The organism is Nonomuraea diastatica (genome assembly GCF_004349015.1).
Taxonomy (GTDB): domain Bacteria; phylum Actinomycetota; class Actinomycetes; order Streptosporangiales; family Streptosporangiaceae; genus Nonomuraea; species Nonomuraea diastatica.
Genome location: NZ_SMKP01000031.1, coordinates 1 through 57671, shown reverse-complemented (window position 1 = coordinate 57671; position 57671 = coordinate 1). Strand labels below are relative to the sequence as shown.

At 72.0% G+C, this 57671-nt stretch carries 29 protein-coding genes and 1 tRNA gene (1 of these 30 running past the window's edge); 11 read left to right on the top strand and 19 right to left on the bottom strand.

Annotation, left to right across the window (positions count from 1 at the left end; translation table 11 throughout):
• From E1294_RS13705 to E1294_RS13695, 3 genes are all read left to right on the top strand, one after another.
• On the top strand, positions 1-145 hold the 3' portion of the coding sequence (locus E1294_RS13705) for an ABC transporter ATP-binding protein (RefSeq protein ID WP_220447715.1). It extends 779 nt beyond the left edge of the window; only the last 145 of its 924 coding nucleotides appear in the window; its start codon lies beyond the left edge, outside the window; the stop codon is at positions 143-145.
• Positions 142-927 (top strand): ABC transporter ATP-binding protein, encoded by a 786-nt coding sequence (locus E1294_RS13700; protein WP_132508448.1) that lies wholly within the window; start codon positions 142-144, stop codon positions 925-927. The genes E1294_RS13705 and E1294_RS13700 overlap by 4 nt, the downstream gene beginning before the upstream one ends.
• A gap of 68 nt (positions 928-995) precedes the next feature.
• On the top strand, positions 996-1397 hold the full coding sequence (locus E1294_RS13695; protein ID WP_132508446.1) for a hypothetical protein: 402 nt from the start codon (positions 996-998) through the stop codon (positions 1395-1397).
• A 54-nt stretch (positions 1398-1451) separates the two neighbouring features.
• On the opposite strand, the gene E1294_RS13690 is transcribed toward E1294_RS13695, so the two are convergent.
• Entirely contained in the window at positions 1452-2753 is a 1302-nt protein-coding gene (locus E1294_RS13690; RefSeq protein ID WP_132508444.1) for an ABC transporter substrate-binding protein, read from the bottom strand.
• 215 nt (positions 2754-2968) lie between these two features.
• On the opposite strand from E1294_RS13690, the gene E1294_RS13685 reads away from it, so the two are divergent.
• On the top strand, positions 2969-3808 hold the full coding sequence (locus E1294_RS13685; protein ID WP_132508442.1) for a hypothetical protein: 840 nt from the start codon (positions 2969-2971) through the stop codon (positions 3806-3808).
• A 43-nt stretch (positions 3809-3851) separates the two neighbouring features.
• Here E1294_RS13685 and E1294_RS13680 read toward each other — a convergent pair whose 3' ends face one another.
• Entirely contained in the window at positions 3852-5153 is a 1302-nt protein-coding gene (locus E1294_RS13680; protein WP_132508440.1) for an ABC transporter substrate-binding protein, read from the bottom strand.
• Between the two features lie 287 nt (positions 5154-5440).
• Positions 5441-6025, bottom strand: a complete 585-nt coding sequence (locus tag E1294_RS13675) for an ANTAR domain-containing response regulator (RefSeq protein ID WP_246082999.1) — start codon at positions 6023-6025, stop codon at positions 5441-5443.
• A gap of 106 nt (positions 6026-6131) precedes the next feature.
• Between E1294_RS13675 and E1294_RS13670 the strand changes: the two genes are divergently transcribed.
• Both E1294_RS13670 and E1294_RS13665 read left to right on the top strand, forming a co-directional pair.
• A tRNA-Leu gene (locus tag E1294_RS13670) sits at positions 6132-6214 on the top strand.
• 323 nt (positions 6215-6537) lie between these two features.
• On the top strand, positions 6538-7314 hold the full coding sequence (locus E1294_RS13665) for a YbaB/EbfC family nucleoid-associated protein (RefSeq protein ID WP_132508438.1): 777 nt from the start codon (positions 6538-6540) through the stop codon (positions 7312-7314).
• A 52-nt stretch (positions 7315-7366) separates the two neighbouring features.
• On the opposite strand, the gene E1294_RS13660 is transcribed toward E1294_RS13665, so the two are convergent.
• Positions 7367-9223 (bottom strand): LysM peptidoglycan-binding domain-containing protein, encoded by a 1857-nt coding sequence (locus E1294_RS13660; protein ID WP_132508436.1) that lies wholly within the window; start codon positions 9221-9223, stop codon positions 7367-7369.
• Positions 9224-9506: 283 nt separating this feature from the next.
• Here E1294_RS13660 and E1294_RS13655 point away from each other — a divergent pair, with 283 nt between their 5' ends.
• Entirely contained in the window at positions 9507-10448 is a 942-nt protein-coding gene (locus E1294_RS13655; protein WP_132508434.1) for a methionyl-tRNA formyltransferase, read from the top strand.
• Here the strand turns inward: E1294_RS13655 and panD are convergent.
• Positions 10435-10842: an aspartate 1-decarboxylase gene (gene panD / locus E1294_RS13650; RefSeq protein WP_132508432.1), complete on the bottom strand. Its 408-nt coding sequence runs from the start codon at positions 10840-10842 to the stop codon at positions 10435-10437. The two genes, E1294_RS13655 and panD, sit on opposite strands and share 14 nt — an antisense overlap.
• 116 nt (positions 10843-10958) lie before the next feature.
• Here panD and E1294_RS13645 point away from each other — a divergent pair, with 116 nt between their 5' ends.
• Positions 10959-11927, top strand: a complete 969-nt coding sequence (locus E1294_RS13645; RefSeq protein WP_220447714.1) for an ABC transporter substrate-binding protein — start codon at positions 10959-10961, stop codon at positions 11925-11927.
• Here E1294_RS13645 and E1294_RS13640 read toward each other — a convergent pair.
• From E1294_RS13640 to E1294_RS13605, 8 genes are read right to left on the bottom strand one after another with little or no spacing between them, the layout of a single operon-like run.
• Positions 11920-34392 carry an amino acid adenylation domain-containing protein gene (locus E1294_RS13640; RefSeq protein WP_132508428.1) on the bottom strand — a complete coding sequence of 7491 codons (22473 nt, stop codon included), beginning with the start codon at positions 34390-34392 and terminating at the stop codon, positions 11920-11922. The genes E1294_RS13645 and E1294_RS13640 overlap by 8 nt on opposite strands.
• A 6-nt stretch (positions 34393-34398) precedes the next feature.
• On the bottom strand, positions 34399-36240 hold the full coding sequence (locus tag E1294_RS13635; protein WP_132508426.1) for an ABC transporter ATP-binding protein: 1842 nt from the start codon (positions 36238-36240) through the stop codon (positions 34399-34401).
• A complete protein-coding gene (locus E1294_RS13630; RefSeq protein WP_132508424.1) occupies positions 36237-37919 on the bottom strand; it encodes an ABC transporter ATP-binding protein in 1683 nt (560 codons plus the stop codon). Before E1294_RS13630 ends, E1294_RS13635 begins: the two co-directional genes overlap by 4 nt.
• 8 nt (positions 37920-37927) lie before the next feature.
• A complete protein-coding gene (locus E1294_RS13625) occupies positions 37928-38155 on the bottom strand; it encodes an MbtH family protein (protein ID WP_132508422.1) in 228 nt (75 codons plus the stop codon).
• Positions 38130-38948, bottom strand: a complete 819-nt coding sequence (locus E1294_RS13620; protein ID WP_132508420.1) for an ABC transporter ATP-binding protein — start codon at positions 38946-38948, stop codon at positions 38130-38132. The genes E1294_RS13625 and E1294_RS13620 overlap by 26 nt, the downstream gene beginning before the upstream one ends.
• A complete protein-coding gene (locus E1294_RS13615) occupies positions 38945-39997 on the bottom strand; it encodes a FecCD family ABC transporter permease (RefSeq protein WP_132508418.1) in 1053 nt (350 codons plus the stop codon). Before E1294_RS13615 ends, E1294_RS13620 begins: the two co-directional genes overlap by 4 nt.
• Positions 39994-41049, bottom strand: a complete 1056-nt coding sequence (locus tag E1294_RS13610) for an iron chelate uptake ABC transporter family permease subunit (RefSeq protein WP_246082998.1) — start codon at positions 41047-41049, stop codon at positions 39994-39996. Before E1294_RS13610 ends, E1294_RS13615 begins: the two co-directional genes overlap by 4 nt.
• Positions 41049-42383, bottom strand: a complete 1335-nt coding sequence (locus E1294_RS13605; protein WP_246082997.1) for a lysine N(6)-hydroxylase/L-ornithine N(5)-oxygenase family protein — start codon at positions 42381-42383, stop codon at positions 41049-41051. The genes E1294_RS13610 and E1294_RS13605 overlap by 1 nt, the downstream gene beginning before the upstream one ends.
• Before the next feature lie 269 nt (positions 42384-42652).
• Between E1294_RS13605 and E1294_RS13600 the strand changes: the two genes are divergently transcribed.
• Positions 42653-43075 carry a pyridoxamine 5'-phosphate oxidase family protein gene (locus E1294_RS13600; RefSeq protein ID WP_132508416.1) on the top strand — a complete coding sequence of 141 codons (423 nt, stop codon included), beginning with the start codon at positions 42653-42655 and terminating at the stop codon, positions 43073-43075.
• 23 nt (positions 43076-43098) lie between these two features.
• The gene (gene dapD / locus E1294_RS13595) at positions 43099-44061 is read left to right on the top strand and encodes a 2,3,4,5-tetrahydropyridine-2,6-dicarboxylate N-succinyltransferase (RefSeq protein ID WP_132508414.1); all 963 of its coding nucleotides are present in this window, start codon (positions 43099-43101) and stop codon (positions 44059-44061) included.
• A 106-nt stretch (positions 44062-44167) separates the two neighbouring features.
• On the opposite strand, the gene pyk is transcribed toward dapD, so the two are convergent.
• The 4 genes from pyk to gltB all read right to left on the bottom strand — a co-directional run bounded on the left by pyk (position 44168) and on the right by gltB (position 53823).
• Positions 44168-45598, bottom strand: coding sequence for a pyruvate kinase (gene pyk / locus E1294_RS13590; RefSeq protein WP_132508412.1), 1431 nt, complete (start codon positions 45596-45598; stop codon positions 44168-44170).
• 135 nt (positions 45599-45733) lie between these two features.
• Positions 45734-47386 carry a S8 family peptidase gene (locus tag E1294_RS13585; protein WP_246082996.1) on the bottom strand — a complete coding sequence of 551 codons (1653 nt, stop codon included), beginning with the start codon at positions 47384-47386 and terminating at the stop codon, positions 45734-45736.
• Positions 47387-47712: 326 nt separating this feature from the next.
• On the bottom strand, positions 47713-49191 hold the full coding sequence (locus E1294_RS13580) for a glutamate synthase subunit beta (protein WP_132508410.1): 1479 nt from the start codon (positions 49189-49191) through the stop codon (positions 47713-47715).
• A gap of 126 nt (positions 49192-49317) precedes the next feature.
• Entirely contained in the window at positions 49318-53823 is a 4506-nt protein-coding gene (gltB, locus tag E1294_RS13575; protein WP_132508408.1) for a glutamate synthase large subunit, read from the bottom strand.
• 289 nt (positions 53824-54112) lie between these two features.
• Here gltB and E1294_RS13570 point away from each other — a divergent pair, with 289 nt between their 5' ends.
• Positions 54113-55684, top strand: coding sequence for a bis-aminopropyl spermidine synthase family protein (locus E1294_RS13570; protein ID WP_246082995.1), 1572 nt, complete (start codon positions 54113-54115; stop codon positions 55682-55684).
• Positions 55685-55897: 213 nt separating this feature from the next.
• Here the strand turns inward: E1294_RS13570 and E1294_RS13565 are convergent, their stop codons facing one another.
• Positions 55898-56485 carry a hypothetical protein gene (locus E1294_RS13565; protein ID WP_132508406.1) on the bottom strand — a complete coding sequence of 196 codons (588 nt, stop codon included), beginning with the start codon at positions 56483-56485 and terminating at the stop codon, positions 55898-55900.
• Positions 56485-57324 (bottom strand): hypothetical protein, encoded by an 840-nt coding sequence (locus E1294_RS13560; RefSeq protein WP_132508404.1) that lies wholly within the window; start codon positions 57322-57324, stop codon positions 56485-56487. Before E1294_RS13560 ends, E1294_RS13565 begins: the two co-directional genes overlap by 1 nt.
• Between the last annotated feature and the right edge of the window lie 347 nt (positions 57325-57671).

Here is a 57671-nt window from a genome sequence, read left to right as displayed (position 1 = left end):
GACGATCATGTCCGACGAGCGTGTGATCGACGCCTACCTGGGCGCCCACCACGACGCGCCCCTGTCCGAGGGTGAGCTGGAGGCCCAGCTGCAGGAGGCTGAGGCGGCGCTGGAGGCCGAAATCGAAGAGGAGGCGCAGAAGTGAACGTCGGCCCAGAGTCGAAGGCGGCCGTCACCGACCGCAGCGCGCATCTGGAAGGCGCCAAGGACGCCGTGCTCCGGTGCGACGAGCTGATCGCCGGCTACCTGCCAGGCGTCAACATCCTCAACGGCTCCGACCTCTACGTCAAAGACGGCGAGCTGATCGGCATCATCGGCCCTAACGGCGCCGGGAAGTCGACGCTGCTCAAGGCCATGTTCGGGCTGGTCAACATCCGCAGCGGCACGGTGCTGCTCAAGGGTGAGAACATCACGAACATGAAGGCGCACACGCTGGTCGCCCGCGGGGTCGGCTACGTCCCGCAGACCAACAACGTCTTCCCCAGCCTCACCATCGAGGAGAACCTCGAGATGGGCGCCTTCCAGACGCCGGGGAAGTTCAAGGAGCGCTTCGCGTTCGTGTCCGAGCTGTTCCCCGCGCTCAGTGAGCGGCGTAAGCAGCGCGCCGGATCCCTGTCCGGTGGCGAGCGGCAGATGGTGGCGATGGCCAGGGCCCTGATGACCGAGCCCTCGGTGCTGCTGCTCGACGAGCCGTCCGCCGGTCTGTCGCCCAAGCTGCAGGACCTGGTCTTCATCCAGGCCCAGCAGATCAACAAGGCGGGCGTGACGGTCATCATGGTGGAGCAGAACGCCCGCCGATGCCTGCAGATCTGCCACCGCGGTTATGTCCTCGACCAGGGCCGCAACGCCTACACCGGCACCGGGCGGCAGCTCGCCGACGATCCCAAGGTCATCGAGCTCTACCTCGGCACGCTGGCCAGGGCATAGATCCGCGATCGTTCGCGAAAACGGCGAAGGGGCTCCCGCTAACCCCTTCGCCGTTCTTTAATGATCGGGTGAAACGTTCGGCGGTGGTCTCGCTCATGCTCCCCGTTCTGCTCGTCGGCTGCCAGGACGCAGCCTCGTCGGCGGGAAAGTACAGCACCGGGGGCGACCCCACCGACAGCCCCTGCGCCCGCGTGGTGTCCGCCGTCGGGTATGCGGGCCTCATGCTGGGGCCGAAGGGCCAGGAGGACCGCCAGCACTTCGAGGACGCCCTGACCGGCCGCCTGGCGGAGGTGCACGGCATCACGCGGGAGTTCGGCGGCCGGCTGCCCGGCTCGCTCAGCGGGGCCGTGGAGACCGTCGAGACGACGACCGCGGAGTTGTCCAAGAACGACGTGCCGCGCGAGCGGCGGGTGGCGCTGCTGAAGCGCTACCGCGCGGCAGCCGACCAGATCGTGGCCGGCTGCGCGTGAAGACGAAGGGCCCGGTCGTCACGACCGGGCCCTTCGTCTTCACGCGGGTGCTGGTCAGCCCTCGATGTTGCCGGTGCGGTACTCGAGCGCCTTGACCGGGTACTTGTTGTTGTCGCCGTACTGGTAGATGCCGATGGTGGCGACGGCCGGGTCACCGGCGTCGTTGAACTCGACCGGGCCGCTGACGCCGTCGTAGTCGATGTCCTTGCCGGCCTTCAGCAGGTCGACGCACTCCTTGAAGTTCTTGCACTTCTCGCCGCCCTTGCTGACCTCGGCCAGCTTGGCCGCGATGTCGGCGCCCGCGTCGCTCTTGGCGGCCTCGGCGGCCAGCGCGATCAGGTTGGCCGCGTCGTAGGACTCGGGAGCGTAGGTGAAGTCCTCGAGCTTGGGGTCGACCTCGACGAGGTTCTTCCTGAACGTGTCGGGAGCCGAGGCGCCGGGGTAGGTGCCCTTGACGCCCGTGAGCGTGCCCTTGGGCATCTTCGCGTAGTTGGTGTTCGACATGTTGCCGTCGACCATGTACCACTTGTGCTTGCTGGCCGGCATGCCCTGCTTGACGAGCTCGCCGATGACCTTCGCGGTCTCCTCGAAGCCGATCAGCACGACCGCCTTCGGGTTCTTCGCCTTGACCTTGGCGATGTCGGCGGAGAAGTCGGGCGCCTTCGGGTCATAGTCGACCCGCTCGACCACCTGGGCGCCGGCGTCGGTGACGGTCTTCTCGACCTGGTCGGCCAGGCCGGTGCCGTACGAGTCCTGCATCGCCATGATGGCGATCGTGTCGTTGCCGTCGGACACCACCAGGTCGCCCAGCACGCGGCCCTGCAGCTTGTCCGGCGGCGCGGTACGGAAGTAGAGGCCGTTGTCCTTGATCGTGGTGAACTTGTCGGAGGTGTTGGCGGGCGAGAAGTGCACCACGCCGGCACCCGTGATCTTGTCGATCACCGACTCCGACACCGACGACGACGCGGCGCCGATGATGGCGTCGGCTTTCTGCGCCAGCAGCTTGTCCACCGACTGGGACGCGATGTTGGTCGTCGTGTCACCCGAGTCGGTGTCGAACTTCTCAACGGGCTTGCCGAGCACGCCCCCAGCCTCGTTGATCTCCTTGAGCGCGAGATCGACACCGGCGAACTCGGGCGGGCCGAGGAAGGCCAGCGAACCGGTCTGGGGCAGCAGCGTGCCGAGTGTGAGCGTGCCGTCACCCTTCGCCGCTGCCGGCGCCGACGAGGATGAGGCGGGAGCGGCACTTTCGGAAGTTTGCGTGGCCGTGTCGCCGCCACCACCGCAGGCTGTCAGGGCCAGGCTGGTGGCAGCCGCGACAGCCAGCGCCCGTCCCACGGGAGCAATGCGGATCATGAAGTGTCTCCTTCATTTCAGGCCGGGGATCCGTCAGCACCGCCGAACGTTCCCGATCGAATGACGGAAACGTACAAAACTGTCGCATGCTCAACCAGATGCCGTGAGGAACTGTCGGCACTTGGATGCGGAGTCGTAATCACTCCTCAACTTACGGGACCTGCGGAAGCAGGCTTAATGTGCGTCAGGTGAAGTGTAATACCACATTATTCGCCGTGGTGGTCCTTCTCTCCGGGTGCGGCGCCTCCGAGCCGTCTCCCGGGCCGTCTCCCGGGCCGTCTCCTGGGGCTCCCTCGGGCCCGCCCGCCGGCGTCTCCGTCACGCTCGGGCAATGGCGTTCCGACGAACCGGCGCACCGGCTTCAGGTGGCCGTGCGCAACACCCGCGACACCCCCGTCTATTTCGCCGACGTCCAGCTGGTGACGCCGTCTTTCCGCACGGTGCCCGCGAGCAGGGCCGGCGCCGCCATCGGCAGGACCGAGCGCACCGACCTGCCCATCCCGTACGGCGCCGCCAACTGCTCACCCGATGGCCTGCCCAAGCTGCGGCCCGCCACCGTCGTGGCCCACCTCCGCACCGGCTCGGAGCCGCTGCGCAGGGTCGCCTTCGAGCTGCCCCACCCCGACCCGCTGCTGGCCAGGCTGCTGCGCGACGAGTGCTCGGAGTTCCTCATCAAGCAGGCCGTGAGCATCGCGTTCGGCCAGGAATGGAAGGAGTCCGGCAGGGTCATGCGCGGCGACCTGGTCGTCACCCGGCGCGGCCCGGGAACGGTGACGCTGGCCACCATGGGCGGCACGACGCACTACAACGTCGCCTACGACGGCCGGCGCCTGGGCCTGCTGCGCGCCGCGGAGCAGCGCCTGGAGGTGCCGATCGAGCTCACTCCCGCACGCTGCGACGGGCACGCGTTCGGCGAGGCCAAGAAGGCCTTCCAGTTCCCCGTGCGGGCGCGCATCGACGGGGGCGAGGAGCGGGTCGTCGTGGTGGCGCCGCCCAAGGCGCTGCGGGACCGCCTGATCGGCTACGCGTTCAGGGCGTGCGGCTTCGGCCGCTGAGCGACCCGCCGCACGCCTGGTCGCTCAGCGGCCGGGCCGGGGGTCAGCCCTCGATGTTGCCGGTGCGGTACTCCAGCGCCTTGGTGTCGTAGGTGTTGTTCTCGCCGTACTGGTAGATGCCGATGGTGGCGACCGCCGGGTCACCGGCGTCGTTGAACTCGACCGGGCCGCTGACGCCCTCGTAGTCGATGTCCTTGCCCTCCTTCAGCAGGTCGGCGCACTCCTTGAAGTTCTTGCACTTCTCGCCGCCCTTGCTGACCTCGGACAGCTTCGCCGCGATCGACGCGCCGGAGTCGTCCTTCGCCGCCTCGGCGGCCAGGGCGATCAGGTTCGCCGCGTCGTACGACTCCGCCGAGTACGTGAAGTCGTCGAGCTCGGGATCGAGCTTCTTGAGCTTCTTCCTGAAGTCGTCAGGGGCCTCGGCGCCCGGGATGGTGCCCTTGACGCCCGTGAGCGTGCCCTTGGGCATCTTCACGTAGTTGGTGTTCGACATGTTGCCGTCCACCATGTACCACTTGACCTTGTCGGCCGTCAGGCCCTGCTTGACCAGCTCCGCGATGACCTTCGCGCCCTCCTCGAAGCCGATCAGCACGACCGCCTTCGGGCTCTTCGCCTTGATCCGTGCCACGTCGGCGGAGAACTCCGGCGCCTTCGGGTCGTAGTCGACCCGCTCCACGACGCTCGCCCCCGCCTCCTCGGCGGTCTTGGTGACCTGGTCGGCCAGGCCCGAGCCGTAGGAGTCCTGCATGGCCAGGATGCCGATGGTGTCGTTGCCGTCGGCGGCGATCAGGTCGCCCAGCACGCGGCCCTGCAGCTTGTCCGGCGGCGCCGTACGGAAGTAGAGGCCGTTGTCCTTGATCGTGGTGAACGCGTCGGAGGTGTTGGCCGGCGAGAACTGCACCACGCCGGCGCCCGTGACCTTGTCGATGATCGACTCCGACACCGACGACGACGCCGCGCCCACGATCGCGTCCACCTTCTGCGCCAGCAGCTTGTCCACCGACTGCGACGCGATGTTGGTCGTCGTGTCACCCGAGTCGGTGTGGACCGTCTTGACCGGCTTGCCGAGCACGCCCCCGGCCTCGTTGATCTCCTTGACGGCCTGGTCGACGCCGGCGAACTCGGGCGGGCCGAGGAACGCCAGCGAGCCGGTCTGCGGCAGCACCGTGCCGAGTGCCAGCGTGCCGTCACCCTTCGCCGCGGGTGCCGAGGACGCGGCGGACGACGCCGGCGCGGACTGCTGCGCCGGCGCGTCGTCGTCACCGCCGCCGCCGCAGGCCGTCAGGGCCAGGCTCGCCGCGGCCGCGACGGCCAGCAGGCGCCCCGCTGGAGCAATGCGGATCATAGAAAAGACTCCCCCTATCTCAGCGAAGGAACGTCCCCTTCGCCGGGTTCTCCCAGCTCAGCATGCCTCTCGACGGGAAGGGCGAGGGGTTGTTGCGCGGCTTTTATACTGATTCGTAATGTCCTAAATACCCCTAGTTATGGGATGTTTCCTACAGTTACAGAGGCATCACACAAGGAACGGCCCTGACCGAAATTTCGGGATCAGGACCGGAATGGTGGGGAAGGTGGGACGCAAGGGAGCCCCGGCCGCGGCGCCGCGGGGCCACCTCACGTGGTGCGGGCTCCTCAGCCCCGCTCGGCCGCGTCGTCTATAACGATCTGAGCAACCTCCCGCATGCTCAGCCGCCGGTCCATCGACGCCTTCTGGATCCACCTGAACGCCTGGGGCTCGCTCCAGCCGTGCTGCGTCATCAGCTGCCCCTTGGCGCGCTCGACCAGCTTCCGCGTCTCCAGCCGCTCCGACAGGCCCGACACCTCGGCGGCCAGCGCCACCATCTCCTCGTGCCTGCTGACCGCCATCTCGATGGCAGGCACCAGATCCGCCTTCGTGAACGGCTTGACCAGGTAGGCCATCGCCCCCGCGTCCCTGGCCCGTTCGACCAGGTCACGCTGGGAGAACGCGGTCAGGATGAGGCACGGGGCGATGCGCTCGCCCACGATGCGCTCGGCCGCGGAGATGCCGTCGAGCACGGGCATCTTGACGTCGAGAATGACGAGATCGGGTCTCAGGTCCGCGGCCAGCCGGATCGCCTGCTCGCCGTCTCCGGCCTCGCCCACGACGACGTAGCCGTCTTCCTGGAGCATCTCCTTGAGGTCGAGGCGGATCAGGGCCTCGTCTTCCGCGATCACTACTCGCCGCTGCGTACTCACGAGCGCAAGAGTACAGACGTCCGGTAGATTAGATCCACGCTGCCACCGTTGCTGATCACCTTCAGCGGCGGAGCGTAGCGTTGATCCGGACAAGTCCGGAAGATCAGCCGGAATGATGGAATGGCAGACATGGACGCCTCAAAAGCGTCTGCTCGAAAGGGCGTGCGGGTTCGAATCCCGCTTCCGGCACCTCCTTCGCGCCGCCACTGTCAGTGGCGTTCTCCATACCGACCGTTTGCACTCCCGTGAGACCGCGGATCGTCTCTCTGCCCAGGACCCCTTCGACCGGCAGGTCGCCCGAGCTGTGCGGCGTGTCCATCCGGGCGTCCAGGACGCACCGGCGCCGGCCGGGACGGGAAGCCTCCCCACGTGCGGAGCCGTCCTGGAGGGCCGAGGGGGTGCAGGATGCCGGGTCGCGCACGCGTTCGGCCGTCATCCGGACTGTTGGGGTTGGACATATCGGGTGCCTAAACTAGCGCGCTGACAGGGACGCATGATCATTGGAGTGCCGCATGGCTACGCTCTCCGGCCAGGATGATGATCGCGAGATCATGGCCGCGATCAACGGCAAGGTCGAACAGATGGTGCGGGAGTCCTTGGCAGCACGGGATCGCGATCGGGTGATCGCCGGGGTCGGCGAGAGTGACGACGGGATGGTCAGGGCGAAGGCCGACGCCGACGGTGCGATCGTTTCGCTCGCTCTCGATCCGCGCGTGATGCGGCGTGACGCGGATCGTCTCGCCGAGGATGTGGCCGCGGTGCTCAACGCGGCGCAACGGGACGCGCAGCGGCAGGCGCAAGAGATCCTGGACGGAGCCAGGCTTTCCTCGATCACGTCTGACCCGCTCGGCGAGAGCCTGGCGACCGACCGGGACGGGCGGGCGGTGAGCGACGTTCTCCGCCGCCTCTTGGAGATGTCCGGCTCTGGGGCCGTGGCGGATGAAGTGGCGGTTGAAGCGGCGGATGAAGACGAGCCACGGGTGCCCGATTTCCTGGAGAAGCAGCATGACGAGCTGGAGAGCGTGACCGGCACGGGCGCGAATGCGTCCGGGCAGGTCACGGCGACCGCGGACGCGCACGGGCGCGTCCGCGAGATCAGCATCGGGGCCCGTGCCATGCGGCTGGACAGTCACGTGCTGGCGGAGGGCGTTCTGGCGGCCGTCCGCGACGCCCGGCGCGCGGTCGTCGCTAAGGCGGAGGAGAAGGTCTTCGATGCCTTCCCGGATCTCGATGCCGGAGCCGGCGCCGACGCGGCGTCCGCGGACGGCTCCCGGGACACGCGCCGGTGACCCGGGACGGCGCCTCGTGTGCACGCCGGTGAGGCACCGTCCAGGTTTCGTCCTAGGAAACCTTCTCTTTCTCGAGTTCCGGGATCACCAACTGCTGGCCAGGAGACAGGTGGCCCTGATTTATGCCGTCGAGCTGCCAGTTGGCCTGCTGGAGGAGCGACACGTAGCGCTCGCTGCCGTATTCGCGCTGAGCGATCGCCGCCAGCGAGTCGCCGCCCTCCACCGTGTACGTGGTGGCGCCGACCGGTTGCCCGGAGCCGGATCGCGGTGGTTCGGCGTTGGAGCCGTGATCCCAGTTCCGGTAGTCGGGGATCGTCAGGTTGGCGGGCTCGCTCTGGCCGCGGGGGACCAGGGTGTAGTTGATGGTCCCCGGGAGCAGGCCGAGGATGCGCCCCTTCCAGAAGGGGTTCAGGTTGAGGAAGGCGTTGATCGGCCCTATCTGCCTGGCACGATAGGTGAGGCTGTTCTTCGGGAGCCAGATCTTGGTGCCGTCGCTGAGCTTCATCTGGGCGAGATGGCTCCCTGGCTGAATCCGTCCGTAGCGGACGTTGGTGGCCGACATCGGGCCGCCCCTGTTGTATTTCACGAGTCCCCACTTGTCCGCCTTGCGCCAGGCGAGGTGCTTCAGGCCGGTCGCGTCACGTAGCAGTCCGTAGTATCCGGCGCCGAAGACCGCACTGACGCCGCCGACGATGACGCCGTCCTTGAGCGCGGCGCCGAAGCTCTTGTTCTCGAACATCATGCTCAGGGCGGTGGCGGCCCCGGCGTTGATGCCGAGTTCGAGCGCCATGTTGAACCTGAGGGGGTGGGCCTGCGCGTATCTGGTGACCGAGCCGAGCCGCTTCATGAGCGAGAAGGCGCCGCCGAGGCCGAGCAGGAAGGACAGGGTGCCCAGCATGCCCGGGGAGACCGAGAAGGGATCTTCGACGCCCCGTCCGGCGTTCGCCAGCGAGGAGTTGACGTAGTTGGCGCCGAGGACGCCGATCCCGTTCTTCATGAATCCGCTCAGCACCGAGCCGCGTCCGGCCACGCTCGACCCGAATGCCTTGCCCAGCTGACTGAGTCTGGCGCGCAGGAGCTTGATCACCAGCATGGCGCGCTGCCTGAGAGCCTTGGCCATCCTCACGAGGAAGGCGCGTACCGCCGGGTTGAGGATCGCCGCTCCGGCCATGATGACGCCGATCGCCGCGAGCGTCTGCAGGGTGCGCTTGACGAGGTGCTTGGACCTGTGGGTCTCGTCGACGGCGTTGCCGAGGATCTCGGCGGAGTGCTCGGAGCGCGCGGCCCACTGTTCCAGGGTCTGGGCCTGGTCTGTCCCGCCGCCAGAAGGGTTGACGTAGCTCGTCCAGGCCGTGTGGTAGGTCTGGGCGGCGTCTCCGCCCCATCGCGCCTTCTCGACCTCGTCCTCGACTGCGTCGATGTCGGGCTGCAGGGCCCGGAGCCGGCGTGCTGTGTCCTCGCACGCCTGCTGCATCTCGAGGAGCTTGCGCTCGTAATCGTCGCCGAGGCCCAGCAGGTCGAGTGTCGCGTTGAACGTCACGGACAGGGTGCCGGGATCGGGCAGCTCGACGTTCTCGCGGAAGGGGGGCGGGTCATCGGGCGGGAGGATGCCCTCACTCCAGCCGTAATTGGCCGCGCAGTACTTCAGGTTGCTCCCGCAGTTGCTCAGAGCGCTGCCACGCCGGTACATGGAGTCGGACAGGTCGCGGAAGAACTGGTTGTAGCCGCTGGCGAGTTCCGCCGCACCGTCCTGGATCAGGGCGTACGAGTTGACGTCGCCCTTCGCGTGTGTGACGAACGACCTGCGGATCTCGGCTAGGCTCTCGCCCGCTTCCTGGCTTCTCATGCCCGCCCGCTTGAGATGCTCAAGACCCTCCGGGCCGGCGTAGCTGAAACCACTACTGGCCATGCACTTCCTTATTGACTTTGACGACGTGGCCGCTCGACGGGATCACCGCCGCGGTCTCGTGCCGGTACGGCTCCGCTGAGGAGGAGCGGCTTGTTTGGCCGTAATCTGCTAGATATTAGTTGATCAGTAATTCTTCAGTCAACTGCACTTTTACCACCTGACGCCGGTTGTTTCGCGACATTTCCCGCATGCCGCAGCCGGCTTAAGGAGCGAGCTCGACCCTCGCGCGCCCCGATATTTAGGTTAGGCTTACCTAATTCAGCCCTAGCCACAGGAGGCGCACATGCGGGTTGCGATGTTCGGCTACCAGACCTGGGGACACCGCACGTTGCAGGCACTGCTGGAATCCGGCCACGACGTGGTGCTCGCCGTGACACACCCCAAGAGCGAGCACGCCTACGAGAAGATCTGGGACGACTCGGTGGCCGATCTGGCGGCCGGGCACGGCGTTCCCCTGCTGCTACGCGCCCGGCCGGACGACGAGCTCGTCACCGCACTCAAGGAGGCGGAGCCGGACATTCTCGTCGCCAACAACTGGCGCACCTGGATCCCGCCGGAGATCTTCAGGCTGCCCCGCCACGGCACGCTGAACGTGCACGACTCGCTGCTGCCCGCCTACGCCGGCTTCTCGCCGCTGATCTGGGCGCTGATCAACGGGGAGGAGGAGGTGGGAGTCACCGCTCACCTGATGAACGAGGAGCTGGACGCCGGCGACATCGTGCTGCAGCGCGCCGTACGCGTCGGACCTTCCGACACGGCCACGGACCTGTTCCACAGGACCGTCGCGCTGATCCGCCCGATCGTGCGGGACGCGCTCGCGCTCATCGAGAGCGGCCGGGCGGCCCCGGTCGCCCAGGACCGGTCGAAGGCGAGCTTCTTCCACAAGCGCTCCGTCGAGGACGGCCGCATCGTCTGGAGCTGGCCGGCGGAGGACATCGAGCGGCTGGTGCGCGCGCAGTCCGACCCGTACCCGAACGCCTTCACGTTCTACAAGGGTGAGCGCATCCGCGTGCTGAAGGCGTCCGTGTCGAAGGGTCTGTACGGAGGGACCCCCGGCCGGGTGTTCATCCGCGAAGGCGACGGAGTGGTCATCGTCGCCGGCCCGGACGCTCGGAGGGGGCGCAGCCACGGGCTGGTGATCGAGCAGGTCCGCACGGAGTCGGGTGCGGACCTGCCCGCCACGGAGGTCTTCCGCACGATGGGCGGCTATCTCACCGACCGGTGACCTGGGTGGCCGAGCCCGGGACCGGAGCGGCCGGGTCGGCTCCGAGGTCGACGATCCGGTTGCGCTCGTCGACGTGCACCACGAAGGGGACGTGCGATCCCGCCTCGTCGCCGGCCACATGCAGGAAGGACATGATGATCACGAGATCTCCGGGCGACACGAGGTGCGCGGCGGCCCCGTTGATGCCGATGACGCCCGTACGCGCTTCGCCTTCGATGGCGTACGTGACCAGCCGTGACCCGTTGGCGATGTTCACGACGTGGACCTGCTCCCCCTCGATGAGCCCGGCCGCGTCCATGAGGACCTTGTCGATGGTGATGGACCCGACGTAGTGGAGGTCGGCCTGGGTCACGGTGGCCCGATGGATCTTCCCGCCGAGCAGGATGCGCTGCATCTTCAGCTCCCATGATCAATGTTAGGTAATGCTATCCTAAATTGGATCCCATCACCTGGCCAGAAGGACCGCAGATGATCAGTTTCCGCGCACTTCGGCGAGCCTTAGTCAGCACTGTGTCAGGCGTCCTCCTGGCGGCTTCGCTGATCTCCTGCTCGGCGGGAACGCAAGCCGAGGCGCCGCAGGCCGCCGCGCCCGCCGATCCCGCCTTCCCGGTCACCATCGACCACAAGTTCGGCAGCACCACGATCGAAGCCAGGCCGTCCCGGGTCGTCACCGTCGGATGGAACGATCAGGACTTCGCGCTCGCGCTGGGTGTGGTGCCGGTCAGCACCCGCGCGTGGTTCGACGAGTACACGAGCTTCCCGTGGGTCAAGACGGCGCTGGGCGGCAAGCAGCTGTCCACGTTCTCGGCGGAGCTGAACTTCGAGGCCATCATCAAGCAACGGCCCGACCTGATCATCGCCATCTACGAGACCGTCAACAAGGAGACCTACGACAAGCTCTCCCAGATCGCGCCCACGGTGATCCAGTCGGACGACTACGCCGACGAGCAGACCCCGTGGGACGTCCAGACGCTCACCACGGGCAAGGCGCTGGGCAAGTCCGCAGCGGCGCAGGCGCTCGTCGACAAGGTCAACGCGAAGATCGCCGACGCGAGGCAGGCGCATCCCGAGTTCGCCGGCAAGGTCCTCGTGGTGGACTTCGGGCCGGAGAACGGGCAGCACTGGCTGATCCCGGCCCGCGACCCGCGCCGCGCGCTGTTCGACGCGCTCGGCTTCGCCGCTCAGAGCGAGGCCGACGAGATCAGCGAGGAGCGGCTCGACCTGCTCGACCGGGACGTGCTGTTCGTCAACGGCGCGACCAGGGCCAAGATGCTGGAGTCGCCGGTCTTCTCCCGCCTGAAGGTGGTCAAGACCGACCGCACGATCTACACGGACTTCTCCACCCCGCTCGGCGGCGCGCTGTCCTACAGCGGGCCGGACGCGCTGCTCTACGCGCTCGACGTGCTCGTGCCGCAGCTCGCGAACGCCGTCGACATGGACCCCTCGACCCCGGTCAAGGACCTGTCCGCCGTCACATGAGGCGGGCCAGCAGCGGCCCGAGGATCTCCAGGGTGGCGGCGTCCAGCAGTTCGGAATGCCGGCACTCCACCGCGACCACGCGCAGCTCCCCCGCCACGTAGGGACTCCACCGCTCCGAGGCCGCGCCGGTGAACCCCTGCTCGGGCACGGTCGCGTCGACGAAGAGCACGTCGCCGGGATAGACGTCGTACGTGGCCCGCCCCATCATGCGGTCGCCGGCCAGATAGCTCTCCACGACCCGCTCGATCTGCTCGTCCTCCAGCGCCGCGACGCCGTCGCCCGTGCCGCGCAGGAAGGCGACGGCGTCGGCGGCGGACATGCGCTCGTCCGGCACCCGGTAGCCCATCTCGGCCAGCAGCGCGGCGACGTCTCCCGCGACTCCCGGCACCTCCGCTGGTGTGTCGAGCATGCCGAGGAGGTGGATGTCGCGGCCCTCGGCCGCCAGCCGCACCGCCACCTTGTGCGCGACCGCGCCGCCGAACGACCACCCGAGCAGGGCGACCGGCCCCTCCGGAGCCACCCCGGCGATGAGGCCCGCGTACTCCGCGGCGAGGTCGTCCATGGTCGCGGGCAGGCCGCTCTCGCGGCTCAGGCGGGGCGACTGCAGCCCGTACAGCGGGACACCCTCGGGCAGGTAGCGCTTGAGCGGGGCGAACGGCCAGCTCAGCCCGCTGGCGGGCGGGAAGCAGAACAGCGGCGGCCGGGTGCCGTCGCCCGGCCGCAGGGCCAGCAGTTCGGCCATGGCGTCGGCCGTGGGAACGCCGCCGCTGATCCGCCTGGCCAGGGCGGCCGCGGTGGGAGCGGCGAACAGGTCCGCGACCGGGAGGTCCGCGCCCAGCCGGGCGCGCAGGGCGGCCGCCAGGCGTACGAGCAGGAGCGAGTGGCCGCCGAGGGCGAAGAAGTCGTCGTCCACGCCGACAGAGCCGGCCGGGCCGAAGCCCAGCACCTCCGCCATGACGGCGCAGACGGCCGCCTCGGTACGCGTGCGCGGCTCGGCGTGGGTGGCCGCCGGCGCGAAGTCCACCTCGGGCAGGGCCGCGCGGTCCACCTTGCCGTTCGGGGTGAGCGGCACCTCGTCGAGGACGACGACCGCGGCGGGGACCATCCAGGAGGGCAGCCGCTGCGCGAGATGGTCGCGCAGCGCGGGGGCGGGGGCGGTGACGTACGCGACGAGCCGGTCCTGCCGGGCGGCGACCGCGACCCGCGACACGCCTGGGCAGGTCGCCGCGACCGCCTCGATCTCGCCGGGCTCGATGCGGAATCCCCGCACCTTGACCTGGTGGTCGGCCCGGCCGAGGAACTCGAGCTCGCCTCCGGCGCTCCAGCGGGCGAGGTCGCCGGTACGGTACATGCGCCCGCCGGTGAACGGGTCGGCGACGAACCTGGACGCGGTGAGGCCGGGGCGGCGCAGGTAGCCGCGGGTGACCTGGGCGCCGCCGAGGTACAGCTCACCGGCGACGCCGGGAGGCGCCGGGCGCAGCGCCGGATCCAGGACGTGCGCGGTCGTTCCCGGCAGTGGCCGTCCGAGCGTGGGAGGTTCGTCCCGGCGGACGGTCGCGGCGGTGGCCCACACGGTCACCTCGGTCGGGCCGTACACGTTGGTCACGGAGGCGGCACGTGCGGTCAGGTCGCGGGCCAGGGCGGGCGGCAGAGCCTCGCCACCGACCAGGATTCGCACCCCCCGCAGATCGACGCCGGGCGGCAGTGTCGACCACAACGACGGCGTGGCCTGCATGACGGTGATCCGCTCAGCGCGGAGCAGCTCGGCCAGCAGGTTCGGGTCGCGTACCTGCGTGTCGGAGGCCAGCACCACGCAGCCCCCCGCCCGCAGGGGCCCCATCAGCTCCAGGACGGAGATGTCGAAGGAGAGCGTCGTCACGGCGAGCAGCCGCTCGCCCGGCCCGGCCACCGGGAGCGCGCCGAGGAAGCACTCCAGGTCGTGCTGGGTGACGACCACGCCCTTCGGGCGTCCGGTGGAGCCGGAGGTGTAGATGACGTACGCGGCCGAGCGCGGGTCGCGCGGCGGCGGATCGAAGAACGCGGGCCCGCCGCTGAGTGTGATGCCCTCGGGGAACAGCTCGCGGGTGCGGTCGTCCACCACGATCGCGGCCGGTCGCGCGTCGGCCACCATGAAGCGCAGCCGTTCGGCGGGGAACGCGGGGTCGAGGGGGAGGTAGGCGGCCCCCGCCTTGGCCACGCCGAGCACGGCCACCAGCAGCCCGGCCGAGCGCGGCAGGGCGATCCCGACGAGGTCGTCAGGTCCGAGGCCGCCGAGCCGGGCGGCGAAGGCGTCGGAGGCGGCGTCGAGCTCGGCGTAGCTCATCGTCTCGCCCTCGAAGACGCAGGCGTCCGCGTCAGGGGTGCGCCGCGCCTGCGCGGAGAAGCGTTCGTACCACGGCGGCCCGCCGGCCCGCGGCGGCCCGCCGGCCCGCCACCGGGCCAGGTCGGCCCGGTCGCGCTCCGCGAGCACGCCGGCGGCCTCGACCGGCTCGTCCGGCCGGGCGGCGACCTCGCCGAGCAGGGCGAGGAGGCGCCCGACGAGCCGCTCCGCCGTCTCAGGGCGGAACCGGCCGGCGTCGTACTCGAGGATCACCTCGAACGGCTCGCCGTCGACGAAGGTGACGTTCAGGTCCACCTTCGGATCGGCGGCGACCGTGGGCGCCTCCCCCACCGGCAGGCCGAGCACGGTGTCGCGGCCGGCGGGCCGGTGCAGGTAGCCGAGCATCACCTGGAACAGCGGGTTGCGACCCCGCGCCCGCGCCGGGTTGGCCGCCTCGACCACCTGCTGGAAGGGCAGGTTAGCGTGCTCGAACGCGGCCAGGTCGCTCTCGCGCACCCGGCGGAGCAGCTCGGTGAACGTGGGCGAGCCGGACAGGTCCGTACGCAGCACGACGGTGTTGACGAAGAACCCGACGAGGTCGCCCAGCGCGGGGTCGGCGCGGCCCGAGGCGGGGGTGCCGATCGGGATGTCGGTGCCGGCGCCGTGGCGGGACAGCAGGGTGGCGAGCGCCGCGTGCAGCACCATGAACAGGCTGGCCGACTCGGCCCGTCCCAGCGCGCGCAGCGCGTTGACCAGCTCGGGCGGCAGCTCGGCGGTCACCTGCCCGGCGGGCCGGGAGCCGCGGGCCTGCCGGGCCCTGTCAGGGGGCAGGGTGCCGGGCAGATCGGCGGGCGGATCGGCGGGCAGGGTGATCTCGGCGGGAAGCCCGCGCAACCGCCGTTCCCAGTAGGCGCGGTCGTCGTCGTGCCGGTCGTCGAGCCGCAGCCAGAGCGCGTAGTCGGCGTACTGCACCGGCAGCGGCTCCCAGCCGGGGGCGTGTCCGGCCAGCCGGGCGGCGTAGGCGGTGCCGAGGTCGCGTAGCAGCGGGCCGTCGGACCACTCGTCCATCGCGATGTGGTGCATCACCAGGGCCAGCACCGTGTCGCCGCTGTCCTGCTCCTCGATCAGGGTGGCCCGCAGCGGCGGTTCGGCGGCCAGGTCGAAGGGCCGGGCGAGCGCTTCGGCCAGCGCGGGACCGGCCGTGGGGCAGCGGACGACGGCCAGGTCGATGCGGGGCTCGGCGAGCACCCGCTGGGCGGGCCCCTCGTCGATGACCGTGCGCAGGATCTCGTGCCTGCCCGCCACGTCACCGAGCGCCGCTCGCAGGGCGGCGGCGTCGACGGCGCCGCGCAGGCGGACGAGCAGCGGGTAGGTGTAGGCGGTCGAGGCCGGCTCCACCTGCTGGAGCAGCCAGAGCCGCTCCTGCGCGGGCGACAGCGGCACGCGGGCGGGGCGCGGCCGGCGGGCGAGCGGGGGCCGAGCCGACCCGGCCGTGCCCTCCAGTCGGCCCTCCAGGCGGTCGGCGAGCCGGGCGGGGGTACGCGCGTCGAACAGGTCGCGTAGCGACAGGTCGGCGTCCGTGGCGGCGCGGACGAGGCCGAGCAGCCGGATGGCCAGCAGCGAATGCCCGCCCCTGTCGAAGAAGTCGTCCTCGGGCTTCACCTCCTCGCCGTCGCCGAGGGCCTGGCGGAACAGCGCGCACAACAACCGTTCCCGCTCGTTCGCGGGCTGCCTGGAGCCGGAGGCGAGCGCGCGGGGCGGGGGCAGCGCGGCGGTGTCCAGCTTGCCGTTGACGGTGAGCGGCAGCGCGTCCACGACCGCGTACGCCGCCGGCATCATGTGACCGGGAAGCACGGCCTTCAGCTCGCGATGCACCTCGGCGGCCAGCGCGCCGGCGTCCCCCGGGCGGTCGGGGACTAAATAGGCCACCAGCCGCCTGCCCCCCGCCTGGTCGGGCACGGCGAGCACGGCGCTCTGGTGGACGCCCGGCCGGGCGGTGACGGCGGCCTCGACCTCGCCCGGCTCCACCCGGTGGCCACGGATCTTGACCTGATCGTCGGTGCGGCCGAGGAAGCCCAGGTTGCCGTCGCCGCGGACGCGGACCAGGTCGCCGGTCCGGTACATGCGCCCGCCGGGCACGAACGGGTCGGCGACGAACCTCCCGGCGCTCAGCCCCGGGCGGCCGAGGTAGCCGCGGGCCAGCCCGGTACCGGCGATGTAGAGCTCCCCGACGGGAGCCGGGCGGAGGAACGCGTCGAGCACGTAGCAGCTGGTGTTCCAGATCGGCCGCCCGACCGTGGTGGTGGCGCTGTCGGCGGTGCCCGCGCCGAGCGTGTTGATCGTGTACTCGGTCGGTCCGTAGAGATTGTAGCCGTGCACGCCCTCGGCCTCGCGCAGCTCCGACCACAGCGACTGGGGCACCGCCTCGCCACCGAGGAGCACCAGGGGCGGGCGGTGGGGCCCGTCGAGGAGCCCCTCGTCGATCAGGTGCCGGGCGTAGGTGGGCGTCACGTTCACCACGTCGACGCGGTGGCGGTGGCAGTAGGCGACGAGCGCCGTGGCGTCCCTGCGCAGCTCCTCGTCGCAGATGTGCACGTGGTGGCCCTCGACCAGCCACAACAGCTCCTCCCACGACATGTCGAAGGAGAACGAGACGGTGTGGGCGATGGTGAGGATCCGGCCGCCGGCCGCCGCGACCGTCGGCGTGAAGATCGCCTCGCGGTGGTTGAGCTGCATGTTCGTCAGACCGCGGTACGGCGTGACCACTCCCTTGGGGCGCCCGGTGGAGCCTGAGGTGTAGATGACGTACGCGGGATGGTCGAGCCGCCCCGCCCGCCGGGGGACGGCGACCGGGCCGGTGGGCCCCCGCACGTCGTCCAGGAGCAGCCCGGCCACGGGGTGGGAGGCGAACCTGGGTGCCACCGCCCGCGTGGTGACCAGCAGGACGGGCCCGGCGTCGGCCAGCATCGCGAGCAGCCGCTCGTCGGGGTGGTCGAGTTCGAGCGGCAGGTACGCCGCACCGGTGCGGAGCACGGCGAACAGCGCGGCGACCATGTCGATGGAGCGGGGCACCGCGAGTGCGACGATCCTCTCCGGCGCCGCTCCCCCGGCCAGCAGCGACCGCGCGATCTGGTTCACCCGCGCGTCGAGCTCGGCGTAGGTCAGGGTCCGGTCCTCGAAGGTGAGCGCGGGCCGGTGCGGGGTCCTGCCGGCCTGGTCCGCCAGGAGGTCGGCGACCGTGTCCTCGCCGACGGGCCTGGTGACCCCGTCCATCGACGTGCTCTCCCCCGCCAGGAGCAGCGGCACGTCGGCCACCGTCGCCTCGGGGTCGGCCGCGAGGCGGAGCAGGACGTGCTCCAGCCGGGCCAGCAGGGCCTGCGCCTGCTCCGTCGCCACCACGTCTCCCCGGTACTCCAGCCGCAACGTGAGCCGCGCGCCGGGGGTGACCACCCACGTGAGCGGGTAGTGCGTGGCGTCCACGCTGGACACGCCGACGACGCCGTGCGCCTCCTCCAGGTCGGTGAAGGTGTCGTCGTCGAGGAAGTTCTGCAGCACGTACAGGCTGTCGAACAGGGTGTCGCGGCCCGCTGCCCGCTGGATGTCCCCGAGCCCCAGATGTTCGTGCGGCATCAGCTCCACGCGCTCGGCCTGGACCCGCCTCATGACGTCCAGCACGCTCTCGCCGGGGGCGAGCCGGACCACGGCCGGCACGGTGTTGAGGAACACCCCGATCACCGACTCGATGCCGTCCAGCTCGGTCGGCCGCCCGGCGACCGTCGTGCCGAACACGGCGTCGCGGCGGCCCGACGCGTGGGCCAGCACCAGGCCCAGGGCGGTCGTGAGCATCGCGTTGAGCGTCACGCCGCAGCGGCGGGCCTGGTCGATCACCTGCCGGGTCTGCTCCTCCGTCAGCCGCGCCGACAGGCTGCTCGCCGGCACGGGCACCATGTCCGCCGCCGTGCCCGCCGCCGGGAACAGGACCGTGGGCTCCACGCCGGCCAGGGCCCGCGCCCACGCGCTGCCCGCGGCCACGGCGTCCTGGCGGGCCAGCCAGGCGAGGTAGTCGGTGAACGTCGCCCCGCCCGTGGGGAGGGCGCCGCGTTCGCCGCGGGAGTCGTACAGGGCGAACAGCTCGCGCAACACCAGCTCGCGGGACCAGCCGTCCCACAGCAGCAGGTGGTAGGTGAGGAGCAGGCGGTCGCGCCCGCCTGGCAGGTGGACCACGGTCAGGCGGCACAGCGGCGGGCACGCCGGGTCGAAGGGCCGCCTCCGGTCCTCCTCCATCACCTCGGGCAGCCCGGAGTCGTCCGCGGACAGGTCGATCACGTCGACGGCGCCGTCGAGGCCCGTGCCGACCACCGCCACCGGACGGTGCCCGTCGTCGGCGGTGAAGCCGAGACGCAGCGTGGGATGGCGGTCGAGGAGGGCCGCGTACGCCAGGCGGAGAGCCGGCAGGTCGAGGCGGGTGGCGAAGTCGAAGGCGTTCTGCGCCACGTACACGTCGGCGTCGCCGGCGTAACGCGCCTGGAAGAACAGCCCTTCCTGCAACGGCGACAGCGCCCACTGCTCCGGCGCGGCGACCAGGTCGCGCAGCGCGCCGCCCCAGCCGTCGGCGATCGTGCGGGCGTCGTCAGCGCCCAGCCCGCCCTCCGCGTACGTGAACACCGCGTGCAGCTCGGGGCCGTCCGGGGTGTCGTGGCAGGCGACGTTGATCTCCAGCAGGTACGGCGTCCCCAGGTCCGGGTCAGGGGCCACGCGCAGCGCCGCGGTCTCCGGCGCGGTGTCCCAGTCGCGCGTCCCCCCGGCCGGGAACCTGCCCAGGTAGTTGAACAGCAGCTGGGGCGTGCCGAGCCGGGCGAGCGCGGCGGCGGTCCGCGGGTTGCAGTACCGCAGCAGCCCGAACCCGATGCCGCCGTCGGGCACCGCCCCCACGGCATCGCGCACCTCGCCGGGCGTGGCCTGGCCGCCGGGCAGGCGTACGGGGGCGATGGCGGTGAACCAGCCGACCGTCCTGGACAGTCCTGCGTCTCCCGCGCGGCCGTGCCGTTCCAGGTCGAGCACCAGCGGCGCATCCGTGTCCAGGCCGCGCGCGGAGCGCCAGCGGGCGACCGCGGCGTGCAGCGCCACGACGAGCGTCCCGGTGACGTCTCCTCCTTGCGCCGCCGGGACGGTGGTGAGCAGCGGCCGGGTGACGTCGGGGGGCAGGCGGAGCACGTGGTCACGGGTGGCCCCGACAGTCAGCCCGACAGTCGGCCCGAGGGCCGGGGCGGCCGGGTCGAGTTCGCCGCCCGGCCGCAGCGTGGCCGCCCAGTGCTCGAACTCCGCCAGCCTGGCCGCCTGGGCGGCGTTCTCGGTCAGCGCCCGCGCGTGGGCGCGCAGGGAGGTGCCGACCGGGTCGAGAACAGGCCGCTCCCTCGCGGCGACGGCGTTCCACGCCTGCCGCAGGTCGTCGACGAGGATGCGCCAGGACACCCCGTCCACGGCGAGGTGGTGGGCGACGATCAGGAGCCTGCCCTGCCGGTGCGACCCCCGGTCGAACCACACAGCCTGGAGCATCCGGCCGGCGTCCGGGTCGAGCCGGTCGGCGGCGGCGTCGGACTCGGCGGCGATGAGGGCGCGCAGGCCGTCCTCGTCGTGCCCGGTCGCGTCGACCGCCAGCACGCCGGGCTCCGGCGGGTCGCCGGCCGGACGCAGCTCCAGCGACCACAGCAGCGGCGAGGGCCTGCTGAGCTTCAGGCGGAGCGCGTCGTGCCGGTCGGCCAGCGCGCGGATCAGCTCGGCGACCTGTTCGTGCGTCATGCCCGGCGGGGTGCGGAGCAGCTCGGCCTGGTTGAGCCGGGAGATCGCGCCGCCCAGTTCGGCCAGCCGGTGCACGATCGGCATGAGCATGACCTCGCCGACGCCGTCGGACTCGGCAAGCGCCGTCCCGGGTGCGGCGGGCTCCGGTGCGGCGGGCTCGGGCCCCGAGGTCAGGGCGCGGGCGAGGGCGGCCGGGGTCCTGTGTACGAACACGTCCTGCGGTGACAGGTGCAGCGTGCGGCGCCTGGCGAGATTCACCAGCTGGATGGCGATGATGCTGTCACCACCGAGGTGGAAGAAGTCGTCGTCGGGGCCGGCCGCGTCCACCTGCAGGACCTCCGCGAACAGCGCGCGCAGCACGTCCACCGGGTCCCCGCCGGCGAACGTCGGGGAGGCCGGGGAGGTCGCGGAGCGTGCGAGAGGTGCGGACGGTGCGGAGGGCCGCGCGGGTGTCGTGAGCGGGACGGCGGCCAGCGCGTCCCTGTCCAGCTTGCCGTTGACCGTGAGCGGCAGCGCCTCCAGCGGGACGAAGGCCGCCGGGACCGCGTACGAGGGCAGCGACCGGGACAGATGCGCCCGCGCCGCGTCGGCGTCGATCCGCGTGCCCGGCCGGGCGACCACGTAGGCCACCAGCCGCCGGCCCCGCTGGTCCTCGCGCACGGCCGCCGCGGCGTTGGCGACGCCGTCCAGCGCCAGCAGCGCGGCCTCGATCTCGCCGAGCTCGATCCGGTAGCCGCGTACCTTCACCTGCTGGTCGGCCCGGCCCAGGTAGACGAGGTCGCCGCCGGGAGTCCGGCGCGCGAGGTCGCCGCTGCGGTAGAGGCGGCCGCCCGGCGTGAACGGGTCGGCCACGAAGCGGGCGGCGGTCAGCGACGGGCGGCTGAGGTAACCGCGGGCCAGCTGGTCCCCGGCGACGTACACCTCACCCGTCACCCCCGGCGGGACCGGCTGCAGGTAACGGTCGAGCAGGTGGACGCCGAGGCCGGGCAACGGCCCGCCGATGGTACCGGCGGGCCCGCCCCGGGTGTCGTCCAGGGTCAGCTCCCTGAAGGTGACGTGCACGCAGGTCTCGGTGATGCCGTACATGTTGACCAGCCGGGCGGCCGGGTGGCGGCGCTGCCACGACCCCAGGCGGGCGGGGTCCAGCGCCTCGCCGCCGAAGACGACGTACCGGAGGGCGAGCTCACCGGGCGCCGCCTCCGCCAGCGGGTAGAACGCCGACGGCGTCTGGTTGAGCACGGTCACCCGTTCGCGCTCCAGCAGGCCGAGGAACCGCCGCGGGTCGCGGGCCACCTCCCTGTCGACGACCACCAGCCGCCCGCCGTGCAGCAGCGCGCCCCACAACTCCCACACCGAGAAGTCGAACGCGGCGGAGTGGAACATCGTCCACACGTCCGAGTCCCCGAAGTCGAACAGCTCACCGGCCGCGGCGAACAACGACAGCACGTTGCGGTGTGTCACCTCGACGCCCTTGGGCGTCCCCGTCGAGCCGGAGGTGTAGATGACGTACGCCGTGTTGTCGGCTCCGGCCGGCGCTAGGGGGCCGCCGACGTCCCCGCCGTCCAGCGTGTCGTCCAGGTCGCCCAGCCCGCCGTCGAGCAGGTCGTCCAGCAGTACGATCGGCACGCCGGTCCCGGGCAGCCCGGCCAGCGTGGCGGACTCCGTCAGCAGGCACGCCGGCGCGGCGTCGTCCAGGATGAAGGCCAGCCGGGCGGCCGGGGCGTCGAGGTCCAGCGGCACGTAGCAGCCTCCCGCCTTGACGACGGCGAGCAACGCGACGACGAGGCCGGCCGAACGCGGCAGCGCCACGGCCACCCGCGACTCGGGCCCCACTCCCCTGGCGGCCAGGACCCGGGCCAGCCTGGTGGCGGCGGCGTCCAGCTCGGCGTGGGTGAGCGAGGTGTCGCGCCAGGTCACGGCGGTCGCGGCAGGCTCGGGCCTGGCGGCGGCGTACGCGCCGGCCAGCGTCCCCGCCACGGCGGCCCGGGACGCGTACGGTGCCACGCCGGCGCGGGACGCGAACGGCGCCACGGCGGGCCGGGACCCGATCGGCGACGCGGCGGGCCGGGGCAGGGCGGCCTCGCGTTCGGCTCCGGTGAGCAGGTCCAGTCGTGACACCGGCGTGTCAGGGGCCGTGACGAGCCGGTCGAGCACCCGGGTGACCAGGTCGAGCAGGTTCCTGGCGCGTTCCTCACCGACCAGCTCCACGTCGTACTTGATCTCCAGGGTGAGCCGCTCGCCGGGGAAGACGACCAGGGAGACCGGGTAGTGCGGCGAGTCCGTGCCGGTGAAGCCGCGCAACTCCAGCCCGGACCGCTCGCCTGCGCGCGCGGCGGGGAAGTTCTCCACCACGACCATGGTGTCGAAGAGCTCGCGGACCCCCGCGAGCCGGGCCAGCTCGGCGAGGCCGACGTGCTGCGCGTCGAGCAGGTCGCCCTGCACCCCGTGCAGGCGGTCGGCGATCTCTCCCAGGGTCTCCTCAGGCCGCCAGGACATCGGCACGGGGATGGTGTTGATCAGCAGGCCGACGATGCTCTCGACGCCGGGCAGCCGCCCGCCGCGGCCGGACACCGTGGAGCCGAAGACCACGTCGTCCCGCCCGAGCAGCCGGCCCAGCAGCAGGCCCCACGCAGCGTGCACGAGGGTGCTCAGCGTCACGCCCCGCTCGCGGGCCGCGGCGACGACCACGCCGGCGGGCAGCTCGCCGTGGACGCTCGCGTGCCTGGACACCGCGTACGTGGCCGGGAACAGGCGTGTCGCGGAGTCCACCCCGGCCAGCGCGGTGCCCCACACGTCGCGGGCGGCGGCCCGATCCAGCCCGGCCACCGCCTCCACGTGATCGCGGAACGTCACCACGGGCGCGGGCAGCGCGGCGCCGCGCTCGTAGGCCTCGACGACGTCGCCGAAGACCAGCGGGTACGACCAGCCGTCGGCGATGATGTGGTGCATGGTCTCCACGAGCCGATGGTCGGTGTCGCCGAGCGAGACCAGCGCATAGCGCAGCAGCGGCGCGGCCGCCAGGTCGAACGGCTCGGCCAGCTCGGCGGCGGCCAGGGCGGCCAGCCGTTCGCGGGCCTCGGCCGCGTCCAGCCCGCTCAGGTCGGCCGTGCGCCACGGCACCTCGACCGTGCCGGCGATCACCTGGACCACCCGGCCGTCGGCCAGCTCCTGGAAGCTCGCCCGCAGGGCGTCGTGGCGGTGCACCGTCGCGGTCACCGCCCGGCGCAGCGCCGCCGGGTCGACCGGGCCGGACAGCTCGGCCACCTGCTGCACCACGTAGGTGTCGGTGTGGCCGGCGCCGAAGGACGCGTGGAAGTACATGCCCTCCTGGAGCGGCAGCAGCGGCAGGACGTCGCGGGCGCCGGCGAACCGGTCGGCGTCCTCCTGCGTGAGCGCGACCAGCGGGAAGTCCGACGGGGTGTGCCCGGCCAGGTCGGCACAGCGAGTGAGGGCCGTCAGCGCGGCCAGCCACAGCCCGGCCAGCTCGGCGACCTCCCCGGCCGCCATGACGCCGGACGGCCAGGACAGCGTGGCCGAGAACGAGGGCCCGTCCGGTCCGTCCTGAGCCAGGGCGTTGATTTCCAGCCCCATCGCGAGGTTGTCCGGGTGGACGCCCTCGCGCAGGGTGCCGCCGCCGGCGGCGAAGCGGCCCAGGTAGTTGAAGAGGATCTGCGGCGGCTGCGGGAGATCGAGCCCGTCGAGGTGGCGCAGGACTCCGTGGCCGAGCCCCTTGCGCGGCACCGCGCGCAGTTGCTCCTTGACGGCCTTGGCGGCCCTGGCCAGCCCGGGGCCGGCCGCAGTGACCTCGTCCCAGCTCAGCGGCCCGGGATCGAGGCGTACGGGGTGAATGGCGGTGAACCAGCCCACGGTCCGCGACAGGTCGGCGGCGCCGGCGAGGTCACCGTCACGGCCGTGGCCTTCGAGGCTGAGGAGCACGGCGGAGCCGTCGCCGCGCCCGTGCACGCGCCGCCACCGGGCGAGCGCGACGGCGAAGCCCGTCAGCAGCACGTCGTTGACGCCGCCGTGCATCGCGGCGGGCACGGCGCCCAGCAGGGCCGCGCTCGTCTCCACAGGCAGGGACACGGTCAGCGACCGGACGGAGGCGGCCGTGTCGACCGCGGGATCCAGCGGGCGGGCGCCCAGCGGCGGATCGTCGGTGGCCAGGACGTCGCGCCAGTGGCCGGCCTCGTCGCGGAAGGAGGGACGCGCGTCCTGGATCGCCGACGCCCAAGCGCGGAAGGACATCGGGACGGGGTCCAGCTCGGGTTCGCGGCCGGCCAGCAGGTCCGTCCAGGCGCGGGCGAGGTCGTCGGCGATCACGCGCCAGGAGACGCCGTCGATGACCAGGTGGTGGATGACCAGCAGCAAGTGACCGGGGCCAGGGCCGCGGTCGGACCAGACCGCCTGGAGCATGATGCCGCGCGCCGGGTCCAGCCGCCCGGCCACCTCCTCGGCAACGCGCCGCCCGGCGTCCGTCACAGCGTCCGTCACAGCGTCCGCCACAGCGTCCGCCACAGCGGACCGTCCTGAGGCAGGGTCCGCGCCGGGCAAGGGTGCTTCCTGCACCGTGCAGAGCGCGGACGCGTCGAACCCCTCCGGCGGCGGCACCGACAGCGTCCACGTGTCGCCGTCGCGGTCGAGCCGGGCCCGCAGCAGGTCGTGGCGGACGCAGAGCGCCCGTACCGCCTGTTCCACCTGCCGCACGTCCAGACCGGCGGGGACGGGCAGGACCATCGACTGGTAGAAGAGCTCCAGGGGCGTGCGGGCCAGCATCGTCTCGGCGAGCATCGGAGTGAGCGGAACCGTCCCGGTCGCGGGCACGCCAGGATCGTGCGCCTCCCGCGGCGCCGGCTGCGGGAGGGCGGCGGCCAGCGCGCGCACGGTGCGGCGGCGGAAGACGTCGCGCGGGGTGAGGTTCATGCCCGCCTTTCGCGCCCGGCCCGTCACGGCGATCGAGGAGATGCTGTCGCCGCCGATGGCGAAGAAGTCGTCGTCGACGCCGACCTCGGCCAGGCCGAGGACCTCGGCGTAGATGGCCGCCAGGGCCTGTTCCCGCTCGCCGCCCGGAGCCTGCCGCGCGCCGCCGCCGGGCGCGACGGGCTCGGGGAGCGCCGCCACGTCGAGCTTGCCGTTGACGGTGAGCGGCAGCTCGTCCACCACCCCGTACAGGGCGGGGACCATGTAGCCGGGCAGCCGTTCGGCCAGCGCCGCGCGCAGGCCGGCGGGAAGCTCGTCGCGGGCGGCGCCGGGCGCCGGGATCACGTACGCGACCAGCTTCTTCAGCCCGGGCACCGCAGGATCAGGGCGGGCGATCACGGCGGCCTGGCGCACCCGCGGGTGGGCCGACAGCGCCGACTCGACCTCGCCGAGCTCGACCCGGTATCCGCGGATCTTCACCTGGTCGTCGACGCGGCCGAGGAAGTCGAGGTTGCCATCGTCGCGCTGGCGTACGAGGTCGCCGGTGCGGTACATGCGCCCGCCGGGCACGAACGGGTCGGCGACGAAGCGGGCGGCCGTCTGCCCGGGGGCGTGCAGGTAGCCGTGGGCCAGGCCGGCGCCCGCCACGTGGAGCTCGCCCACCACGCCCGCGGGCACGGGGCGGAGCCACCCGTCCAGCACGTACGCGCGGGTGTTCCAGATGGGACGGCCCACGACGGGGGTGGCGCTGTCGCGGGTGCCCGCGCCGAGCGTGTTGATCGTGTACTCGGTGGGCCCGTACAGGTTGTACCCCTCGGGGCCGCCCGGCTCGCTCAGCCGGTCCCAGACGCTCTCGCTGACGGCCTCGCCGCCGAGCAGCACCAGGCACGGGGTGTGCCCGCTGTCGAGCAGGCCCTCCTCGAACAGCAGGTGGGCGTAGGTCGGGGTGACGTTGACGACGTCGATCCTGTTGGCCTGGCAGTACGCGACGAGCGCGGTGGCGTCCCTGCGCAGCTCCTCGTCGCAGATGTGCACCTCGTGGCCCTCGACCAGCCACAACAGCTCCTCCCACGACATGTCGAACGAGAACGACACGGTGTGCGCGATGCGCAGCCGCTGCCGCCCGGTCCGGCGCGCGGTCGGGCCGAAGATCTCGGCCCGGTGGTTGAGCTGCATGTTGGTCAGCCCGCGATAGGGCGTCACCACGCCCTTGGGCCGGCCGGTGGATCCGGAGGTGTAGATGACGTAGGCGGGCAGGTCGCCCGGCACGTCCACGGTGAGCGGGCCGGCCGCGAAGGCGTCCAGGTCCGGGAGCACGCACCGCCCGCCGAGCCGCCGCTGGTGCTCGGCCAGCGCCGAGTCCGGGTCGGCGCAGACCAGGACGACGGGGCGGGCGTCGTCAAGCATGGCGGCCAGCCGGTCGATCGGATGGTCGAGGTCCAGCGGCAGGTAGGCGGCGCCGGCGCGCAGGACGCCGAAAAGCGAGACGACCATCTCGACGCCGCGGGGCAGCCCGAGCGCGACGATCCTGCCCGGGCCCGCGCCCTGCGACCGAAGCAGCCGGGCGCACTGGTTGATCCGGCCGTCCAGCTCGGCGTAGGTCAGCCGCCGCTCCCCGAAGACGAGGGCGACCTCGCCGGGGCACGCGCGGGCCCGCTCGGCCAGCAGGTCGGCGATCGTCGCCGTGCCGATCGGATGCTCGGACGCCGCCCACTGCTGGGCCAGCTCGTCGCGCTCCTCGTCGAGCATCAGGTCGAGCGCGCCGACCGGCACCGCGAGGCCGTCGGCCAGCGTCGCCAGCAGCCGGGTGAACCGGCGCACCATCCGCCGGGCGCCGGGCTCGGGCACGTCGGGCCGGTACTCCAGCTTGATCCGCAGGTTGGCGCCGGGGGTGAGCACCCAGGTGAACGGGTAGTGGGTGCTGTCGGCGTAGTCGACGCCGACGATGCCGTGCTCGCGTTCCAGGTCGGTGAACGTGGTGTCGGTCAGGAAGTTCTGCAGCACGTACAGCGTGTCGAACAGGTGCTCCTGGCCGCACGCGCGGTGGATGTCGCCGAGGCCGAGGTATTCGTGCGGCGCCAGGTCCACTCGGTCGTTCTGGGCGCGGCGGGCCAGGTCGAGCACGGTGGTGCCGGGCGAGGGCGCCACCCTTGCCGGGACCGTGTTGAGGAACAGGCCGATCACGTTCTCGATGCCGGGCAGCTCGGCCGGGCGGCCGGCCACGGTCGTGCCGAACACCACGTCCGGGCGGCCGGACTCGTAGCCGAGCAGGATGCCGAGCGCGGCGGTCAGCAGCGCGTTGAGCGTGACGCCACCGCGGGCCGCCTGTTCGCCCAGCCGCGTGGTGACCTCGGCGGGCAGCGCGGCGAGGATGCGCTCGGACGGCACCGGCTCCCGGCCGATGGCCTCCGGCGCCAGGACCGTCGGCTCGTCGACTCCCGACAGGGCCGCTCGCCAGGCGGCTGCGGAGGCGTCGCGGTCGCGGGTGCCGATCCAGGCGAGGTAGTCGGCGAACGTGCTCTCCGCCGGAGGGAGCGCGGCGCGCGTGCCGCCCGAGCCGTAGAGCGCGAACAACTCGCGCAGGACCAGCTCGCGTGACCAGCCGTCCCACAGCAGGAAGTGCGAGGTCAGCAGGAGCCGGTCGCGCCCGTCCCGCAGGCGTACGACGGTCAGCCGCACCAGGGGCGGGCGGGCCAGGTCGAACGGCTCCTCCCGGTCGGCCCGCGTCACCGCGTCGAGCCGGCCGTCCTGCTCCGCCAGGTCGACGACCCGTACCTCGGCGGGCACGTCCGCGGCGATGAGCTGCGAGCCGCCGTCCGCGGCGAACCCTGCGCGCAGGGTGGGGTGGCGGCGCAGCAGCGCCGCGAAGGCCTCCGTCATGGCGTGGACGTCGACGCGCCGGTCGAGGTCGAAGACGTTCTGCGCTATGTAGGTGCTGCTGCTCTCCGCGAAGGCCGCCTGGTAGTAGACGCCCTGCTGGAGCGGCGACAGCGGCCAGACCTCGCCCTCCGTGACCCCCGCTGCGGGCGGCTCCGCCTCCCGCAGGGACGCGGCGAGGGCGGCGGGCGTACGCAGGCGGAACACGTCCCGGATGGTGAGCTCGACGCCGTCCTTGGCGAGCAGGCTGACGAGGCGGATGGCGAGGATGCTGTCGCCGCCGACGGTGAAGAAGTCGTCATGGACGCCCATGCCTTCGACGCCGAGCAGGGCGCCGGCCCGGGCGCAGATCATCGCCTCCTCCGCGGTCCGCGGCCGCCCGCCCCTGACGCCGGGTTCGGGGTCGGGTAGCGCGCGGCGGTCGCGTTTGCCGTTGGGCAGAGCAGGCAGCCGGTCCAGCACCGTCACCGTCGCGGGCAGCAGGTAGGGAGGCAGGTCGGCGCGGAGCAACGCGCGCAGCCCCTGGGGGTCCAGCTCCTCCCCCGGCGCGGCCACCACGTAGGCGTGCAGCGCCCCGCCCCGCACCGCCACCGCCGCGTCGGACACCCCGGCGCGGCGCATCAGCGCGGCTTCGAGCTCGCCCGGCTCGACCCGGTAACCGTTGATCTTCACCTGGTCGTCCGCCCGGCCGAGGAACTCGACCCGCCCGTCGGGTGTCCAGCGGCCGAGATCTCCCGTGCGGTAGAGGCGAGCGCCGTCGCCGAACGGGTCGGCCACGAACCGGCCCGCGGTCGTCCCCGACCGGCCCAGATAGCCGCGGGCGAGCTGGGCGCCGCCGACGTAGATCTCGCCGGGCGCGCCGGGCGGCACTAGCTGGAGCGCGGAGTCGAGCAGGTAGAGCCGCGTGCCCGGCACCGGCCTGCCCAGCGTCACCGGCTCCCCCGGGTCCACCTCGCCTTGGAGCACATCTCCCGCGACCTCCGACGAGCCGTAGGAGTTGACGATCCTGGCCTCGGGCGACGCCCGGCGCAGGGAGCGTACGCAGGCCTGGCCGAGCGCTTCGCCGCTGCAGACCCAGCGGTTTAGCGTGGTGAGCCGCTCGGGCGCCGTGTCGGCGAGCGCCGCGGCCAGGCTCGGTACGGCGAGCAGCTGGGTCGCCCCCGACCGCTCCACGAGCCGGGCCAGCGCCGCCCCGTCGGTGGCCTCCTCGTCGCCTGCGATGACCGTCGTCGCCCCGGCGACCAGCCCGCCGAGCAGCTCGGTCGTACCGTCGATGAAGCTCAGCGAGCTCTTGGCCAGCCGTACCCGCGCATCCCACGCCGCCGCCCAGGTGAGCCGGTTGGCGAGCGCTCCGTGGGTGCCCACGACCGCCTTCGGCCGGCCGGTCGAGCCGGAGGTGTAGACGACGGAGACCGCGTCCAGCGGGGTCACGGGCGTGCCCGCCGCGGCCCGGCCCGCGGCGGCGGCCCGGACGGTGAAGGAGGGCAGGTCGTGCGGGGGCAGCGTCCTGGCGTTCGCCTCGTCGGTGAGGAGGCAGGCCGGGCGCGCGTCGCCGAGCATGAACTCGATCCTGGCCGCCGGGTAGCCGGGATCGACGGGCAGGTAGGCGGCCCCGGCCCGCATGACGCCGAGCAGGGCCGCGGCCATGTCCGCGGAACGGCTCGTCGCCACCGCGACGATGTCGCCGCGCCGTACGCCGGCCGCGGCCAGCGTGCCGCACACCCGCCGGGCCCGGTCGTCCAGCTCGGCGTAGGTGAGCGTGACCCCGGCGGACATGACGGCGGCGCGCTCGGGGTGCTCGGCTACCTGGCGGGCGAACAGGTCCAGCGCGGAGGCGCCACTGACCGCAGCACCGGCGTCGGCTCCGGCTCCGGCGGCCAGTAGGTGCCGGCGCTGCTCGACCGACACCAGCTCCACCTGGCCGCACGGCAGCGTGGGGTCGTCGGCGAGGGCGGCGAGCAGCCTCTCGTACTGCCCGATCAGCAGGCCGGCCGAGGTCGCGGAGACCATCCGCCGGTCGTGGGTCAGCGTGAGCACGATCCGATCGCCGGGCTTGGCCATCAGCGTCACCGGATAGTGCGGCGCCTCGATCGTGTCGATCCCGGCGATGGCGAGGTCGCCCTGCTCCGCGGAGGGCTCCGGGTAGTTCTCGACGACCACCAGCGTGTCGAACAGCTCGGCCGCGCCCAGCCGGCGGTGCAGCGCGGCCAGCGAGACGTGCTCGTGCTCCATCACCTCGCGCTGCGTCCGCGCGAAGCGGCGCAGCACGTCAGCCAGCGGGTCGGCCGGCTGCCACCGTACCCTCGCCGGCACGGTGTTGATCAGCAGCCCGACCATCGCGTCGATGCCCGCCGGTTCGGCGGACGCGCGGCCGGACACGGCCGAGCCGAACGTCACGTCGTCGCGACCGGTCAGCCGCCCGACGAGGATCCCCCAGGTGGCGGCGAGCACCGAACCGACGGTGAGCCCGTTCCCCTGCGCCCATGCCCGCAGGCGGTCGCCGAGATCGCCCGGCAGCTCCCGCCGGACGCGGCCGAACCCGCCACCGCCGAACCCGCAACCGCCGGACCCGACGCCGTTGGGCCCACCGCCGCCGGGCCCGCCGAGCGCGTCGGCCGTCTTGCCAGCCAGCGTGCCGGCCAGCGTGCCGGCCAGCATGGTCGGTTCGCGCACGCCGGCCAGGGCCTCGGCCCACGCCTCGATCGCGGTGTCGGTGTCCTGCGCCGCGAGCATCCTCAGGAACTCCCGGTAGGGCCGCGGTTCGGGCAGCGGCCTGTCCTCGTGGAGGGCCAGCAGGTCGCGCAGGAGCAGCGGCACCGACCAGCCGTCGGCCAGGATGTGGTGCACGGTGTGGACGAGGGCGTGCCGCCGCGGCCCGAGCTTCACCAGCGCGAAACGCATGGCCGGCGGCCGGGCGAGGTCGAACGGCGCCGACCGCTCGGCCGCGGCGATCTCCTCCAGGAGGGGCTGGGCGAGGTCGAGGTCGCTGAGGTCCTCGCTGCGCCACGGCGCCTGCGGACGGCCCGCGATCACCGACACCACCTGCCCGTCGCCGGTGGTGCGGAAGGCCGCGCCCAGGTTAGGGTGGCGGCCGAGCAGCCGTTCGGCCGCGGTACGCAGGCGCTCGCCGTCCAGCGGCCCGGTGAGCTCGATGATCTGCTGGACGACGTACGGATCGCTGCCGGGGTCGAGGGTTGCGTGGAAATACAGGCCGGTCTGCAGCGGCGAGAGCGGCAACACGTCCTTCAACGCCGGCGAGTCCGCCTCGATGGCGGTCACGTCGGCCTGTTCCAGCTGGACGAGCGGGAAGTCCGAGGGGGTGTGCCCGGCGACCGTGTCACTGGTGGCGATGTCGGTGAGGGTCTGCGTCCACAACGCGGCCAGTTCCCGTACGCGGCCTTCGTCGAGCACGCCCGCCGGCCAGCTGAACGTGGTCGTCAAGACCGGCCCGCCGGCCGTGTCGACGGCAACAGAGTTGATCTCCAGTACGCGCGGCAGCGGCATGCGCGGATCCCGCCGCTCGACCACGATCTCGCCGCCGCCGGCGGGCGCCCAATCACCGGCCCGACCGCCGGCCAGGCCGTCAGCACGACCGTCGGCCCGCTCGTCGGCCCGGGCGTCAGCGCGGTCGCCACCGCGGCCGGAGACCCGGTCGGAGGTCGGGTCGGAGGGCCGATCGGAGGTCGGGTCGGAGGTCGGGGCGTCGGCTGGAGTGGCGTCGAAGCGTCCGAGGTAGTGGACGAGCACCTGCGGCGTGACGGCCAGGTCAGGACGCGGCCCCTCCCCCAGGTAGCGCAGCACCCCGTAGCCGAGCCCGCGTTGCGGCACCCGGCGGAGCTGTTCCTTGACCGCTTTTACCGCCTCGCCCGAGGTCCCGGAGCCGGGGTCGATCACGGCGGGGTACAGGGTGGTGAACCAGCCGAAGGTACGCGAGAGGTCGGCGTCGCCGACGGCCTCCTCCTCCCGCCCGTGCCCTTCGAGCTCCAGCAGCACCGCCGAGCCGGCGCCGCGCCAGCGTCCCACGGCGCGCGCCGCGGCGGCGACCAGCACGTCGTTCACCCCGCCGTGCACGGCGGAGGGGACCGGGCCGAGCAGGCGGCCGGCGATCGCGGCGGGGATCTCGACCGTGAGCGACCGCTCCGTGGCGACCACGTCGCGCCGCGGATCGAGCGGCCGCTCGCCGATCATCGGGTCGGGCGCCGCCGCGGTACGCCGCCAGTGGTCCTCGCCGGCGCTGAAGTCGCACTCCCGCAACCGGGTCGCCCACTGCCGGACCGAGGTGGGCGCCTCTGGCAGTTCGACGGGACGTCCCGCCCGCGCCGCCTGCCAGGCCTGGGCGAGGTCCTCCAGGAGGATGCGCAGCGACACGCCGTCCACGACCACGTGGTGGACCGCGATCGCGAGCCGCCCCTGGGCACGCGCCCCGGCGTCGAGCCAGACGAGGTCGAGCATGCGCCCGCCGGCCGGGTCGAGCCGTCCGGGGGCGGCGGCGACCTGCCGTTCCAGGTCGGCCGCGGTCTCGACGCGGGTGATCACCTCGGCGGCCGTGGGCTGCCCCGGTGGCGGCACCGTGAGCGTCCAGTGGCCGGTGCCGGTCGTCCGCGCCCGCAGCAGGTCGTGGGCGGCGAGCACCGCGTCGATCATGCTCTCCAGCTGGTCGCCGGTCAGCCCGGCGGGCGTGCGTACGGTCATCGACTGGAAGAAGCCGTCCATCGACGGCCCGATGTCCTGGAGCCACTCGGTGATGGGCGTCGGCGGCACCTCCCCGATCCCGCTCACGGCGGGCAGCCCGGCGGTGGGCGCTGCGGTGGGCGCTGCGGTGGGCGCTGCGGCGCTCACGTCGGTGACCGTGGCCGCCAGGGCGGCCGGGGTGGGGTGGGCGAACAGGTCGCGCGGGCGTACCGCGAGCCCGGCCCGCCGCGCCTGCCTGACCACGCCGATCGCGACGATGCTGTCGCCTCCCAGGGCGAAGAAGTCGTCCTCGGCCCCGACCTCGGCCGCACCCAGGACCTGCGCGAAGACCTCGCACAGGATGCGCTCGGGCTCGGTGCGGGGCGCGCGCGTGCGGGCCGCGGAAGGTTCGGCCGGCCGGGGCAGCGCCTGCCGGTCCACCTTCCCGTTGGCGGTGAGGGGGAAGCGGTCGAGGACGACGTACGCGTCCGGCACCATGTACGCCGGCAGGCGGCCGGCGCACCAGTCACGCAGTTCCGCGGCCGGGACGGCGTCGTGCGACCTCGCGTACCCGACGAGCCGCCGCCCGTTCTCGCCCACCACGACGGCGGCCTGCCGCACTTGCGGGTGGGTGGCGAGCGCGGCCTCGACCTCCTCCAGCTCCACCCGCATGCCGCGGATCTTCACCTGGTGGTCGGCGCGGCCGACGAACTCCAGCGAGCCGTCGGGAGCCCACTTGGCGAGGTCGCCGGTCCGGTACATCCGGGAGCCGTCCGCGGCGAACGGGTCGGCGACGAACCGGCCGCCGGTGAGGGCGGGAGCGTTGATGTAGCCGCGGCCGAGCAGGAACCCGGCGGCGTACAGCTCGCCCGACGTGCCCGCGGGCACCTGTTCCAGACGGTCGTCGAGGACGTACAGCCGCGTGTGCGGGTTGGGGCGGCCGATGGAGGTCGCGATGCGCTCGGCGGTGTCGCGGTAGATGACGTGCGAGACGCCGATGGTGGCCTCGGCCGGGCCGTACCCGTGGTAGAGGGTCGTCGAGAGCTGGCCGCGGAAGCGGTCGAACAGCTCCGGGGTGAGCACCTCGCCGCCGCACCACACGTGCTTCAGCCCTGACAGCAGCGAGGTCCCGCGGGCCATCTCCAGCAGGACGTCGAGCATCGACGACACGAGATAGACGAACGTCACGCCCTCGCGGGCGATCAGGTCCAGCAGGTACTGCGGGTCGCGTTCGCCGCCGGGCTCCGCGATCACCACATGACCGCCGGACACGAGCGGCAACAGGATCTCGTTGACGGAGATGTCGAACGACAGCGGCGCCTTGAACAGGGACGCGTCGCCGGGACCGAAGCCGAGGATCTCCTCCACCTGCCAGAGCAGGCGGTGGCTGATCGCCTCGTGGCGGATCATGGCGCCCTTGGGTGTGCCGGTCGAGCCGGAGGTGAACATCACGTAGGCCAGCCGGCCGCCCTGGACGGACACGGGCGGCGGCTCGGCGGGCTCGTGGGCGTACCGCCAGGAGCCCAGATCCACCTCCCGCACGCCCAGCGTGCGGACCGCTCCGGCCTCGGCGCTGACCTGGCGGCGGCGCGCCTGCGGCCAGGACGGGTCGACGGGCACGAACGCGCCGCCCGCCACCATGATCGCCAGTACGGAGACGACCATCTCGGCGGAGCGCGGAGTCGAGACGGCGACGACCTCCTCGGGGCGCAGCCCCCGCTTGTGCAGGTGTTGCGCCAGCTGGAAGACGCGGGCGCCGAGTTCCGCGTACGTCAGCCGCACGCCGGGCGCGACGACGGCCGGCGCGTGCGGGGTCCGGCGCACCTGGTCGATGAACAGGTCCGCGATCGTGGTGATCCTGGCGGGAGAGTTCGCTTCCATGGCTGCCTAACGTGATGTCGACGTGGGGGTGCGCGCCTCCCAGGCACGCCAGAGCTGCGCGTACCGGCCGCCCGCGGCGACCAGCTCCTGGTGCCGGCCCTGCTCCACGATCCGGCCGTGCTCCATGACGACGACCCGGTCGGCGGCGGCGGCCTGGGTCAGCCGGTGGGCGACGATCAGGGTGGTCCGTCCCCGGGTGGCCGCGGCGGCGGACTCCTCCAGGGTGCGCGCGCCGAGGCTGCCCGCCTCCGCGGTGGCCTCGTCGAGGATGGCGATCGCCGGGTCGACGAGGATCAGGCGGGCGAGGGCGAGTTGCTGGGCCTGGGCCGTGGTCAGCTCGTGGCCGCCCTCGCCGACCACCGTGTCGAGACCGTCGGGCAGGGCCGTCGCCCAGTCCAGGGCGCCGACGGCGGACAGCGCGGAGGCGATCTCGCCCGGCGAGGCCCCCTGCCTGGCCAGGCGCAGGTCCTCGATGAGAGGGCCGGCGAAGACGTGGACCTCCTGGGTGATGATCGCGACGTGCGCGCGCAGCCGGTCGGGCGGCAGCGCCACGCCGCCGACGGACACGGTGCCGCTGCCGGGGCGCAGGATGCCCGCGGCGATGGCCGCGAGCGTGGACTTGCCCGCGCCCGTCGACCCGACCAGCGCGACGCGGGCGCCGGCGGGCAGGCTGATGGAGACGCCGTGCAGCACCTCCGGCCCGCCGTCGTAGCCGAAGCGCACGCCGGACAGCTCCAGCCCGGCGCCGCCCGGCGCGCTCGCGCCGGCGCCAGGACAGCCCGCGTCGCCGCCGCGAGCCGCCACGCCGCCAGCGGGACGGTCGGCGTCGCCAGCGGGACGGTCGGGGCCGTCGCCCTGATCCGGCGCGAGGTCCACCACGCCGACCAGCCTGGCCAGGCTCGCCGCCGCCGCCTGCAACTCGTCGAACGTGAACAGCAGCATGCCGATGGGATTGAACAGGCGGTGGAACAGCACGGCCGCCGCGGCGCTCTGGCCGACGGTGGCGGCTCCCGACCGGACGAGGAGGAACCCGGCCACGAGGATCGCGGCCAGGCCGAAGAACTCCGCCCGGTTGACCCGGCCGACGAAACGGGTGAACAGCGTGAAGACCGACACGGAGATGTCGTGCACCTGGTGCGAGGCGTCTCCGATGTCGCGCAGCCGGCGCTGCTCCAGCCGGTAGGCGTGCACGGTGCGGGCGCCTTGCATGTTCTCGACCAGCAGTTGCGAGTTGCCGGCCACGGCGCGCCGCTCGGCGGCGTACTTCGGCGCCGCCCGCGGCAGGTACCACCGCAGCGCCGCGACGTAGAGCGGGACGGCGACCGCGCCAGCGAGCCCGAGTCGCCAGTCCATCCCGGCCATCGCCGCGATGCTCAGCACGCCCAGCAGGAAGGCGGAGATCATCGTGGGGACGACGCTGGTGGCGGCCTTGCCGATCGAGGCGGCGTCGGTGCTGACCCGTGACAGCAGATCTCCCTTGCCGACCCGTTCCAGCGTGGTGACGGGCAGGGCGAGCGCCCTGGCCACCGTACGTTCGCGCAGGTCCGCGAGCATGTGCCCGCACACCCGGCCGATCAGGTACGTGGCGGTGCCGGTGGCGGCGCCGCCGACGACGGCCGCGGCCACGATGACGACCGCGATGGGGACGATCGCCGAGACCGGCGCGTTCTCCCTGACGCGGTCGACGAGGTTGCCCAGGGCGTACGCGGGCACCACCGACGCGGCGGCGCCCACGACGCCCACCAGCGCGGCGAGCGTGCCGCCGATCCATCGCGCACGGAGTTCGAGCCGCAGCCACGCCCAGGTCCTGCGGGCGTCGGCTACGGGCAGCCTGTCTGGTCCGGTCATCGCAGCACCGCCCGGTTGTAGTCGTCGTCGGTGACGGCCAGTCCGGCGTGGGTGCCCTCGGCGGCGATCCGGCCGCCGTCGAGGACCACGACCCGATCCGTCATGGCGAGCAGGGCCGGGCTGCTCGTCACCACCACGGTGGTGAGGTGCCCTGAGCCGGGGTGGCGCAGGGCGCGCAGTCCGCGGGCGATCTCGTGCTCGGTCACCGCGTCCACGGCGGTGGTGGGGTCGTGCATCACGAGGATCGCGGGGCGTGCCGTGAGCGCGCGGGCCAGCGCCAGGCGTTGCCGCTGCCCGCCCGAGAGGCTGGCGCCCCGCTCCGCGACGACGTGGCCGAGGCCGTCGGGGTGGGCGGAGACGACCTGGTCGGCGGCGGAGGCGGCCAGCGTGGACTCGTCCAGCGGCCCGCCGGCGGTCACGTTCTCCTCGATGGTCCCGGTGAACAGGTCCGTGAGATGCGGTTCCACGAGCATCGCCCGGCGGGCGTGGTCCGGGTCGAGGTGCGCCAGATGCGTGCCTCCGATGAGGACGCCGCCTTCGTACTCGTCGGGCGCCACCCGGCCGGACAGGATCTTGACCAGTGCCTCCCCGTCGGCGGAGCGGTGGGGCACCACGCCGACGAATTCGCCGGGACGCACGTGCAGGTCGACCCCGTCCAGTGGGCCGTACCTGAGCGCCCGCAGTTCGAGGTCGGGTGAGCCGGCGTCGAGCGTCTCCGTGCCTTCGGGCAGCAGCGCGGGCGCGTCGAGGACGGTGGCGACACGGTCGGCGGACGCCCTGGCCTCGGCGACCCAGCCGGGCACGACGGCGAGCGTGCCGATGGGCTCCATCAGGAACTGCGCGAGGCCGATGACGGTGATGAGCTCGCCGGCGGTGATCGTCCCGTTGAGCGCGAACCATCCGGCCAGGATCGCGATGCCGCCGGCCAGGAGCGCGCCGCCGGCCGTGGAGGCGGACAGGTACGCGCCCTGGGTGCGCGCCGCGCGTAACGCGGCCCGCAGGGACCGCCTGCTGACCTCGTCGTAGCGGCCGGCCGCCGCGTGCTCCGCACCGATGCCGCGCAGCGGGCGCACCCCGCTGACCAGGTCGGCCGCCAGCGAGGTGGCCTCGCCGGCGAGGTTCTGCTGGTCGGTGACCCGCTTGGTGATGAGCGGGGTGGCGGCCTGGAGCCCGAGGAGCACCACGGGGGTTCCGACCAGCACGGCCAGCCCGAGTTGCACGTCGATCACCAGCAGCGCGACGGCGCTCACCGCGGTCGCCGTCACCGCCCCCGCGACGCGCGGCACGTAGTCCAGCAGGTAGGACGTGTTGTCGGTGTCGGTCGTGGCCACGGTGAGCAGGTCACCGGCACGGCGGTCGGTCCTGATCCCGCGCGGGTGCATGATCTTGGAGGCCACTTCGACGCGCAGCAGGTGCGCCTCGTCCGCGATGGCGATCATCAGCCGGCGGGCGCCGAAGCGGTAGGCCATGCTCAGGACGGTGAACAGGCCGGCCAGGACGGCCACCCAGAGCAGGAGGGCGCCGCCGTCCCCCGGGCCGATGGCCTGGTCGACGATCACCCCGATGAGGATCGGCACCAGCGACTCGCACACCTGGTGCAGGCTGATCAGGCCGGTTCCCGTGCCCAGCTGCCACCGGTTGCGCACCACCGCGCGCCACAGGACCCGCCGGCCGGTCATGGGCCGCGTCACTGCTCGGCGGCCATGCTCTCGCGCAGGCTCTTGGGCCGCAGGTCCGTCCAGTGCTCCTCGACGTAGTCCACGCACTCCTGGCGCTTGCTCTGGCCGCCTTCACCGAAGACGACCCGCCAGCCCTGCGGCACCTCCTTGAACGTCGGCCACAGGGAGTGCTGCTCCTCGTCGTTCACCAGCACGTAGAAGGTGCCGTTCTCATCGTCGAAGGGATTGTTGGACATCGTGTCTCCTGACTGCGTGGTGGGATCGGGGGATGACCAGCGGGGTGTGGGTCTCCGGGTCGTCGATGATGCGGCAGGGCAGGCCGAACACGTCCTCGATCAGCTCGGCGGTGACGATCTTCCGGGGGTCGCCCTGCGCCACGACGGCGCCCGCCTTCATCGCGATGATGTGGTCGGCGTACCGGCAGGCCTGGTTGAGGTCGTGCAGGACGGCCACCATGGTGTTGCGCTGCTCCCGGTTCAGGCGGAGGCAGAGTTCGAGCAGTTCGATCTGGTGGGCGATGTCGAGGAACGTGGTCGGCTCGTCGAGCAGCACGATCGACGTCTCCTGGGCGAGCACCATCGCCACCCAGACCCGCTGGCGCTGGCCGCCGGAGAGCGTGTCGACGAGCCGCCCGGACAGGTCGGTGACACCGGTGGCCGCCATCGCGCCCACCACGGCCGCCTCGTCCTGGGCCGACCACTGTCTGATGAGTTTCTGGTGCGGGTGGCGCCCTCGTGCCACCAGGTCGGCCACGGTGATGCCGTCGGGCGCGATCGACGACTGCGGCAGCAGGCCGAGCCGCCTGGCGACCTCCTTGGCCGGGTAGGAGTGAATGTCCCCGCCGTCCAGCACGACCTGGCCCGCGGACGGCTTGAGCAGCCGCGACAGCGCTCTGAGCAGGGTGGACTTGCCGCAGGCGTTCGGGCCGACGATCACGGTGAGCGCGCCGTCGGGGATGTCGACGCTGAGGTGCTCGCTGATCGGCCGGTGGTCGTAGCCGAGGGTGAGGTCCCTGCCGCTCAGTCTCATGAGCCCGCCTTCCGCATCGGCCTGGTCAGCAGCCAGGCGAAGTAGAGGCCGCCGAGCGACACCGTCACCACGCCCACGGGAAGCTGGGTGGGGGCGAACGCGCGCTGGCCGAACCAGTCGCTCGCGGTCAGCAGCAGCGCGCCCATGGCCGCCGAGGGCGCCAGGGCTATGCCGGCCGTACGCGTGAGCAGGCGGGCCAGCTGGGGGGCGGCGAGCGCGACGAAGGAGACGGGTCCCGCGGCGGCGGTGGCCACGGCGGTCAGCGCCACGCCGACGACGAGATAGAGCAGCCGGGCCCGTTCCGTGCGCACGCCGAGCGCGGCGGCGGCCTCCTCGCCCATCGCCAGCAGCGACAGGCGCGGCCCGAGGGCCAGCAGGCATCCGGCGAGCAACACGACCGCGGCGGCCACGGGCGGGACGTGCTCCCACTTCACCGTGTTCAGGCTGCCCTGTCCCCAGATCGCCGCGGCGACCGCCAGGCGCAGGTCGACCCTGATGACGAACCACTGGTTCACGGAGGCGAGGACCGCGCTGATCGCGATCCCCACGATGATGAGCCGGAACCCCTGCACACCCTGCTTGTACGCCAGCAGGTAGACCACCAGGGCGGCCGCGAGCCCGCCGATCAGGGCGCCCGCCGCGGTCTCGTAGTAGCCGCGGCCGACCAGCACCATCGTGACCAGCACCCCGGTGTAGGCGCCGGTGTTGAACCCGATCACGTCGGGGCTGCCGAGCGGGTTGCGCAACAGCGACTGGAAGACGGCGCCGCTCAGCCCGAGGGCCGCGCCGATGAGCAGGGCCAGCAGCACGCGCGGCAGCCGCCACTCCACGACCACCAGGCGCGTCGCGCCCGGCCCCTGCCCGGCCAGCGCCTGGATCACCTCGCCTGGCGGCACCTCGAACTCTCCGGTGCCCAGCCCGAGCACGGCGACCGCCGCGGCCGCGAGGCCGAGCACGGCGCAGACGAGCGCCGTGCGCGCGCCGAACCTGACGGATGCGCGGGACCGGCGGACGATGACGACCCGGTGCCCGAAGTCCACCCCGCTCACGGGCTCGTCACCACCCGCCGGCGGATCAGCCAGATCAGCACCGGCGCCCCCAGGAACGCGGTGACGATCCCGGCCTGCAGTTCGGCGGGTCGGATCAGCACCCGTCCCGCGACATCGGCGCCGAGCAGGAGGATCGGAGCGCAGATCACCGTGTACGCGAAAATCCACCGCTGGTCGGGCCCGACGATCCGGCGGACGGCGTGCGGGACCATCAGGCCGATGAACCCGATCGGGCCCACCGCCGCGGTCGCCGCACCCGTCAGGAGCGCCACCGAGACCACCGACAACACGCGTGTCCGGGTGACGCCGGCGCCCAGCGAGCGGGCGAGGTCGTCGCCCAGCGCGACGGCGTTGAGCGAGCGGGCGGCGGCGAACGCCAGAACCAGGCCGGCCAGGATGAACGGCGCGACCGCTTCGGCGATGGGCAGCGGCCGGCCGCCGAGCATGCCGACGTCCCAGAAGCGCAGGTAGTCGAAGGCTCGCGGCTTCAGGAGCCGGATCGCAGCCGAGACGCCCTCCATGACGGCGCCGAGCGCCACGCCCGCGAGCGTCAGCCGGAGCGGCGTTGCCTCTCCGCGACCGATCGAGCCGAGCGTGTAGACGAGGACGGTGGCGAAGGCCACCCCGGCGAACGCGAACCACACGTACGACCAGATGGAGGTCAGGCCGAGGACCCCGATCGCGAACACGACGAAGAGCGCCGCTCCCGCGTTCATTCCGAGGATCTGCGTGTCCGCCAGCGGGTTGCGCGTCACCGCCTGAATGACCGCTCCCGAGACGCCGAGCGCGGCTCCCGCCAGCAGCCCCAGCACGGTCCTCGGAACCCGCAGCTCGCGCACGATCGCGTGGTCGTCGCTGTCCGCGACGTGGGCGAACGCGTCCCAGACCGTGCCGAGGCCGATGTTCTTGGTGCCGACGGCGATGCTCAGGACGCACGTGGCGACGAGCGCCGCCACGAGCACGAGCAGCCAGCCGCTCCGGCCGGCGTTGCCCGCGGCGACGCCCGCCGGCCGGTCCGCCGGTGCGGCCGGCCGGCGATCGGAGAGGATCACTACGTCGCCGCCCTGGCCCGCCGCATGTGGCCGGCCAGCAGCGAGTCGCGGATCTCGCCGGCCCGGACGGCGGTGGCGGACAGGAGCGTCGAGGTGAGGCCGTGGGTGTGTTCACCCGCTCCTTGCAGGTAGATGCCCGCCGACACGTGCGCGGGCGTCTCGACGCGGTAGTCGCGGCCTATCCTGAGCCGGTCCTCGTCGTCGCGCAGGCATAACTTGGCGGCCTGGCCGAGAACGGCGCCGATGTCCTGGGGCCGGTAGCCCGTGGCGTGGACGAGGAGGTCCGCTTCGAGCACCTCGTGCTCGCCGGTGGGCAGATATTCCACCGTGACGTCGAGCCGGTCGTCCCGTTCGCCGATCTCGCGGATGCGTGAGGCGCGCAGGACGCGCAGCCGCTCGCCGCCCTGGACCTTCTCCCGGTACATGGTCCGGTAGAGGGACTCGATGAGGTCCATGTCCACCACGGAGTAGTTGGTGCCGCGGTGGTAGTCGAGCAGGGACTGCTTGACGGCCGACGGAGCGCCGAAGAACGTGTCGACGGCCTCGGGATCGAAGATCTGGTTGGCGAAAGGGCTGTCATCGGCCGGGGTGTAGCCGTATTTGGCGATGACGGCGCAGATTTCCGCGTCGGCGAAGGTGCGGTGCAGGTAGTCGGCCGTCTCGGCCGCGCTCTGGCCGGCTCCGAGCACCAGCGCCCGCCGTACCGGGATCCCGGCCTCCTTGAGGGCGGCCACCCGGGGCAGCAGCTCGCTGTTGTGCCACACCCTGTCGGAGACGACCGTTCCCGGCGGCAGGTGCGGCTCCAGCCCGGTGGCGACGCAGAGGTTGCGGGCCCGCCGTACGGTGGTGTGCCCGGGACGCTCCGGGTCCGTGCTGATCACGTCGAACGCGGGGATGCCACCGCCCTCCGCGGTCACCGGCTCGACGGACACGACCTCCTCGGCGTACGCGACCAGGTCGCGCACCCGCTCGGCCGCCCACTCGAAATAGGCGTGGAACTCGATCCGCAGCGGGAAGAGCGTCTTGTGGTTGAGGAAGTCCACCAACCTGCCGCTGTCCTTCAGGAAGCACAGAAAGCTGAAATCGCTGGCGGGCTCGCGCAGGGTGACCAGGTCTTTCAGGAATGACACCTGCATGGTCGCGTCGTCGAGAAGCATCCCCTTGTGCCAGCCGAAGCCGGGCTGCTTCTCCAGGAATCGCATGTGAAACCGTTCGGGTGCCGGGACCCGGGCGTTGTGCTCCCGCAAGGCGATCGCCAGCGCGAGGTTCGATGGGCCGAAGCCGATTCCCAGGATGTCGTAGGTGCCGTTGAGTCTGCTCAGCAGTGTCTCCACCGAGGCATCGCCTCCCTCTGCGGCAGATGCTAGATTAGGTTAGCCTAACCTTGCAAGGAGGGTCGTCCGCCCCGAAAGGGAGGTGGCCGCTCCCGGCCATGACCGGGATCCGGCACACCTCGGAGCAGCATCTTGTGACGCGAACCTCGCGATCGACGGGACCGGCGACCGGGCGGGCGACCGGCGCGGAAAGGGACGGCGCGTGGCTTTTCGGGACCGCTCCCACTGGGAATGACCGTCTCAAGATCGAGGAAGACGGGGGTGGGGGCATGCCGTTGGACGTGGCGGCGCGGGAGGCGTTCCTGGCGGAGCCGCACATCGCGAGCCTCGCCGTGGAGACCGGTGAGAGGCGGGGGCCGCTGAACGTACCCGTCTGGTACGACTACCGCCCCGGCGGCGAGATCCGGTTCCTGACCGACGGCGACTCGGTCAAGGCCCGGCTGATCGCGAAGGCGGGCAGATTCTCGATGCTGGTGCAGCGGGTCAGCCCGACCTACCGGTACGTGTCGGTGGAGGGGCCGCTGGTGCGTTCCGACCCGACGACGCTGGAGGATCTGACGCGCATCTCGGCCCGTTACCTGCCGCCCGACGCCGTGTCGGGTTACGTGCAGGGCTCCGACCTGCACGCACTCGTCACGTTCAGGATGCGGCCTGAACGCTGGCTCTCCGCCGACCTGGGCGCCCTGGGCTGAGCGGAAACGGTATTTTTGGCCCCGTGACTGCTATCGATCCCACCTCGACCGGCGCGTTCGGCACCGGCCTCGCGACCATCGCCTCCGACGGCACCGTGCTCGACACCTGGTTCCCCGCACCCGAGCTGGGCGACGCGCCCGTCTCGGGCACCGAGCGGCTCCCCGCCGGCGAGGCCGGCGAATTGGCCGGGCTGACCGGGCCCGACGAGGCGCGGGGCGTGGAGGTGGTCGCGGTGCGCACCGGCATCGCCAAGCTCTCCGAGGCCCCCGTCGACGCGCACGACGTCTACCTGCGCCTGCACCTGATCTCCACGCGCCTCGTCAGACCGCACGGCGTCAACCTCGACGGCATCTTCGGCCTGCTGGCCAACGTGGTGTGGACCAACGCGGGCCCGTGCCCGGTGCCGGGCTTCGAGCGCACACGCCTGCGGCTACGGGCCAGGGGCGCGGTGACGGTGTACGGCGTCGACAAGTTCCCGCGAATGGCCGACTACGTGATGCCGTCCGGCGTGCGGATCGCCGACGCCGACCGGGTGCGCCTGGGCGCGCACCTGGCGAGCGGCACCACCGTCATGCACGAGGGCTTCGTCAACTTCAACGCCGGCACGCTGGGCGCCTCGATGATCGAGGGCCGGGTCTCGGCCGGCGTGGTGGTCGGCGACGGCTCCGACGTGGGCGGCGGCGCGTCGATCATGGGGACGCTGTCGGGCGGCGGCAAGCAGGTCATCTCGATCGGTGAGCGCTGCCTGCTGGGCGCGAACGCCGGCATCGGCATCTCGCTGGGCGACGACTGCGTGGTGGAGGCCGGACTCTACGTGACGGCGGGCACGAAGGTCGCCCTGCCCGGCGGCCGGGTGATCAAAGCCGCCGAGCTGTCGGGGGCGAACGGCATCCTGCTGCGGCGCAACTCACAGTCGGGCGCGGTGGAGGCCGTGCCGCGCGAGGGCGGCACCATCGAACTCAACGCCGCCCTCCACGCGAACTGACCCGCGCTTTTCTTTCTTTCCTTTACGGCTTCGCCCGGTTCAGCCACCCGCCGCAGGTGACTGAACACCGCGAAGCCGTAAAGGAAAAGCCGCCAAGAAGGTCGGGTCAGTGCGCGTGGGACACGGCGGAGCCGATGGTGTGGACGCGCAGGGCGTTGGTGGAGCCCGGGGTGCCGGGAGGTGAGCCGGCCACGATGACGACCTTGTCGCCCTTCTCCAGCCGCCCCGACGACAGCAGCGAGGCCTCGACCTGCCGCACCATGTCGTCGGTGTGGTGGACGAACGGCACGTGGAACGTCTCCACCCCCCACGTCAGCGAGAGCTGCCCCCGCACGTGGGGCGCCGACGTGAACGCCAGTAGCGGGATCGGCGAGCGGTAGCGGGCCAGCCGCCGCGCCGTCTCGCCCGACATCGTGAACGCCACCAGCGCCTTGGCCCCGACGATCGCGCCGACCTCGGCCGCGGCCCTGGCGATGGCGCCGCCGGTCGTCTCCGGCATGCGCTCCAGCGTGTGGGTGGCGTGCAGGGAGTGCTTCTCCGCGGCGCAGGCGATGCGGTCCATCGTGGAGACGGCCTCGATCGGGTAGTTGCCGACGGAGGTCTCGCCGGACAACATGACCGCGTCGGCGCCGTCCATGACCGCGTAGGCCACGTCGGAGGCCTCGGCGCGGGTGGGGCGCGGGGAGCTCATCATGGAGTCGAGCATCTGGGTGGCGACGATGACCGGGCGGGCCTTCTCGCGGCACAGCTCGATGATGCGCCGCTGCACGATCGGCACCTGCTCGAGCGGCAGCTCGACGCCGAGGTCGCCGCGGGCCACCATGATGCCGTCGAAGGCCTCGACGATGTCGGGGAGGCGGTCGACGGCCTGCGGCTTCTCGATCTTGGCGAGCAGCGGGAGGCGCACGGCCTCCTGCTCCATGATGTTGCGCACGACGTCGGCGTCGGACGGGCGGCGGACGAACGACAGGGCGATCATGTCGCATCCGGTGCGCAGCGCCCAGCGCAGGTCGGCTTCGTCCTTGTCGGTCAGCGCGGGGGCGCTGACGTTGACGCCGGGCAGGTTGAGGCCCTTGTTGTCGGAGATCATGCCGCCGATGACGACGCGGGTGGCAATGCGGTCGCCGTCGACGCGGGTGGCCTCGAGCACGAGGCGGCCGTCGTCGACGAGGATCGTGTCGCCGGGGCGGACGTCGTTGGGCAGCCCCTTGTAGGTGGTGGAGACCTGCTCGCGGTCGCCTGGCACATCTTCGGTGGTGATGGTGAAGACGTCGCCGAAGCCCAGCCTGACGGGGCCCTCTTCGAACGTGCCGACACGGATCTTGGGGCCCTGCAGGTCGGCGAGCACGCCTACACCGCGGCCGAGGTCGGCCGCCACCTCCCTGACCCGGTCGTAGACCTCCCTGTGCAGGTCATGGTTGCCATGACTGAGGTTGAACCGTGCCACGTCCATGCCGGCGGCGATCAGCTCGTGCAGGCGTTCTTTGGACGATGTGGCGGGGCCGAGAGTGCAGACGATTTTCGCGCGACGAGTCACGAGTCCTACCTTAATTGGTACAGACCACTTAACAGTCACTGACGACCGAGAACGTACCCGCGGAAGGGGAACAGAACGAGAACGGCGCCTCCCAGACAGGCCAAGTTCGTGTACTGCTCCGGGCGGCTCACGCCGTCATGGTTCGGTGGTGGCGGCCTTCCAGGCGTCCACGATGCCGTGGCCATAGAAACCGTTGTCCGCTTTGTCGCCCTCGCACTCGTGCGTCTCGGTCTTGTTGTAGATCTTGTAGACGTAGCGGCGGGGTGTCGGGCACGCCTTCTGGGTCGCGGTCTTGTAGAGCAGTCGCTCGGTGGTGGCCGGGTCCAGGTGGAGTCCGCCTTCGCCAGGCTTGCCGAAGCGGCTGATCAGGATCGCCGCGACCCCGGTGGCGTGCGGGGAGGCCATGGAGGTGCCCTCCAGAAACTGGTAGTACGAGCAGCGGCCGTCCTTGCAGTCCTTGACCACGTCCGCGCCCTTGGGGTCGCCCTTGGCGTCGATGCGCCCGGACGCGCGCAGCACGTGCTCGGGTGCGGCGGCCAGGATCCCTCTGTCGGCCTTGGCGCCCTGACCGTCGAGGATGTCGCCTCCGGGCGCGGCCAGGTCGGTCTGCTCGACGCCGTAGTCGCTGTAGATCGCCTTGCGCCCCGAGGGACCGACCGCGGAGACGGAGATGACGCCGCCGGACTCCGCGGGCACGTTGACGCAGGAGTTGTCGATCTCGCGTTCCTTCTCGTCGCCCTTCGGGTAGCCGGGGCTCTGGTCGTCGACCTTGGGATGGCCGAGGTCGGTGCCGCCGTTGCCGAGGGCGGAGATGAGCGTGACGCCCTTCTTCCTGGCATAGTCCAGGGCTCGCTGCATGCCGGTGATGACGGCCTGCTGCTCCAGTTGCTGCTTCTTGGTGTCGGCCGCGTTGGCCGTGCAGTTGAACAGCCAGGGGTCGACGTAGTAGCTCATGTTCACGACGTCCACGCCGATGTCGGCGGCGTAGGCGAGCGCGTCGAGGCTGGGCTTGAGGAAGAAGAACCCGGAGTCCTGGCCGGCCCTGAGGTTCACGATCTGCACGCCGGGCGCCACGCCCGCGATGCCGATGCCGTTGATCGGGGAGGCGATCGTGCTGGCGACGTGGGTGCCGTGGCCGTCGTCGTCCACGTCGGCGGGGTCCTTGCAACCCTCGGCCTCGCAGGGGCCGTCGAGCGTCTCGCCGCGCTCGTCCTTGGGCCGGTCGGTGACGAAGTTGCGGCTCAGCTCGCGGTTGAAGTTGGGGGCGATGTCGGGGTGCTTGCCGTCGACGCCGGTGTCGACGACGCCGACCAGGACCTTCTTCGTGCCGGGGACCGTGGTGTTCGCGCGGTTCGCGCCGATCATGCGCATGTTCCACTGGCGGCCGGCGAGCGGCTCCGCCGTGCTCTTGGTGAACGACGACGCGTCGGGGAAGGCCGCGGGCCGCTGCTGCCGGGCCGCGTCATGAGTGCCCTGGCGAGCCGTGGCGAAACCGATGCGCCGGTCGGCGGACACGCCCACGATGGCCTGGTCGGCGCCCACGCCTTCGGCGAAGCCGCCGCCCGCGCCTCTGGCCAGCAGGTAGCCGAGCCGGGCGTCCTCGCCGACCGTGGTGCCGCCGGCCCGTTCGACGGCGTCCACGGCCTCGGCGTGCCGTCCCGCCGCGTAGAAGACGAGATAGTCCTTCTGGGGCGCGGCCGGTTTCTGGGGGGCCGCGGGCTGCGGTGCGCAGGCCGTGAGGGCGGCTGCGGCGGCGAGCACCATCGTTCCAGAGGCGACTCGCCGCATGGTTCCCCCATCCGCTGACTGGCGTGAAGCTGCATCTTCCCGACAGTCAACCAGCAATGCGCCTTAGTGGTGAAATTTCGGTTGATGGGTGGCGAAGCTGGGTCAATACCCCCAGCCCGCCGCACGGGCGGGCATTGAAAGGCGAGCACCCGGCAGCGGGCGAGCCCGATCTCGGCATCGCCGGACATCACCTGACGCGGCAGGGGGCGCACCAGGACTTCGTACGAAACCCCGTACCTCGTGGCGCGGCCGGCGCCGTGAGCGCCCTCACCCCCGCCGACCGCACGGATCCGGGGCCGCCTCGTGAACGGCCCCGGCCCGTGCCGTCAGACCAGCGGGCGGGCGGTGGGCAGGATCGGGTACGGCAGGGCCGTCTCCCCCGTCAGGAACCGGTCCACGCCCGAGGCCGCCGCGCGGCCCTCGGCGATGGCCCAGACGATGAGCGACTGCCCGCGCCCCATGTCGCCCGCCACGAAGACGCCGTCCACCTTGGACATGTACGTCGTGTCGCGCGAGACGTTGCCCCGAGCGTCGTAGAAGCCGTCACCGGCGACGGCGGCGAGGTCCTGCAGCAGGGCGCCCTTCTCCGGGCCGAGGAAGCCCATGGACAGGGTGACCAGCTCGGCCGGGATCTCCCGCTCGGTGCCGGGGATCGGCTTGAAGCCGTTCTGCGGCCCCTCGACCTCGACCAGCCGCAGCGCCCGCACGTTGCCGTCGGCGTCGCCGGCGAACTCGGTGGTGGAGACGGCGTAGACCCGCGCTCCCCCGCCGTCGGCGAGCTCCTCGTGGGCGCTCTCCATCTTGAACAGCATGGGGTAAGTCGGCCACGGCTGGTTGCCCGGCCTAGTTGCCGGCGGCTGGGGCATGATCTCGAGCTGGGTGACGGACTTCGCGCCCTGCCTGATCGCCGTGCCGATGCAGTCGGCGCCGGTGTCGCCGCCGCCGATCACCACCACGTGCTTGCCCTCGGCCGAGATCGGTGACCGGTCGAGGTCGCCCTCCTGGACCTTGTTGGACAGCGGCAGGTATTCCATGGCCTGGTAGATGCCCTTGAGCTCGCGCCCGGCCACCGGCAGGTCACGCCACTGGGTGGCGCCGCCGGACAACACCACGGCGTCGAACTGCTCGCGCAGCTCGGCGGCGGTGATGTCGGCGCCGACGTTGACGCCGGTGCGGAACTCGGTGCCCTCGGCCCGCATCTGGTCGAGGCGGCGGTTGATGTGCCGCTTCTCCATCTTGAACTCGGGGATGCCATAGCGCAGCAGGCCGCCGATCCTGTCGGCCCGCTCGAACACCACCACGTCGTGGCCGGCCCTGGTCAGCTGCTGGGCGGCGGCCAGGCCCGCGGGCCCTGAGCCGACGACGGCGACCTTCTTGCCGGTCTTGACGGCCGGTGGCTGCGGGGTCACCCAGCCCTCGGCGAACGCCCGGTCGATGATCTCGACCTCGACCCGCTTGATCGCCACCGGGTCGGAGTTGATGCCGAGCACGCACGCCGCCTCGCACGGAGCCGGGCAGAGCCTGCCGGTGAACTCCGGGAAGTTGTTCGTGGCGTGCAGCCGCTCGATCGCCTCGCGCCAGTCGGTGCGGAAGACGAGGTCGTTCCACTCGGGGATGAGGTTGCCGAGCGGGCAGCCGTTGTGGCAGAACGGGATGCCGCAGTCCATGCAGCGGGCCGCCTGCTTGGTCAGTCTGTCCTGCGGGAAGTCCTGGTAGACCTCGCGCCAGTCGCTGATGCGGACGTCCACGGGGCGGCGCGCCGGCAGCTCCCGGTCATGCGTGAGGAAACCCTTCGGGTCAGCCATTCGGTACGCCTCCCTTAGCTCCAAACGTGCTTCGGCCAGTACGGCCGGCCATCATCTTCACGGCGGCCATGCCCGCACCCTCTGGCAGGTACGGTCGGCCATCATGGCCGGGCTCAACGCGGCGGGTCATGCCTGCACCGCTGCGGCCATGACCGCCTCGTCGACGTCCCTGCCCTCGATGCGGGCGGCCTCGGCGGCCTCCATCACTCTCTTGTAGTCGGTCGGCATGATCTTGCCGAACCTGCCGAGCGCCGTGTTCCAGTCGGCGAGCAGCTGCTTGGCGACCGGCGAGCCGGTCTCCGCGAAGTGCTTCTCGACCGTCTCCTTGAGGAACTCGGCGTCCTGCTCGGTGAGCGCCTCGATGGCGACCATCTCGCGGTTGACCCGCTCGGGCTTGAGATCGAGCAGGTACGCGATGCCGCCCGACATGCCGGCCGCGAAGTTGCGCCCGGTCGGGCCGAGCACCACGGCCTTGCCGCCGGTCATGTACTCGCAGCCGTGGTCGCCCACGCCCTCGACGACCGCCGTGGCGCCGGAGTTGCGCACGCAGAACCGCTCGCCGACGACGCCGCGGACGAACACCTCGCCGGACGTGGCGCCGTACAGGGCGACGTTGCCGGCGATGATGTGGCCGTCGAGCGGGGCCTCGTCGTGCGGCCGGACGGTGATCCGGCCGCCGGACAGGCCCTTGCCGAGGTAGTCGTTGGCGTCGCCGGTCAGCCTCAGCGTGATCCCGCGCGGCACGAACGCGCCGAACGAGTTGCCCGCCGAGCCGGTGAACGAGATGTCGATGGTGTTGTCGGGCAGGCCCTTGCCGCCGTACCGCTTGGTCACCTGGTAGCCGAGCATGGTGCCGACCGTGCGGTTGACGTTGCGGATGGGCAGCTCCAGCGTGACCGGGGTGCCGTCGTTGAGCGCGCCCTCGGCGAGCTGGATCAGCGTGTTGTCGAGGGCGTGCTGGAGCCCGTGGTCCTGCTCGACGATGCGGCGCAGCACGGTGCCCGCGGGCAGCTCCGGCCGGTGCAGGATCGGCGACAGGTCGAGCCCCCCGGCCTTCCAGTGGTCCTCGGCCGCCGTCGTGTCGAGCAGCTCGACGTGCCCGATGGCCTCGTCGAGCGAGCGGAAGCCCAGCTCGGCCAGGTATTCGCGGATCTCCTCGGCGATGAACTCGAAGAAGTTGACCACGAACTCGGGCTTGCCGGTGAAGCGCTTGCGCAGCTCGGGGTTCTGCGTGGCGACGCCCACGGGGCAGGTGTCGAGGTGGCAGACCCGCATCATCACGCAGCCGGAGACGACGAGGGGCGCGGTGGCGAAACCGTACTCCTCGGCGCCGAGCAGCGCGGCGATGATGACGTCGCGGCCGGTCTTGAGCTGGCCGTCGACCTGGACGACGATGCGGTCGCGCAGGTCGTTGAGGAGCAGCGTCTGCTGGGTCTCGGCCAGGCCGAGCTCCCACGGGGCGCCCGCGTGCTTGAGCGAGGTCAGCGGCGAGGCGCCGGTGCCGCCGTCGTGCCCGGAGATGAGCACCACGTCGGCGTGCGCCTTCGACACGCCCGCGGCGACCGTGCCGACGCCGACCTCGGCGACCAGCTTCACGTGGACCCTGGACTCCGGGTTGGAGTTCTTCAGGTCGTGGATGAGCTGGGCGAGGTCCTCGATCGAGTAGATGTCGTGGTGCGGCGGCGGCGAGATGAGGCCGACGCCGGGCGTGGAGTGGCGGGTCTTGGCGATCCACGGATAGACCTTGTGGCCGGGCAGCTGGCCGCCCTCGCCGGGCTTCGCGCCCTGGGCCATCTTGATCTGCAGGTCGGCCGCGTTGACCAGATATTCGCTGGTGACGCCGAAGCGCCCGGAGGCCACCTGCTTGATGGCGCTGCGGCGCGCCGGGTCGTAGAGCCGCTCGGGGTCCTCGCCGCCCTCGCCGGTGTTGGACTTGCCGCCGAGCCGGTTCATCGCGACGGCGAGCGTCTCGTGCGCTTCCATCGAGATCGAGCCGTACGACATCGCGCCCGTGGAGAAGCGCTTGACGATCTCCGAGGCGGGCTCCACCTCGTCGAGCGGGATCGGGTCGCCCTTGCGCAGCTTGAACAGGCCGCGCAGGGTCATCAGCCGCTCCGCCTGGGAGTCGACGAGGTTCGTGTACTCCTTGAAGATCTCGTATCGGCGGGTCCTGGTGGCGTGCTGCAGCTTGAAGACGGTCTCGGGGTTGAACAGGTGGGGCTCGCCCTCGCGCCGCCACTGGTATTCGCCGCCGACCTGGAGCTTGCGGTGGGCGTTCGGCACGCGCGGGTAGGCGTGGCCGTGCCGCAGCTCGATCTCCTTGGCCAGCACGTCGAAGCCGACGCCGCCCAGGCGCGAGGTGGTGCCGGTGAAGCAGGAGTCGATGACCTCCTGGCTCAAGCCGAGCGCCTCGAAGATCTGCGCGCCGGTGTAGGAGGCCACCGTGGACACGCCCATCTTGGACATGACCTTGATGACGCCCTTGCCGTAGGCCTTGATCAGGTTGCGTACGGCCTTGCGCTTGTCGAGCTGGAGCGCGCCCGAGTCGACGAGGTCCTCGACGGTCTCGACGGCGAGGTAGGGGTTGACCGCGCCGGCGCCGTAGCCGATGAGCAGCGCCATGTGGTGGCACTCGCGGGCCTCGCCGGTCTCGATGACCAGCCCGATCTTGGTGCGGGTCTTCTCCTGGATCAGGTGGTGGTGCACCGCACCGGTCAGCAGCAGCGCCGGGATCGGCGCCAGCGTCTCGGACGAGCCCCGGTCGGACAGCACGATGACGCGCGCGCCGTCGGCGATCGCCTGCGACGCCTCCGTCCTGATTTCCTCCAGGCGCCACAGCAGCGCCTGGCCGCCGCCGGCCACGTCGTAGAGCCCGCTGATGACGTACGGGTGGAAGCCTGGCAGATCGCCCTCGTCGTTGATGTGGATGATCTTGGCGAGCTCTTCGTTGTCGAGCACCGGGTACGGCAGCACGAGCTGGCGGCACGAGGTGGGGCCCGGGTCGAGCAGGTTGCCCTCGGGCCCGAGCGTGCTGGCCAGCGAGGTGACCAGCTCTTCACGGATGGCGTCCAGCGGCGGGTTCGTGACCTGCGCGAACAGCTGCGTGAAGTAGTCGTACAGCAGGCGCGGCTTCTCGCTCAGCACGGCCACGGGCGTGTCGGTGCCCATGGAGCCGATCGGCTCGGCACCGGCCCTGGCCATCGGCGACAGGATGACGCGCAGCTCTTCCTCGGTGTAGCCGAAGGTCTGCTGCCGTCTGATGAGCGCCTCGTGCGTCGGAATCTCCCGCTGGCGGGCGGGCAGCTCCTCGAAGCGGACCAGGCCGGCGTGGAGCCAGTCGGAGTAGGGCAGCTCGGCCGCGAGCTCCGCCTTGATCTCGCCGTCCTCGATGATCTTGCCGCGGGCGGTGTCGATGAGGAACATGCGGCCCGGCTGCAGGCGGCCCTTCCTGACGATGTCGTCGGGGTTGAAGTCGAGCACGCCGGCCTCGGAGGCCAGCACGACCAGGCCGTCGGCGGTCACCCAGAAGCGGCCGGGGCGCAGGCCGTTGCGGTCGAGCACCGCTCCGGCCATGGTGCCGTCGGTGAACGTGATCGAGGCGGGGCCGTCCCAGGCCTCCATCATCGTGGAGTGGAACTCGTAGAAGGCCCGCCGCGCGGGATCCATCTCGGTGTGGTTCTCCCACGCCTCGGGGATCATCATGAGCACGGCGTGGGGCAGGCTCCGGCCGCCGATGTGCAGCAGCTCAAGGGCCTCGTCGAAGCTGGCGGTGTCGCTGCCATCTGGGTCACAGATAGGGAAAAGTCGTGAAATTTCGCCGGGAATGTCGGCGGACTTCAGCATCGCCTCGCGCGCCCGCATCCAGTTGCGGTTGCCCTTGACCGTGTTGATCTCGCCGTTGTGGGCGACGTAGCGGTAGGGGTGGGCCAGCGGCCAGCTGGGGAACGTGTTGGTGGAGAACCGCGAGTGCACCAGCGCGATCGCGGTAGCGTAACGCTCGTCGCTCAGGTCGGGGAAGAACGGCTCGACCTGGTCGGGCGTGAGCATGCCCTTGTAGACGATCGTCCTGGCCGACAGCGAAGGGAAGTAGACGTCGGCCTCGTGCTCGGCCCGCTTGCGCAGGCAGAACGCGAGCCGGTCGAGCTGCAGCCCCTCCAGCCCCGCGGGGCCGGACACGAACAGCTGGGCGAAGTGCGGCATGACGGCCCGGGCACTCGGCCCGGGCAGAGCACGGTCGACGGGCAGCTCCCGCCAGCCGAGCACGGTGAGGCCCTCCTCGGCCGCGATCTCCTCGATCAGGCCGACGGCGACGCGCCGGGCCTCCTCGTCGATCGGCAGGAAGGCGATGCCGGTCGCGTACGCGCCGGCGGCGGGCAGTGCGAACGGCACGGCCGCGCGGTAGAACCCATCGGGGATCTGCGTCAGGATCCCGGCTCCGTCGCCGGTGTCCGGCTCGCTACCCTTGGCCCCCCGGTGATCAAGGTTGCACAACGCCGTCAGCGCCTTGACCACGATGCCGTGACCACGGCGTCCCGCGACGTCGGCGACCATGGCGACACCGCAGGCATCGTGCTCGTTGGCGGGGTGGTAGAGGCCCTGAGGCTCGGGGAACCCGAGGTGGGCAGCAGGCATTTAATCCCTCCCGTCGTCATCGTCTGTCTCGAACTGCTCTACAGGCGGGGACGACGTTGGCCCTGCTGCATATCGTGGGTAGAGGTTACAACACCCTGCCGGAATGGTGCCCGCCGCGTCCGCATGGCGAACATTCGGGCAGGTCCAGCATCCGAACTCTCTATCCCAAACTCTGGGCGAGGCCCCTGTGATTCCCGGTTCCGCGCACCTGTATGCGGCAGAGATGGCGATTTTCTGCCGGCCCTGCTCGGCGGGCGGCAAGCCCCTGGTCCCTCGATAGGGTTTGCCCATGGACCGTGACGGGGTGGAGCGCCTGCTCCGAGAGGCTGGAGCCGACAGCAGGCGGCTGAGGCACGCGCTGACGCTCCTGTGCGACGGCCAGTGGTGGAGGCTCGCCGGCCTGGTCCGCGAGACCGCCACGTCGAGGCGCACCGTCGAGGCGCTGCTCCGCGAGCTGCCTCTGGAGCGATCCGGCGACGCCTTCCGTGTGCCGCTCGCCCAGGCCCCCGCCTACCAGGACCTCTTCGCCGTTGCGCCGCCGCCGCAAGACCCGGTCGCCCACCTGCTCCCCCACTACTCCGATGCGCTCGACCGCCTGGGCGCCCTCATCGCCGGCGCACCGCGCGCACGCCACGTCCTCGACCACGTCGCCGCCACGCCCGAGACCGTGCTGCGGCGGGCGCTGCTGCTCGGCGCCCGCTTCTGGCTGCCGGGCGCGCGCCTGCTGTGCGTGGGCGACCACGACCTGACCTCGCTGGCCGTCAAGCTCGTCCACCCGGAGACCGAGGTCACGGTGGCCGACATCGACGAGCGCATCCTGGCCTACATCGACGACCAGGAGCTCGGTGTCCGCACCCGCTGGGCCGACCTGCGGCTCGGCCTGCCGGCCTCGGCCAGGGGCCATGACCTGGCGCTCACCGACCCGCCGTACACACCGGAGGGCGTCGGCCTGTTCGTGGCGCGTGCCGTGGAGGGGCTTAAGGACGACGGGCGGGTGCTGCTCGCCTACGGCGCCGGCGAGCGCATGCCCACGCTGGCGTTCAAGGTCCAGCAGGCCCTGACGGACCTCAACCTCGTCTACGAAGCCATCTACCCCGACTTCAACCGCTATTTCGGCGCGGAAGCCATCGGTTCTGCGGCCGACCTGTACATCCTCCGGCCCACCAGCAAGACCCGCCCGGCCGTGACGTCCCGCCTGAGCCGCCAGGCCACCGCCATCTACACTCAGGGCCCGCAAGCCATAGAAAACGCCCACAAGGGCATCTCAGCCCCAGAGAGGGGCATTTCAGACTTCGAGCCCGACCTGCTGGTGGGCGAATGGCCCAAGGAGCTCGCCCAGCCCCGGGTCAAGGTGTCGACCTGGCTCGCCAAACCGTACGCGGCCGCTCCCGACCGCGTGGCCGTCGCCCTGCCGCCGGGCCTGGAGGCCGCGCTCCCCCGCCTGCTCCTGGCGACGCGCGCCTCCCATGTACGCGTCCTGGGAGCCGGCCTGCCGTCCCTGCCCGGCGTGCTGGCCGCCGTCTACTCGATGAGCGCCGGCGAGGACGTTCTCGACGCCGTACGCCTCCCGCAGCCCGGCGACACGACGGCCCGCGTGCTGCGCAGGATTGTGGACAACGGTCACGCCAAGCTGGCCAACACGTGGCGCGAGGCCCTCATCGCGGCGGCCCGCGAGCAGGGCGCGACGCTCACCAAGAACGACTCCAGGGCCCTCATCCGCGAGGCGGCCCCCTGGGCGGAGGACCTGACTCTGCTGGAGGCGCCGCTGCACCGCCTGTCCGCACTCCCGGAGGCGGTCGCCGCAACCGTCACGTCTCTGACCACGACCTCCCCCGGCCCCGCCTCCCGCGCGCACCCCTGACCCGCACCACCGGTCGAGCCCGCGGCTTTCGGGCAGCCCGTGCCGGCACGGCGTTGCTCCAGAGCCAGAACGCCGAACCGCCCGCCCCGACCGGATCCAGCACCAGCCCAAGTCCGGCACATCCCCTCGAACCGGGTCCAACCCCAGCCCGAGTCCGGCACGCCCGCCCCGACCGAGTCCGGCACCAGACCCGAGTCCGGCACCGTTTCGAGGTCAGGTGGCGGCGACGACGCGGTCCTGGACGACCCGGCCCAAGCCGTCGAGTGCCACCAGCGCCGCAAGGAGTTCCTGCGCGGGCGCGGAACCGCCGACCCAGCTCACCGTTACGTAGTGGCCCATGGCACGGGCCTGCGCGCGACTGCCGGCGGCCTCGAAGGCAACACCCTGGCGTACGAACCCGTCCTCGCCCAGGGCCGACACCAGCGCGTCGGCGCCTCGCCCGTCACCCATGTTGAAGATGACGAACTGGCCCGTGGTGAGGTCGCCCTTGTAAACGCCCTGGAGCGCCTGCGTGCAACCGGAGGCCGAGGCGCCCCACAGGACGTCGTCGCAGTCGATGAACTGCTGGGTGCTCTCCAGCCGCATGTCTCCCACGGTCTTGACCGCGGAGGTGAAGACCTCCTGCGGGGTGAGCGGGGCGGCGTCGTTCTTGCGGTCGTCGATGGCCGCGTAGAAGGCGGACGTGGGCTCGGCGTGGAAGGCCGACGGGCGGGGCGCGTCGCGGTGGAACCACCACCAGCCGCCCGCGGCGACGGCCACCACGCCGGCGATCACAACGGAGATGAGGAGACGACGTGACATCAGGCCGGCGGCCCCGTGAGCGAGACGACCCTGCGGTAGACGGGCTTCTCCGCGCCGCGCAACGCCAGGGTCAGGGAGACGAAGTCGTCCTTGGCGGTCGGTTCGGCGCCGTCGGTTCTGCCGAGCCAGACGAGGCCGACGTAGTGGCCCAGCGCGTAGCCGCCCGCCTCGGAATAACCTCCCGGGGGGAAGGACGCCTTGGAGGAGGGCAGGGGGATCGTCCATCCGCCCCGGTAGTCGGTCTTCAACGACTCCACCAGGGCGGCGGCCGACTTGCCGTCCTTCAGGTTGAGCAGAGTGTACTGGCCGACGTAGCGGCCGTCGGAGCTGGCGTACAGGCCGCGGGCGGCCTGACTGCATCTGGCGTCGGAGACCTGTTCCACAACGCTCTCACCCCACAGAGCCGCCGAACAGTCGGCGTCGAGTTGCTTGGCGACCAGCTTGAGCTTGAGCTTCTTGGTGACGGAGAGCTGCTTGTGGCCGAACACTTCCTTCTTCGTCAACGCGCGCTTGTCCTTGGTCCTGTCGGTCAGCGGGGCGAACAGTTTGGGCGAGCTCCAGCCGTGGAAGACCCGCGGCAACGTCGAGCCGGTCGCGACCACGGCGGCACTGGCCCGCCGCTGCGGTGTGTATTCGCCGATGGAGCCCACGGTGAACACCAGCCCCGTGCCACCGGCCAGCACACCCACGACCGCGGCGATGATCACGAGCAACCGCTGCTGATCAGGGCGCAGGCCCCAGGCGGTGAGCAGCGGGAACTGCCAGTCGGACGGAGGGGTACGCCGCCGCTTGCGCGAGGGCGGGCCCGCTCCCCGCCCACCGGTCGCGGCCTCACCCACGCCGCCGTCCTCCTGCAGCGGCCACCCGGCGCTTCCCCGGAGCTTGACCCTGCCGCCGGACCTCTCGGCACGGCCACCGGCCCGCCTTCCGCCCTCCGGCGCCCCGGCCCCGTGCTGCCCGGTGCCATCCCCGCCCTCCGGCCAGGCCGCACCGACCTGACCGTCCGACTGCCCGGCACCACCTCTGCCCTCGGACCATCCGGCCCCGCCGCCTACAGAGCGCCCAGCACCCCGCCGCCCCTCCGAGCGGCCAACGTCTTCACCACCGCCGAACCGCCCAGCACCCCTACGGCCCTCGGCTCGACCGGCATCTTCACCGCCCCCGGACCGCCCAACCCCCCTTCGGC

What these genes read in the sequence shown, in the direction of transcription:
- E1294_RS13690 (WP_132508444.1), bottom strand. Translation starts at nt 2,753, where the DNA reads ATGATCCGCATTGCTCCCGTGGGACGGGCGCTGGCTGTCGCGGCTGCC.
- E1294_RS13680 (WP_132508440.1), bottom strand. Translation starts at nt 5,153, where the DNA reads ATGATCCGCATTGCTCCAGCGGGGCGCCTGCTGGCCGTCGCGGCCGCG.
- E1294_RS13665 (WP_132508438.1), top strand. Translation starts at nt 6,538, where the DNA reads ATGGCTACGCTCTCCGGCCAGGATGATGATCGCGAGATCATGGCCGCG.
- E1294_RS13660 (WP_132508436.1), bottom strand. Translation starts at nt 9,223, where the DNA reads ATGGCCAGTAGTGGTTTCAGCTACGCCGGCCCGGAGGGTCTTGAGCAT.
- E1294_RS13655 (WP_132508434.1), top strand. Translation starts at nt 9,507, where the DNA reads ATGCGGGTTGCGATGTTCGGCTACCAGACCTGGGGACACCGCACGTTG.
- panD (WP_132508432.1), bottom strand. Translation starts at nt 10,842, where the DNA reads ATGCAGCGCATCCTGCTCGGCGGGAAGATCCATCGGGCCACCGTGACC.
- E1294_RS13640 (WP_132508428.1), bottom strand. Translation starts at nt 34,392, where the DNA reads ATGGAAGCGAACTCTCCCGCCAGGATCACCACGATCGCGGACCTGTTC.
- E1294_RS13635 (WP_132508426.1), bottom strand. Translation starts at nt 36,240, where the DNA reads ATGACCGGACCAGACAGGCTGCCCGTAGCCGACGCCCGCAGGACCTGG.
- E1294_RS13630 (WP_132508424.1), bottom strand. Translation starts at nt 37,919, where the DNA reads ATGACCGGCCGGCGGGTCCTGTGGCGCGCGGTGGTGCGCAACCGGTGG.
- E1294_RS13625 (WP_132508422.1), bottom strand. Translation starts at nt 38,155, where the DNA reads ATGTCCAACAATCCCTTCGACGATGAGAACGGCACCTTCTACGTGCTG.
- E1294_RS13620 (WP_132508420.1), bottom strand. Translation starts at nt 38,948, where the DNA reads ATGAGACTGAGCGGCAGGGACCTCACCCTCGGCTACGACCACCGGCCG.
- E1294_RS13600 (WP_132508416.1), top strand. Translation starts at nt 42,653, where the DNA reads ATGCCGTTGGACGTGGCGGCGCGGGAGGCGTTCCTGGCGGAGCCGCAC.
- E1294_RS13585 (WP_246082996.1), bottom strand. Translation starts at nt 47,386, where the DNA reads ATGCGGCGAGTCGCCTCTGGAACGATGGTGCTCGCCGCCGCAGCCGCC.
- E1294_RS13580 (WP_132508410.1), bottom strand. Translation starts at nt 49,191, where the DNA reads ATGGCTGACCCGAAGGGTTTCCTCACGCATGACCGGGAGCTGCCGGCG.
- gltB (WP_132508408.1), bottom strand. Translation starts at nt 53,823, where the DNA reads ATGCCTGCTGCCCACCTCGGGTTCCCCGAGCCTCAGGGCCTCTACCAC.
- E1294_RS13570 (WP_246082995.1), top strand. Translation starts at nt 54,113, where the DNA reads ATGGACCGTGACGGGGTGGAGCGCCTGCTCCGAGAGGCTGGAGCCGAC.
- E1294_RS13565 (WP_132508406.1), bottom strand. Translation starts at nt 56,485, where the DNA reads ATGTCACGTCGTCTCCTCATCTCCGTTGTGATCGCCGGCGTGGTGGCC.